This window comes from Streptomyces sp. NPDC033966, assembly GCF_055575955.1.
Genome location: NZ_JBVIRQ010000008.1, coordinates 330,932 through 382,498 on the forward strand (window position 1 = coordinate 330,932; position 51,567 = coordinate 382,498).

Annotated in this window: 46 protein-coding genes (1 of these 46 running past the window's edge); 12 read left to right on the plus strand and 34 right to left on the minus strand. The window is 71.6% G+C overall.

Features of this window, described 5'->3' with window-relative positions:
* The 4 genes from ACZ518_RS24315 to ACZ518_RS24330 form a co-directional block, all read right to left on the minus strand.
* Nucleotides 1-814, minus strand: the 5' portion of a protein-coding gene (locus ACZ518_RS24315) for a haloacid dehalogenase-like hydrolase (protein ID WP_469115094.1). It extends 479 nt beyond the left edge of the window; 814 of the gene's 1,293 nt are visible here — the first part of the coding sequence; the start codon lies at nucleotides 812-814; the stop codon falls past the left edge of the window.
* Between the two features lie 93 nt (nucleotides 815-907).
* A complete protein-coding gene (locus ACZ518_RS24320; protein WP_405981506.1) occupies nucleotides 908-1,699 on the minus strand; it encodes a 3-oxoacyl-ACP reductase in 792 nt (263 codons plus the stop codon).
* Between the two features lie 5 nt (nucleotides 1,700-1,704).
* Nucleotides 1,705-3,084, minus strand: a complete 1,380-nt coding sequence (locus tag ACZ518_RS24325) for an aldehyde dehydrogenase family protein (RefSeq protein WP_469115095.1) — start codon at nucleotides 3,082-3,084, stop codon at nucleotides 1,705-1,707.
* Nucleotides 3,085-3,118: 34 nt separating this feature from the next.
* Nucleotides 3,119-4,492, minus strand: a complete 1,374-nt coding sequence (locus ACZ518_RS24330) for a glutamine synthetase family protein (protein ID WP_385770466.1) — start codon at nucleotides 4,490-4,492, stop codon at nucleotides 3,119-3,121.
* A gap of 77 nt (nucleotides 4,493-4,569) precedes the next feature.
* Here ACZ518_RS24330 and ACZ518_RS24335 point away from each other — a divergent pair, with 77 nt between their 5' ends.
* From ACZ518_RS24335 to ACZ518_RS24345, 3 genes are all read left to right on the plus strand, one after another.
* On the plus strand, nucleotides 4,570-5,316 hold the full coding sequence (locus ACZ518_RS24335; protein ID WP_469115096.1) for a FadR/GntR family transcriptional regulator: 747 nt from the start codon (nucleotides 4,570-4,572) through the stop codon (nucleotides 5,314-5,316).
* A gap of 134 nt (nucleotides 5,317-5,450) precedes the next feature.
* Nucleotides 5,451-6,917, plus strand: coding sequence for an ethanolamine permease (gene eat / locus ACZ518_RS24340; RefSeq protein WP_469115097.1), 1,467 nt, complete (start codon nucleotides 5,451-5,453; stop codon nucleotides 6,915-6,917).
* A 46-nt stretch (nucleotides 6,918-6,963) separates the two neighbouring features.
* Nucleotides 6,964-7,689: a gamma-glutamyl-gamma-aminobutyrate hydrolase family protein gene (locus tag ACZ518_RS24345; RefSeq protein ID WP_469115098.1), complete on the plus strand. Its 726-nt coding sequence runs from the start codon at nucleotides 6,964-6,966 to the stop codon at nucleotides 7,687-7,689.
* A 54-nt stretch (nucleotides 7,690-7,743) separates the two neighbouring features.
* On the opposite strand, the gene ACZ518_RS24350 is transcribed toward ACZ518_RS24345, so the two are convergent.
* The gene (locus ACZ518_RS24350; RefSeq protein WP_469115099.1) at nucleotides 7,744-8,667 is read right to left on the minus strand and encodes a LysR family transcriptional regulator; all 924 of its coding nucleotides are present in this window, start codon (nucleotides 8,665-8,667) and stop codon (nucleotides 7,744-7,746) included.
* Between the two features lie 70 nt (nucleotides 8,668-8,737).
* Here ACZ518_RS24350 and ACZ518_RS24355 point away from each other — a divergent pair, with 70 nt between their 5' ends.
* Complete coding sequence (locus ACZ518_RS24355; RefSeq protein ID WP_469115100.1) at nucleotides 8,738-9,862, plus strand: TDT family transporter; 1,125 nt, start codon at nucleotides 8,738-8,740, stop codon at nucleotides 9,860-9,862.
* On the opposite strand, the gene ACZ518_RS24360 is transcribed toward ACZ518_RS24355, so the two are convergent.
* From ACZ518_RS24360 to ACZ518_RS24375, 4 genes are all read right to left on the minus strand, one after another.
* Entirely contained in the window at nucleotides 9,831-10,562 is a 732-nt protein-coding gene (locus ACZ518_RS24360) for a helical backbone metal receptor (protein ID WP_469115101.1), read from the minus strand. The two genes, ACZ518_RS24355 and ACZ518_RS24360, sit on opposite strands and share 32 nt — an antisense overlap.
* A 4-nt stretch (nucleotides 10,563-10,566) precedes the next feature.
* A complete protein-coding gene (locus ACZ518_RS24365; protein WP_469115102.1) occupies nucleotides 10,567-11,235 on the minus strand; it encodes a helix-turn-helix domain-containing protein in 669 nt (222 codons plus the stop codon).
* A gap of 129 nt (nucleotides 11,236-11,364) precedes the next feature.
* Nucleotides 11,365-13,347: a Dyp-type peroxidase gene (locus ACZ518_RS24370; RefSeq protein ID WP_469115103.1), complete on the minus strand. Its 1,983-nt coding sequence runs from the start codon at nucleotides 13,345-13,347 to the stop codon at nucleotides 11,365-11,367.
* A gap of 52 nt (nucleotides 13,348-13,399) precedes the next feature.
* Nucleotides 13,400-14,815 carry a galactose oxidase-like domain-containing protein gene (locus ACZ518_RS24375; RefSeq protein WP_469115104.1) on the minus strand — a complete coding sequence of 472 codons (1,416 nt, stop codon included), beginning with the start codon at nucleotides 14,813-14,815 and terminating at the stop codon, nucleotides 13,400-13,402.
* Nucleotides 14,816-15,010: 195 nt separating this feature from the next.
* Here ACZ518_RS24375 and ACZ518_RS24380 point away from each other — a divergent pair, with 195 nt between their 5' ends.
* The 4 genes from ACZ518_RS24380 to ACZ518_RS24395 all read left to right on the plus strand — a co-directional run bounded on the left by ACZ518_RS24380 (nucleotide 15,011) and on the right by ACZ518_RS24395 (nucleotide 19,787).
* On the plus strand, nucleotides 15,011-15,916 hold the full coding sequence (locus ACZ518_RS24380) for a 5'-3' exonuclease (protein WP_469115143.1): 906 nt from the start codon (nucleotides 15,011-15,013) through the stop codon (nucleotides 15,914-15,916).
* Between the two features lie 50 nt (nucleotides 15,917-15,966).
* On the plus strand, nucleotides 15,967-16,812 hold the full coding sequence (locus ACZ518_RS24385; RefSeq protein ID WP_469115105.1) for a siderophore-interacting protein: 846 nt from the start codon (nucleotides 15,967-15,969) through the stop codon (nucleotides 16,810-16,812).
* A gap of 446 nt (nucleotides 16,813-17,258) precedes the next feature.
* On the plus strand, nucleotides 17,259-18,800 hold the full coding sequence (locus tag ACZ518_RS24390; protein ID WP_469115106.1) for a serine hydrolase: 1,542 nt from the start codon (nucleotides 17,259-17,261) through the stop codon (nucleotides 18,798-18,800).
* Nucleotides 18,801-18,818: 18 nt separating this feature from the next.
* Nucleotides 18,819-19,787, plus strand: coding sequence for a pseudouridine synthase (locus ACZ518_RS24395; RefSeq protein WP_469115107.1), 969 nt, complete (start codon nucleotides 18,819-18,821; stop codon nucleotides 19,785-19,787).
* Here the strand turns inward: ACZ518_RS24395 and ACZ518_RS24400 are convergent.
* The 13 genes from ACZ518_RS24400 to ACZ518_RS24460 form a co-directional block, all read right to left on the minus strand.
* Nucleotides 19,732-20,427: a TetR/AcrR family transcriptional regulator gene (locus tag ACZ518_RS24400; RefSeq protein WP_469115108.1), complete on the minus strand. Its 696-nt coding sequence runs from the start codon at nucleotides 20,425-20,427 to the stop codon at nucleotides 19,732-19,734. The genes ACZ518_RS24395 and ACZ518_RS24400 overlap by 56 nt on opposite strands.
* A 90-nt stretch (nucleotides 20,428-20,517) precedes the next feature.
* Complete coding sequence (locus ACZ518_RS24405) at nucleotides 20,518-23,370, minus strand: DEAD/DEAH box helicase (protein ID WP_469115109.1); 2,853 nt, start codon at nucleotides 23,368-23,370, stop codon at nucleotides 20,518-20,520.
* 46 nt (nucleotides 23,371-23,416) lie between these two features.
* On the minus strand, nucleotides 23,417-24,304 hold the full coding sequence (locus ACZ518_RS24410; protein ID WP_469115110.1) for a diacylglycerol kinase: 888 nt from the start codon (nucleotides 24,302-24,304) through the stop codon (nucleotides 23,417-23,419).
* A gap of 17 nt (nucleotides 24,305-24,321) precedes the next feature.
* Nucleotides 24,322-25,287, minus strand: a complete 966-nt coding sequence (gene tatC, locus ACZ518_RS24415; protein WP_469115111.1) for a twin-arginine translocase subunit TatC — start codon at nucleotides 25,285-25,287, stop codon at nucleotides 24,322-24,324.
* Between the two features lie 54 nt (nucleotides 25,288-25,341).
* The gene (tatA, locus tag ACZ518_RS24420) at nucleotides 25,342-25,632 is read right to left on the minus strand and encodes a Sec-independent protein translocase subunit TatA (protein WP_469115112.1); all 291 of its coding nucleotides are present in this window, start codon (nucleotides 25,630-25,632) and stop codon (nucleotides 25,342-25,344) included.
* Nucleotides 25,633-25,842: 210 nt separating this feature from the next.
* Nucleotides 25,843-26,043, minus strand: coding sequence for a hypothetical protein (locus ACZ518_RS24425; protein ID WP_362472120.1), 201 nt, complete (start codon nucleotides 26,041-26,043; stop codon nucleotides 25,843-25,845).
* 23 nt (nucleotides 26,044-26,066) lie between these two features.
* Nucleotides 26,067-26,300: a CpXC domain-containing protein gene (locus ACZ518_RS24430; protein ID WP_007263172.1), complete on the minus strand. Its 234-nt coding sequence runs from the start codon at nucleotides 26,298-26,300 to the stop codon at nucleotides 26,067-26,069.
* Between the two features lie 15 nt (nucleotides 26,301-26,315).
* Nucleotides 26,316-27,284: a helix-turn-helix transcriptional regulator gene (locus ACZ518_RS24435; RefSeq protein WP_469115113.1), complete on the minus strand. Its 969-nt coding sequence runs from the start codon at nucleotides 27,282-27,284 to the stop codon at nucleotides 26,316-26,318.
* A gap of 168 nt (nucleotides 27,285-27,452) precedes the next feature.
* Nucleotides 27,453-28,409: a helix-turn-helix transcriptional regulator gene (locus tag ACZ518_RS24440; protein WP_469115114.1), complete on the minus strand. Its 957-nt coding sequence runs from the start codon at nucleotides 28,407-28,409 to the stop codon at nucleotides 27,453-27,455.
* Nucleotides 28,410-28,535: 126 nt separating this feature from the next.
* Nucleotides 28,536-28,910, minus strand: coding sequence for an FKBP-type peptidyl-prolyl cis-trans isomerase (locus ACZ518_RS24445; protein ID WP_469115115.1), 375 nt, complete (start codon nucleotides 28,908-28,910; stop codon nucleotides 28,536-28,538).
* A gap of 46 nt (nucleotides 28,911-28,956) precedes the next feature.
* Nucleotides 28,957-29,961, minus strand: coding sequence for an FKBP-type peptidyl-prolyl cis-trans isomerase (locus ACZ518_RS24450; protein WP_469115116.1), 1,005 nt, complete (start codon nucleotides 29,959-29,961; stop codon nucleotides 28,957-28,959).
* 129 nt (nucleotides 29,962-30,090) lie between these two features.
* The gene (gene pafA / locus ACZ518_RS24455; RefSeq protein ID WP_469115117.1) at nucleotides 30,091-31,452 is read right to left on the minus strand and encodes a Pup--protein ligase; all 1,362 of its coding nucleotides are present in this window, start codon (nucleotides 31,450-31,452) and stop codon (nucleotides 30,091-30,093) included.
* Between the two features lie 58 nt (nucleotides 31,453-31,510).
* Nucleotides 31,511-32,761, minus strand: coding sequence for an MFS transporter (locus ACZ518_RS24460; protein WP_469115118.1), 1,251 nt, complete (start codon nucleotides 32,759-32,761; stop codon nucleotides 31,511-31,513).
* A 137-nt stretch (nucleotides 32,762-32,898) separates the two neighbouring features.
* On the opposite strand from ACZ518_RS24460, the gene ACZ518_RS24465 reads away from it, so the two are divergent.
* Complete coding sequence (locus ACZ518_RS24465) at nucleotides 32,899-33,897, plus strand: LacI family DNA-binding transcriptional regulator (protein WP_469115119.1); 999 nt, start codon at nucleotides 32,899-32,901, stop codon at nucleotides 33,895-33,897.
* A 71-nt stretch (nucleotides 33,898-33,968) separates the two neighbouring features.
* Here the strand turns inward: ACZ518_RS24465 and prcA are convergent, their stop codons facing one another.
* From prcA to arc, 5 genes are all read right to left on the minus strand, one after another.
* Nucleotides 33,969-34,733 (minus strand): proteasome subunit alpha, encoded by a 765-nt coding sequence (gene prcA / locus ACZ518_RS24470; RefSeq protein ID WP_362472096.1) that lies wholly within the window; start codon nucleotides 34,731-34,733, stop codon nucleotides 33,969-33,971.
* A 43-nt stretch (nucleotides 34,734-34,776) separates the two neighbouring features.
* Nucleotides 34,777-35,616: a proteasome subunit beta gene (prcB, locus tag ACZ518_RS24475; protein WP_469115120.1), complete on the minus strand. Its 840-nt coding sequence runs from the start codon at nucleotides 35,614-35,616 to the stop codon at nucleotides 34,777-34,779.
* A gap of 156 nt (nucleotides 35,617-35,772) precedes the next feature.
* Nucleotides 35,773-35,985: a ubiquitin-like protein Pup gene (locus ACZ518_RS24480; protein WP_469115121.1), complete on the minus strand. Its 213-nt coding sequence runs from the start codon at nucleotides 35,983-35,985 to the stop codon at nucleotides 35,773-35,775.
* 174 nt (nucleotides 35,986-36,159) lie between these two features.
* Nucleotides 36,160-37,671, minus strand: a complete 1,512-nt coding sequence (dop, locus tag ACZ518_RS24485; RefSeq protein ID WP_469115122.1) for a depupylase/deamidase Dop — start codon at nucleotides 37,669-37,671, stop codon at nucleotides 36,160-36,162.
* A 284-nt stretch (nucleotides 37,672-37,955) separates the two neighbouring features.
* Entirely contained in the window at nucleotides 37,956-39,722 is a 1,767-nt protein-coding gene (arc, locus tag ACZ518_RS24490; protein ID WP_469115123.1) for a proteasome ATPase, read from the minus strand.
* A gap of 264 nt (nucleotides 39,723-39,986) precedes the next feature.
* Between arc and ACZ518_RS24495 the strand changes: the two genes are divergently transcribed.
* Nucleotides 39,987-40,307: a ferredoxin gene (locus tag ACZ518_RS24495; RefSeq protein ID WP_469115124.1), complete on the plus strand. Its 321-nt coding sequence runs from the start codon at nucleotides 39,987-39,989 to the stop codon at nucleotides 40,305-40,307.
* 4 nt (nucleotides 40,308-40,311) lie between these two features.
* Here the strand turns inward: ACZ518_RS24495 and ACZ518_RS24500 are convergent, their stop codons facing one another.
* The 3 genes from ACZ518_RS24500 to ACZ518_RS24510 form a co-directional block, all read right to left on the minus strand.
* A complete protein-coding gene (locus ACZ518_RS24500) occupies nucleotides 40,312-40,887 on the minus strand; it encodes a hypothetical protein (RefSeq protein ID WP_469115125.1) in 576 nt (191 codons plus the stop codon).
* 206 nt (nucleotides 40,888-41,093) lie between these two features.
* Nucleotides 41,094-41,990 carry a tRNA (adenine-N1)-methyltransferase gene (locus ACZ518_RS24505; protein WP_007263187.1) on the minus strand — a complete coding sequence of 299 codons (897 nt, stop codon included), beginning with the start codon at nucleotides 41,988-41,990 and terminating at the stop codon, nucleotides 41,094-41,096.
* 18 nt (nucleotides 41,991-42,008) lie between these two features.
* Nucleotides 42,009-43,142 carry a site-2 protease family protein gene (locus ACZ518_RS24510; RefSeq protein ID WP_469115144.1) on the minus strand — a complete coding sequence of 378 codons (1,134 nt, stop codon included), beginning with the start codon at nucleotides 43,140-43,142 and terminating at the stop codon, nucleotides 42,009-42,011.
* Nucleotides 43,143-43,365: 223 nt separating this feature from the next.
* Here ACZ518_RS24510 and ACZ518_RS24515 point away from each other — a divergent pair, with 223 nt between their 5' ends.
* Together ACZ518_RS24515 and ACZ518_RS24520 are read left to right on the plus strand one after the other, a co-directional pair.
* Complete coding sequence (locus ACZ518_RS24515) at nucleotides 43,366-44,250, plus strand: RecB family exonuclease (RefSeq protein ID WP_469115126.1); 885 nt, start codon at nucleotides 43,366-43,368, stop codon at nucleotides 44,248-44,250.
* A 63-nt stretch (nucleotides 44,251-44,313) separates the two neighbouring features.
* On the plus strand, nucleotides 44,314-44,985 hold the full coding sequence (locus tag ACZ518_RS24520) for a response regulator (protein WP_469115127.1): 672 nt from the start codon (nucleotides 44,314-44,316) through the stop codon (nucleotides 44,983-44,985).
* A gap of 68 nt (nucleotides 44,986-45,053) precedes the next feature.
* On the opposite strand, the gene ACZ518_RS24525 is transcribed toward ACZ518_RS24520, so the two are convergent.
* The 4 genes from ACZ518_RS24525 to ACZ518_RS24540 all read right to left on the minus strand — a co-directional run.
* Nucleotides 45,054-46,637, minus strand: a complete 1,584-nt coding sequence (locus ACZ518_RS24525) for an ABC transporter substrate-binding protein (protein WP_469115128.1) — start codon at nucleotides 46,635-46,637, stop codon at nucleotides 45,054-45,056.
* 74 nt (nucleotides 46,638-46,711) lie between these two features.
* Complete coding sequence (locus tag ACZ518_RS24530; RefSeq protein ID WP_469115129.1) at nucleotides 46,712-48,316, minus strand: ABC transporter substrate-binding protein; 1,605 nt, start codon at nucleotides 48,314-48,316, stop codon at nucleotides 46,712-46,714.
* A gap of 481 nt (nucleotides 48,317-48,797) precedes the next feature.
* Complete coding sequence (locus tag ACZ518_RS24535) at nucleotides 48,798-49,499, minus strand: HAD family hydrolase (protein WP_469115130.1); 702 nt, start codon at nucleotides 49,497-49,499, stop codon at nucleotides 48,798-48,800.
* A gap of 112 nt (nucleotides 49,500-49,611) precedes the next feature.
* Nucleotides 49,612-51,567 (minus strand): vitamin B12 dependent-methionine synthase activation domain-containing protein (locus tag ACZ518_RS24540; RefSeq protein WP_469115131.1); only part of this gene is annotated, 1,956 nt, incomplete at its 5' end.

Sequence of the window (51,567 nt, forward strand, 5' to 3'; positions counted from 1 at the left end):
CGGCGTCGATGCCGGCGCCCCGGGCCCAGACCTCGACGACGGGCTGCGGGGAGGCGGAGCTGATCCAGACGTCGAAGCCGGCGCGCCGGAGCTTGTCGATGAGGTCGCGCTGCTGGTCGTAGTAGCGGACCCAGCCGGTGGCGGTGCCGGTGCCGACCTGCTGCGTGGTGCCGATGGGCGCGGCGAGGTTCTCGGTGCGGGCGGCGGCCGCGAAGCCGCGTACCTCGCTCGCGGTCCAGCCCTGCGTCAGCTGGGCCAGCCAGGCGTAGCCGGGTTCGGTGGTGCGGCGGTCCCAGCCGGCGAAGGCGGGGCTGCCGGTGCGGGTGGTGGCGGTGCCGTAGACGGCGTTGATCTCGTCGGCGCAGGCCGCGCCGGCGGGGGTGCCGGTGGGCAGGGGCGAGCCGGGGCGGGCGAGGGGGCCGCAGGCGGCGGCGAGTGCCTGGGCCGCGGCCCGGGTGAGGTGGCGGCTGGTGGTGGTCCAGTCGCCGCCGGCGGGCTGGCGGATCTTCCCGTTGCGCAGGAGCCAGAACAGGGTGGCGTCGCCGACGTCGTTCTTGACGACGGTGTTGTCCCAGTCGAAGACGGCGACGGGCTTGGGGCGGCCGGGCGGGCGGTACGGGTCGCAGCCGCCGTACTGGTCGATGAGCTGTTGGAGGCGGGCCTGGTTGTCGCCGTACCAGCCGGCGGCGAGCTTCGGGGTGGCGCAGTCGGGGTGTGCGGCCCGGGCGGGGCCGGCGGCGATGAGGGCACCCGCCGCCATGAGGGCGGCGGCGCCGGCGGCCTGGAACCGGCGTCTGGTGCTGGGTCGGGGCACTGGCACTCCTCGTGGGGGTCGTCGCGGGTCGGTGGAGCACGACAGCCGGGCGTCGTGCGACGCCCGGCTGTCGGGTGGGGGGTTCCGGGATGTCTACAGGGGGGTGACGTACGCGCCGGAGATGCCGCCGTCGACCAGGAAGTCGGTGGCGTTGATGAAGGAGGAGTCGTCGCTGGCGAGGAAGGCGACGGCGGCGGCGATCTCGGTGGGTTCGGCGAACCGGCCGAGCGGGATGTGGACGAGGCGGCGGGCGGCGCGCTCGGGGTCCTTGGCGAACAGTTCCTGGAGCAGCGGGGTGTTCACGGGTCCCGGGCAGAGGGCGTTGACGCGGATGCCCTCGCGGGCGAACTGGACGCCGAGTTCGCGGGACATGGCGAGGACGCCGCCCTTGGAGGCGGTGTAGGAGATCTGGGAGGTGGCGGCGCCCATGATGGCCACGAAGGAGGCGGTGTTGATGATGGAGCCGCGGCCCTGGCGCTGCATGTAGGGGAGGGCGGCCTTGCAGCAGAGGTAGACGGAGGTGAGGTTGACGTCCTGGACGCGGCGCCAGGCGTCGAGCTCGGTGGTGAGGATGGAGTCGTCGTCCGGGGGCGAGATGCCGGCGTTGTTGAAGGCGATGTCGACGGAGCCGTAGGTGTCGAAGGCCGTCTTGAAGAGGGCGTCGACCTGTTCCTTGTCGGTGACGTCGACCTGGACGAAGGTGCCGCCGACCTCTTCGGCGGCGGCCTTGCCGGCGGCGGGGTCGATGTCGGCGCAGACGATGTTGGCGCCCTCGGAGGCGAGGCGGCGGGCGGTGGCGAGGCCGATGCCGCTGCCGGCTCCGGTGATGACGGCGGTACGGCCGACCAGGCGGCGGCAGACGATCTCTTCGGTGCGGTCGGTCATGGGGTTCAGGCCTCCGTGCTGATGAAGACGTTCTTGGTCTCGGTGAAAGCGGTGAGGGCGTCCGGTCCGAGCTCGCGGCCGAGTCCGGACTGCTTGTATCCGCCGAAGGGGGTCCAGTAGCGGACGCTGCTGTGGGAGTTGACGGAGAGGTTGCCGGCCCGGACGGCGCGGGAGACGCGCAGGGCGCGGCCGACGTCGCGGGTCCAGAGGGAGCCGGAGAGGCCGTACTCGGTCGCGTTGGCCAGGCGTACGGCGTCCTCCTCGTCCTCGAAGGGGAGGACGACGGCGACGGGGCCGAACACCTCCTCGGCGGCGACGGGCGCTGTGGGGGCGGCGTCCGTGACGAGGGTGGGCGGGTACCAGAAGCCGGGTCCTTCGGGTGCCTTGCCGCGGATGGCGGTGAGGTCGTCGGTGACGTAGGAGCGGACCCGGTCGAGCTGGGCGCGGGAGATGAGCGGGCCCATCTGGGTCTTCTCGTCGAGGGGGTCGCCGACGGCCACGGACTCGATGCCGGGGGCGACGAGTTCGAGGAAGCGGTCGTATGCGGTGCGCTGTACGAGGATCCGGGTGCGGGCGCAGCAGTCCTGGCCGGTGTTGTCGAGGAAGGCCATGGGGGCGGCAGCGGCCGCGGCTTCGAGGTCGGCGTCGGCGAAGACGATGTTGGGGCTCTTGCCGCCGAGTTCGAGGGTGACGCGCTTCACCCGGTCGGCGCACTTGGCCATGATCTGCTTGCCGACGCGGGTGGAGCCGGTGAAGACGATCTTCGCGACGCCGGGGTGTTCGACGAGAGCGTCGCCGGCGACCGCTCCGTGGCCGGGGAGCACCTGGAAGAGGTGTTCGGGGATCCCGGCTTCGAGGGCGAGTTCGGCGAGGCGCAGGGCGGTGAGGGGGGTGGTCTCGGCGGGCTTGAGGATGACGGCGTTGCCGGCGGCGAGGGCGGGTGCCAGGCCCCAGGCGGCGATCGGCATCGGGAAGTTCCAGGGGGCGATCACGCCGATGACGCCGAGGGGTTCGAGGAAGGTGACGTCGATGCCGCCGGCCACGGGGATCTGGCGGCCGGAGAGGCGTTCCACTCCCCCGGCGGCGAAGTCGAGGAGGTCGCGGACGTTGCCGGCTTCCCAGCGGGCGTTGCCGATGGTGTGGCCGGCCTCGCTGACCTCCAGCCGGGCCAGTTCCTCGATGTGTCCGTCGACGACCGCGGCGAAGCGGCGCAGGAGCCGGGCCCGGTCTCCGGGGGGTGCCGCCGCCCAGGCGCGCTGGGCTCTGGCGGCCCGGGCGACGGCTGCGTCGACGTCGTCCCGTGTGGCGGCCGGGACGACGGCGACGGTTTCCTCGGTGGCCGGATTCAACACCCTCAAGGGGGAGGGGGCCAGCACATCGGACACGTGGGTGCCTTCCTGGTGTTCGGGTTCGGTGGGGTTACAGGCGTTCGAAGGAGCGGCGCAGCTCCCAGTCGGTGACCGCGGAGTCGTAGGCGTCGAGTTCGACGCGGGCCATGTTGCGGTAGTGGGCGACGACCTCGGGGCCGAAGGCGGCCTTGGCGATCTCGCTGTTCTCCCAGAGTTCCGCGGCTTCGCGCAGGGTGGCGGGGACGTGGGCGTAGTCGGCGGTGTAGGCGTTGCCGGTGCAGGGCTCGGGGAGTTCCAGGCGATTCTCGATGCCGTAGATGCCGGCCGCGACCAGGCCGGCGACGGCGAGGTAGGGGTTGACGTCGCCGCCGGGGAGGCGGTTCTCGAAGCGGGTGGAGCGGCCGTGGCCGACGACGCGCAGGGCGCAGGTGCGGTTGTCGAAGCCCCAGGCGACGGCGGTGGGCGCGAAGGATCCCGGGCGGAAACGCTTGTACGAGTTGATGTTCGGGGCGTAGAGAAGGGAGAAGTCGCGCAGTGCGGCCAGCTGGCCGGCCAGGAAGTGGCGCATCACGGTGGACATGCCGTGTTCCTGGTCGCCGTCGGTGCCGGCCATGGCGTTGCGTCCGTCGGAGTCGGTGAGCGAGAGGTGGATGTGACAGGAGTTGCCCTCGCGCTCGTCGTACTTGGCCATGAAGGTGAGCGAGACGCCCTCCTGGGCGGCGATCTCCTTGGCGCCGGTCTTGTAGACGGCGTGCTGGTCGCAGGTGGTGAGCGCCTCGTCGTAGCGGAAGGCGATCTCGTGCTGCCCGAGGTTGCACTCGCCCTTGGCGGACTCGACGACCAGGCCGGCGGCCTGCATCTCGTTGCGGATGCGGCGCAGGAGGGGCTCGACGCGGCCGGTGCCGAGGACGGAGTAGTCGATGTTGTACTGGTTGGCGGGGGTCAGGCCGCGGTAGTTGGCGTTCCAGGCCTGTTCGTAGGTGTCCTGGAAGACCATGAACTCCAGCTCGGTGCCGACCATGGCGGTGTAGCCGAGTTCGCCGAGGCGTTCGAGCTGGCGGCGCAGGATCTGCCGGGGTGCCGCGACGACCGGGGAGCGGTCGTTCCAGGCCAGGTCGGCCATGATGAAGGCGCTGCCGGGGTTCCAGGGGATGCGGCGCAGGGTGGCGGTGTCGGGGTGCATGGCGAAGTCGCCGTAGCCCCGGTCCCAGGAGGACATCTCGTAGCCGTCGACGGTGTTCATGTCGGTGTCGACGGCGAGGAGGTAGTTGCACCCCTCGGTGCCGTGGGCAAGGACCTCGTCGAGGAAGAACTGTGCGGCGAACCGCTTGCCCTGAAGACGTCCCTGCATGTCGGGGAAGGCCAGGACGACTGTGTCGATCTCACCGCTCGCGACGAGGGCGCGGAGCTCCTCGGGCGCGAGCGGCGGCATGCGGTCTACCACTGGAATCTCTCCTTCGGTGAGCCGAGGAGGCCTAAGGTATTGAATAGAACCATTGCTTGGGAAGGGGAGGAACCGAGATGACCGACACGGAGAGCGGCGGTGGCGCGATCGCGCGGCTGAATCCCGTGCTGCGGCAGGTGCGGGCGGGCAACGGTTTCGAGGAGGCCCTGGAGCAGATCCTCCAAGTGGTCCGGCTGGGCCTGGTGCCGGGCGGGGAACGGCTGCCGCCCGAGCGGGAGTTGGCCGAGCGGATGGGGATCAGCCGGGTCACCCTGCGCGAGGTGCTCAAGGTGCTGCAGGACCAGGGCCTGGTGGAGGCCCGGCGCGGCCGGTACGGCGGAACGTTCGTGCTGGCCCGCCCCGACACCCCGGCGGGCGGCACCGAGGAGGAGCTGCGGCGGCGCGTGGCGGGGGTGGACATCGAGGACGTGCTGCGCTTCCGCGAGGTGCTGGAGGTGGGAGCGGCCGGGCTGTGCGCCTCGCAGGGGCTGTCCGAGGAGGAGGCCGAGCGGCTGCTGGCCGCGCTGGCGGCCACCCACGACGCCCCGCTCTCCGAGTACCGCCGCCAGGACACCCTCTTCCACCTCGCGCTCTGCGAGCTGGCCGGCTCCGCCACGCTGACGGCGCAGTACGCGGCCGTCCGGGCGACCGTGAACGACCTGCTGGACTGCATCCCGCTGCTGGTGCGCAACCTGGAGCACTCGCAGCAGCAGCACACCGCCCTGGTGGAGGCGGTGCTGGAGCGGGACGCCGAGGGGGCGCGGGCGGTGATGCGCGAGCACTGCTGCGGTACGGCGGCCCTGCTGCGCGGGTTCCTGGCCTGAGGCGGGCGGTGACGGTGGGGCGCGAGAGGTTTTCGTAACCCCTGTTTAACGCAGGGGTCTTGCGCGCTCCACACCTGTGACGCAAAGGTACGCCTCACAACCATTGCATCGCAGTGCCCTAGGCAGGAGCGCACATGGCCGACGACATCGCACCGCTGCCCGTATCCGCACCACCCTCCGCGAAGGGCGACGCCGACGCCGAGTACCTGGAGCGCCGGACCCTGCGCCGCGGCAGCGCCGGCTGGCTGCTGCTGACCGGGCTCGGCGTCGCGTACGTCGTCTCCGGCGACTTCTCCGGCTGGAACGTGGGCCTGGACAAGGGCGGTTTCGGCGGCCTGGCCATCGCCACCGTCCTCATGGGCGCCATGTACGCCTGCCTCGTCTTCTCCCTCGCCGAGCTGTCCACGATCCTGCCGACGGCGGGCGGCGGCTACGGCTTCGCCCGCCGCGCGCTGGGCCCCTGGGGCGGTTTCCTCACCGGCACCGCCATCCTCATCGAGTACATCCTGGCGCCGGCGGCGATCGTCATCTTCATCGGCGACTACGTCGAATCGCTCGGCCTGTTCGGGCTGACCTCCAGCTGGCCGGTCTACCTCGGCTGCTTCGTCATCTTCATCGGGGTCCACCTGTGGGGCGTGGGCGAGGCGCTGCGCTTCAGCCTCGTCGTCACCGCCGTCGCCGTCGCCGCGCTGCTGATCTTCGCCCTCGGCGCCCTCACCGAGTTCGACGCGGGCTCGCTGGACGACATCGCCGTGGACACCGGCGCCTTCGGGTCCAGCTCCTGGCTCCCCTTCGGCGTCCTCGGCATCTGGGCCGCGTTCCCCTTCGGGATGTGGTTCTTCCTCGGCGTCGAGGGCGTGCCGCTGGCCGCCGAGGAGGCCAAGGACCCGGTCCGCTCCATGCCGAAGGCCCTCGCCATCGCCATGGGCGTCCTCGCCCTGCTCGCCCTGATCACCTTCTTCGCCGCCACCGGCGCCCAGGGAGCCGACGCCGTCAGGACCGCGGGCAACCCCCTCGTCGTCGCCCTGGAGGGGGACGGCGGACCGACCGCGCTCAGCCGCTTCGTCAACTACGCCGGACTGGCCGGGCTGGTCGCGTCCTTCTTCTCGCTCATCTACGCCGGCTCCCGCCAGCTCTTCGCCCTGTCCCGGGCCGGCTACCTGCCGCGCTTCCTGTCACTCACCTCGAAGCGCAAGGCCCCGTACCTCGGACTGGTGATTCCGGGCGCCATCGGATTCGCCCTCGCGGCGGCCACCGGCAACGGTGCGCGGATGCTGAACATCGCGGTGTTCGGGGCGACCATCTCGTACGCCCTGATGGCCCTGTCGCACATCGTGCTGCGCCGCCGCGAGCCCGCCCTGGACCGGCCGTACCGCACCCCCGGAGGGGTCCTGACCTCCTCAGTCGCCTTCGTGCTCGCCCTTTCGGCCCTCGTCGCCACCTTCCTGGTGGACAAGGACGCGGCACTCATCGCACTCGCCGTGTACGCCGTCGCCCTCGGCTACTTCGCGATCTACAGTCGGCACCACCTCGTGGCCTCGGCACCTGAGGAAGAAGCCGCCGCGCTTGCGGAAGCCGAGGCGGAGTTGACCCGCGACTGAGACCCTTGTCCCGCCCCTTGATACGGCACCATCCTGGAGGTAATCCGTGCCCAGGCCGCTCATCGGCATCACCACCTACGTGGAGGAATCCACCCGTTACAACGTGTGGGACCTGCCCACGTCGCTCGTCCCCTCCGGGTACTACGAGCTGGTCCAGGCGGCGGGCGGTGCGGCCGTGCTGCTCCCGCCGGACGAATCGGAGCGGGCGGCGGAGGTGCTGGGCCGGCTGGACGGGCTGATCGTCTCGGGCGGCCCGGACGTGGACCCGGTGCGCTACGGGGCCGCGCGCGACCCCCGTACGGGTCCCCCCGCGCGGGTCCGCGACGAATGGGAACTCGCCCTGATCGGGGCCGCCCTGGAGCTGGAGCTGCCCGTACTGGGGATCTGCCGGGGCATGCAGGCGCTGAACGTGGCGCTGGGCGGGACCCTGGTCCAGCACATCGACGGGCACGTCCACACCCCGGGCGTCACCTCCTGGCACCCCGTCACCCCGGTGGCGGGCACCCGGTACGCGGAGCTGGTCCCCGAGAAGGCGGAGGTCCCGACCTACCACCACCAGGCCGTGGACCTCGTGGGCCGGGGCCTGGTCGTCTCGGCGTACGCGGACGACGGCACGGTGGAAGCGATCGAGGACCCCGACCGCTCCCGCTGGGTCGTGGGCGTCCAGTGGCACCCGGAGCGGGACAAGGACACCCGGGTGATGGCCTCCTTCGTCGAGGCGGCGGCGGCGGGCGTCCGCCGGGCCGAGCCGGTGGGGGTTTCCGCGTCCTGACGAGGTGTCGGCCGCGGGCCCTCAACGATCCGCCCTCGCCCGAACGGCCCGGGCCTACGCGCGCCGCCGGGTCAGCGACAGCAGGTCCCGCGCCGGCCCCGCCGGACGGGACCCCGTCGGCCAGACGGCGCGCAGGGCGCGGGCCAGTGCGGCGCCCGGGACGGGGACCTCCACCAGCCGGCGGGCCGCCAGCTCGTCCACCACGGCCAGCTCCGACAGGACGCACGGCCCGGCCCCGCTCAGCGCCGCCGCCTTGACGGCGGTGGTCGAGGCCAGCTCCAGCAGCGGCCGGGCCAGCCCCCCGGACGCGGCCAGCGCGGCGTCCAGCACCTGCCGGGTGCCGGAGCCGCGCTCGCGCAGGATCAGCGGGGTCCGCGCCAGCTCGGCCGCCTCCACCCCCTTCGAGCGCCGCGCCCAGGGGTGCTGCGGCGCCACCGCCACCACCAGGCGGTCCTGCGCGATGACGGCGGAGTCCAGCCCCTCGGGGACGCTCAGCCCCTCCACGAAGCCGAGGTCCGCCTCGTGCGCCAGGACCCGCTGGGCGACGTCGGCCGAGTTCCCGGCGTGCAGGGACACCGCCGTGTCGGGGCGCTCCCCGCGCAGGGCGATCAGCCAGCCGGGCAGCAGGTACTCGGCGATGGTCATGCTGGCGGCCACCCGAAGCCGCGAGTCGCGCTTCCCGCGCAACGCCTGCGCGCCCGCGTCGAAGGCCTCGGCGGCCTCCACCACCCGCCGCGCCCAGTCCGTGACCAGCGCGCCCTCCGCCGTGAGCGTCGAGCCGCGCGGGGAGCGGTCCACCAGGGCGACGCCGAGCCGGGCCTCCATCGCCCGGATGCGGCTGCTCGCCGCCGGCTGCGTGATGCCCAGGTGCCGTGCGGCACCGCTCAGGCTGCCGACCCGGGCCACTGTGAGCAGCAGCTCCAGCGCGCCCAGGTCCGGCACGCGGTGTGCGAGCGGAACCGTCTCCTCGTTGGCCATAACATCAGTTTATGGCCTCATAGATGTGCGGCCTCTGCCGTACGGCCCCGGACAACGGGACGCTGGGCCCATGGCCACCACCACCGTGCGACCCCGCACCGTCATAGAACTCGCGCCCCGGACCCACAAGGCCCCCGCGCTGCGCCACCTCGGCCCCAACTGGTACGCCTCCGTCATGGGCACGGCCATCATCGCGAACGCGGGAGCCACCCTCCCGTACCAGCTCCCGGGCCAGCGCGTGGCCTGCCAGCTCGTCTGGGCGCTGTCCGCCGTGGCCCTCGCCGTGCTGCTGACCGCCCGCGCCGGGCACTGGCTGCACCACCGCGACCAGGCCCGCGCCCACCTCCTCGACCCGGCCGTCGCCCCCTTCTACGGGTGTCTGGCGATGGCCCTGCTGGCCGTCGGCGGCGGCACCCTGATCGTCGGCAAGGACCTGATCGGGACCTCCGCCGCCGTCGCCGTGGACACCGTGCTCTTCACCGCAGGCACCGTGATCGGCCTGGGCATGGCCGTCGTCGTGCCCTACCTGATGGTGGTGCGGCACAAGGTGGAGGCCTCGCAGGCCTCCCCCGTCTGGCTGCTGCCCGTGGTCTCGCCCATGGTCTCCGCCGCCGTCGGGCCCCTGCTGGTCCCCCACCTGCCCGCCGGGCAGCCCCGCGAGGCGCTGCTGCTCGCCTGCTACGCCATGTTCGGCATCAGCCTGCTCGCCACCCTGCTGCTGCTCCCCCTGGTCTTCGGCCGGCTGCTCCTGCACGGCCCCCTGCCCCTGGCCCTGACCCCGGCCCTGTTCCTGGTGCTCGGCCCCCTCGGGCAGTCCACCACCGCCGTGAACCAGCTCGCCGACGTGGCGCCCGGCGCCATCGACGCCTCCTACGCCCACGCCCTCGGCGCCTTCGCGGTGGTCTACGGGGTGCCCGTGATGGGCTTCGCCCTGCTGTGGCTGGCCCTGGCCGCTTCGATGCTGGTCCGGGCCGCCCGGAACGGCATGGGCTTCGCGATGACCTGGTGGGCGCTGACCTTCCCCGTCGGCACCTGCGTCACCGGCGCCGCCGGACTGGCCCGCCACACCGGGCTGGACGCCTTCGCCTGGCTGGCCACCGCCCTGTTCCTCGGCCTGGTCACCGCCTGGCTGCTCGCCGCCGTCCACACCCTGCGCGGCCTGGTCACCGGCCGGCTGCTGCCGAAGACCGCCTGATCGCCGCCCCCAGAACCGCCGGGGCTTCCGCCAGCGAGGGCCCGTACCAGGTCAGGTGGCGCCCGCTGACGAGGGCGGCCCGGAGGTCCGGAAAGGCCTCCGGGCCGTCTTCGGCGGTGAAGGCGTAGGGCTCGTCCGGGAGCACCACCAGATCGCAGCCGCTCGCCGCCAGTTCGGCGAGCGGCACCTTCGGGTACCGCTCCGGGTGTCCGGCGTAGACGTTGCGCACCCCGAGGCGGGTGAGGAGGTCGCCCGCGAAGGTGTCGCGGCCCAGCACCATCCAGGGCCGCCGCCAGATCGGCACGAAGGCGGTGAACGAGCCGGCGGGCTCCACCGCCGCCCAGGCCTCCTCGGCCCGGTCCAGCCACTCGGGCCGCTCCAGCCCCAGGGCGCCGGCCAGGAGCCGGTCCAGCTCGGCGAAGGCCTGTGGCAGGTCCCGGATCTCGGTGACCAGCACCTCCAGCCCGGCGGCGCGCAGCGCGTCCAGGTCCGGGGCCCGGTTCTCCTCCTCGTTGGCGATCACCAGGTCGGGGCGCAGCTCCGCGACCGCCCGTACGTCCGGGTTCTTCGTCCCCCCGATCCGTACCGCGCCGCCCAGGTCCGCCGGGTGCGTGCACCAGTCGGTGACCCCGACGAGCCGTCCGGGCGCGGACACCGCCACCGCCTCGGTCAGGGACGGCACGAGGGAGACGACGCGCACCGGCTCAGTGCTCCGGCGAGGGCGGTTCGGAGGTGGCGTGGATGTGGTCGCCGACGGCCACGACGAGGAGCTTGGTGTCGTCACCGGCGGCCCGCCAGCGGTGGCGGACCCCGCCGGACAGGAACAGCGCGTCGCCGCACTCCAGCCGGTACGCCCGGCCCTCCGCCTCCACCTGGCAGGCGCCGGAGACCACGTACATCAGCTCGTCGTTGCGGTGCTGGTACTCGCGGCCGGCGTCCTGGTCGCCGGTGAACTCCAGCGCGTGCAGCTGGTGGTGGCCGCGCACGAGGGGGCGTACGCCCATCACCGGGGTGAGCCCGGACTCGTCCCCCGCCCGTACGAGGTCGACCGTGCGCGCGGTGTCGGAGGCGGCCAGCAGGTCGACGGCCGTGGTCTCCAGCGCGTCCGCGACCCGCTCCAGCGAACGCATGCTGGGGCGGGCGCGCTCGTTCTCTATCTGGCTCAGGAAGGGGACGGACAGGCCGCTGCGCGCCGAGACGGCGGCGAGGGTCAGGTGCAGTGCGCGGCGCCGTTTGCGCACGGCGACGCCGACCCGCAGCGGCTCCTTGGAGTCCTTCTCCTTGTCGTTGGCGTCGGTCGCGCCCGCCCGCGCGGGGGCGTACTCCCTGCCGTCCGTGGCGTCCGCGATGTTTCCGTCTTCCTTGCCGTTCATGTCGGGGCTGCCCTCCCCTGTCCTCGTCGCACATCGGTGTGCTGTAAGCACCTTACGCAGCAACCGCCCCCGGATTCGCGCGCAAGAGCCCACCGGGCCGCGACCCGGTGGATTCCCGTCGTTCCCCCGTTACCCTACGTGTCCCCCGCCCGCCTGCCACAGCACACGGTCACCGGCGAGGACCACCAGGTCACCTGCAGGGCGGACCAGCAGCCGGGCGCCGGGGTGGCCGTCGGTGCCGCTGCTCCACAGGTCCGCGCCGGCGGCGGTGCGTACGGTCAGCTCGCCGTCGGCGGAGAAGACGGCCTCGTTCCCGGTCCCCTCGGTTCCCGCGCTCCACAGGCGGGCGCCGCCGGAGGCGAGCAGGACGAGGTCCCCGTCCGCCTGGAGGACCAGGCGGACGCTGCCCGCGTCGAGGACGTCCCCGGCGCGCAGGACGGTGCCGCTGTGGACCTCGACGGAGCGGTCGAGCCTGCCTTTGGCCAGGGCACGGAGGGTGGGCAGCGAGGGGGTGAAGGCGTAGAGCGCGCCCTCGGTGCGGACGAACCGGCCGAAGCGGAGGGTGGTGGCGCGGCTGCCGCCCACCGACTCGGTCTCGAAGGTGACCGGGGAGTCCGGCCCGATCGCCGGGTCCGCGCCGACGCGGGGGTTGCGGCCGGGCGGGAAGTCGGGGTCGTTGATCCACCGCTTGGTGATGAACTCGTACTGCTGCACGAGGTCGGCCTGGTAGCCGACGAAGACCAGGCCGCGCGGGGCCTCCTGCTCGTGGGCGGGCCGGTCGAAGTCGTAGGCGGGGCCGTACGGGATGCCGCGCCGGATGATCCGCCGTCCGTCCAGGTCGGCGGCGGCCAGCGGGGGCCGGCCGGGGGCGATGACGAGGCCGTCGCGCGGGTTGCCCTTGCGGATGTGCGCGAACAGCGGGGTGTGCCGGCCGTCGGGGTCGCCCGCGTACTTCAGGGCGGCGTCCGGGTCGGTGCCGAGGGGGGCGGGCTGCTCGGCGAGCGGGCAGCCGGCGATGGGGGTGCCGCCGGGCCAGCGGCCGACGAGGCGGGCGGCGACCCAGGTCTCGGTGGCCTCCGGCGGCGCGGCCCCGGCCTTCTTCAGGTCGGCCAGCCGCTCCCGGGCCTGGGCCCACCAGCCGGGGACGTCCTGGGCGAGCCTGCGGACCACCTGGAAGGAGCCTCCGGTGGCCCAGGCGGGCAGTCCGGCGGGCCGCCGCCCGGCCTTCTCCTGTCCTACGAGGAACTCCCCGGGCGGGACCAGGCGGGTGCCGGGCTTGCCCTTCACGGTGTTCGCGTCGTCGGGGTCGGGGGCGTGGAAGCCGCGTACGCCGGGCTGGCTGATGCCGTCGGAGAAGCCGAAGTGCTCGTGCCCCTTCAGCGCCCCGGGGAGCTTGCCGGCGTTCTGCCGGAAGACGATCCGGCCCCCGGCCGGGCCGAGGGCCTTCTCGTGGCGGGCGACCACGGCGGCGAGCCGGGCGGGATCGTCCGCGGAGAGGCTGAGTACGGCGTGCACGGCGCGCTCGGGCTCCTCGGCGCCGAACAGCCAGGCGTCCGGGGCGCTGTCACCGGTGTCGCCGAGCGCCTCCGCGCGCTCGGCGGGGCCCTGCGCGAACGCCTCGGCGGTGCTGCCGGCGGGCAGGGCCGGGAAGGGCTCGCGCCCGGCGAGCAGGCGCAGCCCGGCATGGGTCAGGGACAGCCCGGTCCACTGGGCGGAGAGTCCGGCCGGGTCGCCGCCTCCCGCCTTGAGCCGGGCCGCGCTGAAGGCGGCGTTGAAACGGGCCATCTCCTCGGTGGTGGAGATCTCCGGCAGCAGCCGGCCCAGCCAGGTACGGGCCCGCGCGGCGTCGTCGAAGTGCAGGAGCAGCAGGCAGGCGTGGTCCTTGCGGGAGCCCGCGAGGATGTCGCCCTGGGTGGTGCGGTCGGCGCGCAGGGGCAGGGCGGCGGACTCGGCGGGCGCCGGGGCGGGCAGGGGCGCCGTTCCCGGGGGCGCGGCCGTGGCCGCCGTGGCCGCGCCCGCGGCGTACGGGCACACGGCGAGCGCGGCGGCGGCCGCCGCCCCGGCCCTGATGACGGTTCTGCGGGCGGGGGTGAGGGGCTGCGCGTCGTCCATCGGGTCTCCTGGGTGTGGGGCGGAGGAGGGCAGGGGTGCGGGGCGGGCCGGCTCAGCTCAGCCGGATCCAGCGCGCGACGCTGGGCACGCCCTTCGCGTCGAGGAGGAAGAGCATGTGGTGGCCGGGGGCCGCGGCCGCGGACGCCGGCGGTGCCTGGAGGGTGAGGAGTCCGCCCTCCCGCCGCTCGATGCGCAGTTCGGCCTGCCTGCGGCCCGCCCCGGCGCCGGCGGCGTGCGGGGCGCCGGCCGGGGCCAGCAGCACGGCCCGCCGCACCCGGTCCGGGGTGCCGGTGCGGACCAGGAAGCGGTCCCCGGGGGCGAGGGGCGCGGCCGGCACCTCGTCGAGCCCGGGCCGGGGTCCCTGGTGGAGGTAGGCGGGCTCGTAGATCTCGATGGTGCCGTGCATGTCGTCGTGGAGGTCGGCGTCGTGGGCGGTCTGCTGGAGTTCGTCGCCGGTGATCACGACACGGCCGTCGGGCAGGAGCAGGGCGCTGGAGTGGTGGCCGCGCGGCAGCCGCTGCACGGGGCCGAGCCGCCAGCCGCCCTTGGTGTCGCGCAGCTCCAGCTGGCGGTACCTCAGATCGGGGGCGGGGCTGAGCAGGCCGCTCGCGTAGTCGTGGATGTCGTAGGCGCCGCTCGCGGTGAGCAGGGTCCCGTCGGGCATCAGGACGGTGTTGTCGCCGGGGCGGCCGACGGCGGGCGCGTACGAGGGGCCGGCGGCCGCGACGGGGTGACCGAGTACCGGAAAGCGCTCCATCGCCGGGGCCCTGTTCCCCCACAGCGGCCCGGCCCCGCCCGGGTAGCCCGCCCGGCGGGCGGTGGCCGTCTCCTGCTCGCGGCTCCAGGTCTCGGTCCAGGGGTCGAAGACCAGGGAGAGCCCGCTCCCGGCGGGGCCGCCGAAGACGCCGAGCCGGCCGCTGGGCAGGAGGGAGTGGCCGGTGCGGAAGAAGGGGTCGGTCGGGGGCGGGGTGACCCTCGTGAACGAACCGGCCCCGGTGCCCTTCGCGGGGTCCCACAGGAAGGCGCGGCCGGCACCGGTGTGCTCGAAGGAGAACAGCAGCACCTTGCCGGTGGGCAGCAGGGCGGTGTGCGCGCCGAAGTCCGGGGAGTCGAAGTACTCCGTGAACGCGCCGTACACCGCCGGGCGGAAGCCCGCGTTCGCCCTGGCCTGGGACTCCGTCAGGGACGTGAGGCGGGCGGCCCTGGCGGTGTCGGGGCGGTCGGCCTCGTCGCGCATCGCGAGGCGGGTACGGGCGTGCGCCTCGGCGTGCTCGGGGCCCAGACCGCGCGACTCGGCCGGGGAGACCTCCCGGCGGACCCGCTCGCGCAGCTCGCCGGGGGTCAGCCGGGCCGCGGGGGGCCCGGCAGCCGGGTCGGGGGCCTGGTCGCGGGCCACGGCGGAACCGGCGGGGAGCAGGGACAGCACGGTGCTCGCGACGAGGGCGCGGGCGACTCCGCGACGGGGCATGCGGATCCCTCACAGGACGGGGAACGGGCACGGCCGGACGGGCGGAGCGCCCTGCCGCTGATCCACACCCTCCGCGAGGGTTGGCGAACGCGCGCGCCGGGCGAACTGTTTGAGTGACGATCAGGTCACCCGGGGTTACTCCGGGCGGGCCGTCGGCGGTGCGGCATCATCGTCTGCGTGACGACACGACGCCTGATGCTCCTGGACACCGCCTCCCTCTACTACCGCGCCTACTTCGGCGTGCCGGACTCCGTGAAGGCCCCCGACGGCACGCCCGTCAACGCCGTGCGCGGACTGCTCGACTTCATCGGGCGGCTGGTGCAGGACCACCGCCCGGACGATCTGGTGGCCTGCATGGACGCCGACTGGCGGCCGCACTGGCGGGTGGAGCTGATCCCGTCCTACAAGGCGCACCGGGTGGCGGAGGAGACGGAGACCGGCCCGGACGTGGAGGAGACCCCGGACACCCTGGTCCCGCAGGTGCCGATCATCGAGGCGGCGCTGGACGCGTTCGGCATCGCCCGGGTCGGGGTCGCCGGGTACGAGGCGGACGACGTGATCGGCACCCTCACCGCCCGCGCCACCGGCCCGGTGGACATCGTCACCGGCGACCGGGACCTCTACCAGCTGGTGGACGACGCCCGGCGGCGGCGCGTGCTGTACCCGCTGAAGGGCGTGGGCACCCTCCAGGTGACCGACGAGGCGTGGCTGCGCGAGAAGTACGGAGTGGACGGCCCCGGGTACGCGGACCTCGCGCTGCTGCGCGGCGACCCGAGCGACGGCCTGCCGGGCGTACCGGGCATCGGCGAGAAGACGGCGGCCAAGCTGCTGGACGCGTACGGGGACCTGGCGGGGATCATCGCGGCGGTCGGCGACCCGAAGTCGAAGCTGACGCCCACCCAGCGCAAGCGCCTGGACGAGTCCCGCCCGTACCTCGCCGTCGCCCCCAAGGTCGTCCAGGTGGCCTCGGACGTCCCGCTGCCGGCCTTCGACCCGGCCCTTCCCCAGTCCCCCGCTCGACCCGAGATGGTAGATGCGCTCGCCCATCGGTGGGGTCTGGGAGGAGCGATGTCACGCCTGAGCAGCGCGCTGCGCCCATGAGGTGCTAAGTTAGGTAATCCTAAGCTTCGTAAGGCGTAAGGGGAGACACCGTGGCAGAAGGACGCGCCCGCACCGTCGGCACCGCAGTCGTCGTACGCACCGAACGACTGACGCCGCACATGGTCCGCATCGTGCTGGGCGGCGACGGGCTTGCAGGCTTCGGCGCGGGCACGTACTCGGACCACTACGTGAAGATCCTCTTCGAACCCGAGGGCGTGCGGTACGCCGAGCCGTGGGACATGGAGGCCATCCGCGCGACGCACCACCGCGAGGCCTGGCCCCGCCAGCGCGCGTACACCGTCCGGGCCTGGGACCCGGCCCGCCTGGAACTGACGCTCGACTTCGTGGTCCACGGCGACGAGGGCCTGGCCGGCCCCTGGGCGGCCCGCGTCCAGCCCGGCGAACTCGTCCACTTCCTCGGACCCGGCGGCGGCTACTCCCCGGACCCCCTGGCGGGCTGGCACCTCCTCGTCGGCGACGAGAGCGCGCTCCCGGGTATCGCGGCGTCGATGGAGCGGATGCCGCGGGGCGCGCTGGTGCACGCCTTCATCGAGGTCGGAGGCCCGGCGGACGAGCAGGACATCCGCACCCCGGACGGCATCGCCCCGGTGTGGCTGCACCGCGGCGACCGGCCGGTGGGCGCGGCCCTGCTGGAAGCGGTCACCAGCCTCCACTTCCCCTCCTCGGACGTCCACGCCTTCGTCCACGGCGAAGCGGGCTTCGTCAAGGAGCTCCGCCGCCATCTCCGCCTGGACCGGGGTGTGTCGCGCGAGCGGATGTCCGTCTCGGGGTACTGGCGGCTGGGCGAGACGGACGAGGGCTGGCGCGCGATCAAGCGCGACTGGAACGCCACCGTCGAAGCCGAACAGGACGTCCCGGCCGCGGCCGCCGCCTAGCTGGCCGCCCTTTCTTCACGCGCCGCTGCGCCGGACTCCGTCCGTCGGGGCCGGGGCGGGTCGGTTCGCGTGGCTCGGGCCGGTGGGTCGCGTGCGCGTGGTGTGCCGCTGCGCGGGGCCGGTCCCCTACCCGCCCTTCCACCGTTCCCCGGGCTCCGCCCGGACCCCTCCCTGGGGGCTCCGCCCCCCAGACCCCCGCGCCTCAAACGCCGGCGAGGCTGATTTCAGCCTCGCCGGCGTTTGAGGCGCGGGCGCGGTAGCGCCGTGTCTGTAGCCGCGCCGGCGTTTGAGGCGAGAACGGGTGAAGGGCGGGGAGGGGCCAGGCCCCGCGCAGCGGCACACCACCCGCACCCGGCCCACCGGCCCCGCCGGACGGAGTCCGGATCGGACGGAGTCCGGATCGCGGCCGAGCGGCGCGCCGCAGGCGGCGGGCGGACAATGGCCCCATGCGTACGCTCCGCGCAGCCGGACTCGCCGGGGCCGCGGTGCTGATGGTCTCCGCGGCCGTGCCGGCGGAGCCCACTCCCCCGCCACCCCCCGCACCGCGCCTCACCGACGCCGCCGTCGCCGCCGCGATCGCCCGGCTCGACGCCACCATCGCCGCCGGCATGCGCCGCACCGGCGTGCCGGGCGTCTCCGTGGCCGTCGTCCACGACGACAAGGTGGTCTACCTCAAGGGCTTCGGTCTCCGCCGCACCGGCGACACCGCCAAGGTCGGCCCCGACACCGTCTTCCAGCTGGCCTCCGTCTCCAAGCCGGTCACCTCCACCGTCATCGCCGGGACCCTGACCTCCCCCGACGCCTGGGACAAGCCCCTCGCCGGCACCCTCCCCGGCTTCGCCCTCAAGGACCCCTGGGTCACCTCGCACGTCACCCCCGCCGACCTGCTCTCGCACCGCAGCGGCCTCCCCGACCACGCCGGGGACCTCCTGGAGGACCTCGGCTACGACCGGGCGTACATCCTCGGCCACCTCCGCGAGGAGCCGCTGACCCCCTTCCGCGCGAGCTACGCGTACACCAACTTCGGGTTCACCGCCGCCGCCGAGGCCGTCGCCCGCGACCACGGCGTCAGCTGGCAGAAGCTCAGCGAGGACACCCTCTTCAAGCCCGCCGGCATGACCCGCACCAGCACCGAGTTCTCCGCCTACGCCAAGGCCCCGGACCGGGCCTCCGGCCACGTGAAGAACCCCGACGGCACCTGGAGCCCCCGCTACGTCCGCGACGCCGACGCCCAGACCCCGGCCGGCGGGACCAGCTCCACCGCCCGCGACATGTCCCGCTGGCTGCGGCTCCAGCTGAACACCGGCACCCTCGACGGCAAGCGCGTCATCCCCGCCGACACCCTCAGCCGCACCCGCGTGCCCGAGATCGTCTCCCAGGCCCAGACCCCCCGCGGCACCCCGCAGTTCTACGGGCTCGGCTGGAACGTCAACTACGACGACGCCGGCCGGCTGCGCCTGAGCCACTCCGGCGGCTTCGAGCTCGGCGCCAACACCAACGTCACGATGGTCCCGCTGGAGCGCCTCGGCATCGTCGTCCTGACCAACGGCTCGCCCGTCGGCCTGGCGGACTCCGTCGCCCTGGACTTCTTCGACATCGCCGAGCACGGCAAGCCGACCGCCGACTGGCTGACGATCATCGCCACCGCGTACCGGCAGCTGGACGACGCCGTCCGGTCCGACACCGACTACGCCCACCCCCCGGCCGGCGCGAAGCCCGCCCGCGACGACAGCGTCTACACCGGTACGTACGAGAACCCGTACTACGGCCCCCTCACCGTCACCGCCGGCCCCTCCGGCAAGGGTCTGGTCCTCTCCCTCGGGCCGAAGCCGATGCGCTTCCCCCTGACCCACTACGACGGCGACACCTTCAGCTTCGAGACCGCCGGCGAGAACGCCGTCGGCCGCACCGGGGTGTTCTTCTCCGACGGCACGGTCCGGGTCGAGTACCTCGACCAGAACCACCTCGGCACCTTCACCCAGAAGTAGCCGCCTACCCTGGTCCCGATGACCCGCAGATCCCACATCCCGCCCGCACCCCTCCCCCAGCAGGCCGGCATCGACCCGGTCCGGATGCGCCTGCCCCCCGACCACGAGGGCCGCTGGCCGACGCTCGGCGCCTACCTGACCGAGCGGTACGCCGGCACGCGCGGCTCCGAGTCCATGGCCCGCCTCCTCGCCGACGGTCGGGTGCTGGGCGAGGGCGGGCGGGTGCTGCGGCACGAGGACCCGTACGAGCCCGGCGGGTGGCTCTGGTTCCACCGGGACATGCCGCCCGAGCCGCCCGTGCCCTTCCCGATCGGCGTGGTGCACCGCGACCGGCACCTCCTGGTGGTGGACAAGCCGCACTTCCTGGCGACCACCCCGCGCGGCAGCCACGTCACCGAGACCGCCCTGGCCCGGCTGCGCCGGGAGCTGGACCTGCCGGCCCTGAGCCCGGCCCACCGCCTGGACCGGATGACGGCCGGGCTGGTGATGTTCAGCATCCGTCCCGAGGACCGCGGTGCCTACCAGCTGCTGTTCCAGGAGCGCCGGGTGCGCAAGGAGTACGAGGCCCTCGCGCCCCACGATCCCTCGCTGGAGCTGCCCCGGCTGGTCCGCAGCCACATCGAGAAGACCCGCGGGGTGATGGCGGCGGTCGAGGTGCCCGGCGCCGAGCCGAACGCCGAGAGCCTGGTCGAGCTCGCCGAGGTCCGGGGCGGGCTGGGCCGCTACCGGCTGACCCCGCACACGGGGCGCACCCACCAGCTGCGGGTGCACATGAACTCCCTGGGCCTGCCCATCCTGGGCGATCCCGTCTACCCGGTGGTGGCCCGGGCGGCGGATCCGGCCGACTACCGGCGCCCGCTCCAGCTGCTGGCCCGGACCCTGGCCTTCACCGACCCGGTCACCGGCGTCGAACACCGGCTGGAGACCGGGCTCACCCTCCAGGCGTGGGAGGACCGGGCGGGCTGGGAGGCGGGACCGGAGGCGTGAGCCCCGCGATCCGCAGGGCGGCGTCGGCGGTGGCCTCCGCGAAGGCCGCGACCGGGCGCTCCGGATCGGAGCGGCGGACCAGCACGACGCCCTCGATCAGGCCGAAGAGCAGGTCGTTGCGCAGGGCCAGCCCGCCCCGCTCCCGGGCCAGTTCGGCTCCGGCGGGGGTGTCGGCGAGCAACGCCCGGTAGCCGTCGCGCAGTTCCCCGCGCATCCGCCGGAACCGCGCCAGCCGCGACCCCCTCAGCTCGGGCAGCAGGTAGAGGGCGCCCAGGTCGTACGGGCCCCCGCAGAGCAGCAGCACGTCAGAGCGGCACAGCTCCCACAGCCGCAGGGCGGCCGACCGGCCGGTGTCGGCCAGTAGCCGGCGGGAGAGCGCCAGCGAGGGCGCGACCGTGGATTCCAGGAGTTCGGCGAGGAGTTCCTCCTTGCCGCCGAAGTAGTGGTACATCGTGGCCTGGCGCATTCCGGCCCGTTCGGCCACCGCCCGGGTGGTGGTGGCCGCGTACCCCCGGACGGTGAACAGCTCGGCCGCCGCGCGCAGGAGTTCCTCGCGCGGCGGCCGGCCGCTGTCCGGTCTCAGCTGGTCGGCGCGCGGCCGACCGACCCGTCTCGGACCATCGCCCGTTCCCCCACTCATACGCCGATCGTCGCACAGGACATGCCTGATCGATCATGGCCAGAGGTGAGATCCGGCCGGCAGGGGCTTCGGACGAAGCCCCAAAGCCGCCTAGCCGACCGAGCTGTAGGCCACTACACCCCGCAACAGGGCGTCGACGGCCTTGCGGGCGTTGCGCGCCACCGTGCTCCCGCCCGCCGAGGAGGGCGGGGCCGTCGAGGCGGGGGCCGCCTGCGCGATCTGCCCGAGGACATCGATGACCTGCTTGCACCAGCGCACGAAGTCGCCGGCCGGCATCTCCGCCTCGCGCAGCACCTCGTCCAGGCTCTTGTCGGAGGCCCACTGGTAGGCCGCCCACGCGAAGCCGAGGTCCGGCTCGCGCTGGCCGACGCCCTCCGCCTGGTTGATGCGGTGCTCCTCCTCCAGTGCGTCGAGCCGGCCCCAGATGCGGACCATCTCGCCCAGCGCCGTCTTCGCCGCGCCGTTCGGCACCTTGGGCGGGGCCGCGTCGTCGGACTGGCGCGCCTCGAAGACCAACGCCGAGACGCAGGCGGCCAGTTCGGCGGGGTTCAGGCCCTCCCAGACGCCCTCGCGCAGGCACTCCGAGGCCAGCAGGTCCAGCTCGCCGTAGAGCCGGGCCAGGCGCTTGCCGTGCACGGTGACCTCGTCCTCGCGCAGGTAGTCCAGCTCGGTGAGCAGCGCGTGGATCCGGTCGAAGGTGCGGGCGATGGTGTTCGTCCGGCCCTCGATGCGCCGCTCCAGCTGCTGCGTGTCCCGCTTGAGCCGGTGGTAGCGCTCCGCCCAGCGGGCGTGGTCCTCGCGCTCGTCGCAGCCGTGGCAGGGGTGCGCCCGCAGTTCCGCGCGCAGCCGGGCGATCTCGCGGTCGTCGGCCGCGGCAGCGCGGCCGGGCCGGTGCCGCTGCGGGTCGATGTGACCGGCCTTGTTGCGCAGCGCCGTCGCCAGGTCCCTGCGGGACTGCGGGGAGCGCGCGTTGAAGGTCTTGGGGATCCGCATCCGGTCGATGGCCTCGACCGGGACCGGGAAGTCGATCGCGGCGAGCCGCTTGACCTGCCGCTCGGCGGTGAGCACCAGCGGGCGCGGGCCCTCGTGGTACTCGTACCCGCGGTGCCCGTTGCTCCGTCCGCCCGGTACGCCCGGGTCCAGGACCAGCGCCAGCCCGGCGAACTTGCCGGTCGGCACGTGGATGACGTCGCCCGGCTTGAGCTTCTCCAGCGAACTGGCCGCCTGCGCCCGGCGCTGGGCCGCGCCCTGCTTGGCGAGGTCGGTCTCGCGGTCCTTGAGGTCGCGGCGCAGCCGCGCGTACTCCTCGAAGTCCCCGAGGTGGCAGGTCATGCCCTCCCGGTAGCCGTCCAGGCCCTCCTCGTTGCGCTGGACCTGCCGGGAGATCCCGACGACCGAGCGGTCGGCCTGGAACTGCGCGAAGGAGGTCTCCAGCAGTTCGCGGGAGCGGTGCCGGCCGAACTGGGAGACCAGGTTGACGGCCATGTTGTACGAGGGCTTGAAGCTGGAGCGCAGCGGATAGGTGCGGGTGCCGGCGAGCCCGGCGAGCTGCACCGGGTCCATGCCGCGCTGCCACAGCACCACCGCGTGGCCCTCGACGTCGATGCCGCGCCGCCCGGCCCGGCCGGTCAGCTGCGTGTACTCGCCGGGGGTGATGTCGGCGTGCTGCTCGCCGTTCCACTTGACGAGCTTCTCCAGGATGACCGTGCGCGCGGGCATGTTGATGCCCAGCGCGAGGGTCTCGGTGGCGAAGACGGCCTTGACGAGGCCGCGTACGAACAACTCCTCGACGACCTCCTTGAAGGTGGGCAGCATGCCCGCGTGGTGCGCGGCGATGCCCCGCTCCAGGCCTTCGAGCCACTCGTAGTAGCCCAGGACGTGCAGGTCCTCGGCGGGGATGGAGGCGGTCCGCTCCTCGACGATCTCACGGACCTGCAGGCGCGCGGTGTCGTCGTTGAGCCGCAGGCCCGCGTACAGGCACTGCTGGACGGCGGCCTCGCAGCCGGCCCGGCTGAAGATGAAGTTGATCGCGGGCAGCAGGTTGTCGTTGTCGAGGCGGGCGATCACCTCGGGGCGGCCCGGGGTCCAGATCCGGCTGCGGGAGCGGCGCTCGCGCTCGCGGTCGGCCTCGCGGACCATCTTGCCGCGCCGCCGGTCCTTGGGGCTGTAGCCGCGGCTGTTCTCCTCGCGGGCCATGCGCAGCAGGTCGGGGTTGACCTCGCGGCGGGCGGAGCCGCGGCCTCCGTGGTCGGACTCCTCCTCGAAGAGGTCGTAGATCCGCCGGCCGGCCATCACGTGCTGCCACAGCGGTACGGGGCGCTCCTCGGAGACGATGACCTCGGTGTCGCCGCGGACGGTGTCGAGCCAGTCGCCGAACTCCTCGGCGTTGGAGACGGTCGCGGACAGCGAGACGAGGGTCACCGACTCGGGGAGGTGGATGATCACTTCCTCCCACACGGCGCCGCGGAACCGGTCGGAGAGGTAGTGCACCTCGTCCATCACCACGTATCCGAGGCCGCTGAGCGCCTGGGAGCCCGCGTAGAGCATGTTGCGGAGCACCTCGGTGGTCATCACGACCACGGGGGCGTCGCCGTTGACGCTGTTGTCGCCGGTCAGCAGGCCCACCTTGGCGGCGCCGTAGCGCTTGACGAGGTCGGCGTACTTCTGGTTGGACAGGGCCTTGATGGGCGTCGTGTAGAAGCACTTGCGGCCCTGCTGGAGGGCGAGGTGCACGGCGAACTCGCCCACGATGGTCTTGCCCGAGCCGGTCGGGGCGGCCACCAGGACGCCCTTGCCGGCCTCCAGTGCCTTACAGGCCTCGATCTGGTACGGGTCCAGGTCGAATTCGTACATCTCGCGGAAGGGGGCCAGGGCGGAGGCCTCTTCGGCGGCGCGGATCCGGGCAGCGGCGTACCGCTCGGCGGGTGAGAGTTCTTCGGTCATCTTGTCTTCGAGACTACCCGCCGCCTCTGACAACAGTCGCGATCATTTATGTGAGGAGCCGGACCGCCCCGGGGACGCACTCGGCGGTCACCGGGAGCGGGCCCAGCGGCTCCCCGTCGGCGTAGGCGGTCAGGCCCGGGGCTTCGAGGGTGACCTTGGCGGCGCGGTGGACGGTGACCTTGGGGTGGGACAGGTGCGTCCCCCTGTAGACCTGCGGGAACACCGTGAGCAGGGTGCCGCGTCCGCAGTCGCCGACCACCGTGACGTCGAAGAGGCCGTCGTCGGGAACGGCGTCGGCGCATATGCGCATCCCGCCCCCGTACGAGGAGCCGTTCCCCACGGCGACGAGGGTGGCCTCCGTCTCGATGACCGGGCCGTCGTCGAGGGTGATCCGGTACGGGAAGGGCCGGAAGGCGGCCAGCTCCAGGGCGATGGCCAGGTCGTACTTGAAGCGGCCCAGCGGGAGCCGGAGCCGGTTGCCGCGGTCGTTGACCCGCGAGTCGAAGCCGGAGCACAGCACGGTCCCGTACCAGGCGCCGGCCGCCCGGCCGAGGTCGATCTCCCGGATCCGGCTCTCCTTGAGGGCCTCGGCGGCCAGTCGCCCGGCGCCGGCGGGGTCGCGCACGGGCAGCCCGAGCGAGCGGGCGAAGTCGTTCCCGGTGCCGACCGCGACCACCCCGAGCGGGACCAGCGTCCCGGCGAGGGCCTGGAGGGCGAGGGAGACCATCCCGTCGCCGCCCACCACGACCACCGCTCCGGTGCCCCCGCGGACGGCGGCGCGCAGCCGGGCCAGGGCGTCGGCGGCGTCGGTGCCGACGACGGTCCGTACGGAGAACCCGGCCGCCCGGAGCGCGGAAGCGGCCGGCTGCGCGGCGTGCGCGCCCCGGCCGCGTCCCGCGGTGGGATTGACGAAGAGGGTGATCTCAGCGCTCACCCACCGGAACTTACCTGTCAGGTGGCGTCGTCGTAACCGTTGATCTGGCGGCGTCCGCCGTCGTCCTGCCCGGGCAGGGTGGAGGCGGACGGGGCCGCTTCCGCCGCACCGACCGGGGCCGGGGTCAGGTCCAGCTCGGAGGCCTCGTCGTCGTCGAGCCCGGCGTCGGGGTCGTTGCGCTTGCGCCTGCGGTCGTTCAGCAGGCAGATGCCGAGGGCGATGAAGTACAGGGCCACGATCGGGGAGGCCAGCGTCAGCATGGTCACCGGGTCACCGGTGGGCGTCGCGAACGCGGAGAAGACCGTGATGCCGAGCACCATGGCCCGCCACCAGCTGCCCAGCCGCTTGGCGGTGAGGACCCCGGTGAAGTTCAGCAGCACCAGCATCAGCGGCAGCTCGAACGCGAGGCCGAAGACCACGACCATGCGCGTGACCAGGTCGAGGTAGTCGTCGACCGGGAGCAGGTTCTTGACGTGGTCGGGGGTGAAGCCGAGGAGGATCTCCGCCGTCTGCGGCAGGATCTTGTACGCGAGGACCGCGCCGGCGATGAAGAGGGGCGCGCCGACGGCGACGAAGCTCAGCGCGTACTTCTTCTCGTTCTTGTGCAGGCCGGGGGCGGCGAACGCCCACAGCTGGTAGAGCCAGACCGGGGCCGACAGCACGATGCCGGCGGACAGGCCGACCTTCAGCGCGATGGAGAAGGGCGCGGTCAGGCCGTTGGTGGTCATCTCGGCGCAGGGGGCGCCGTTGCGCTGGTGCGTGGCGCCGTTGGTGCAGCCCACCGAGGACAGCATCGGCTCCAGCAGGAAGTCGATGATCGGCCGGTAGAAGTAGGCCGCGACGACCGTGACCACGATGATCGCCAGAACCGACTTCAGCAGCCGGTTCCTCAGCTCACGCAGGTGCTCGACCAGCGGCATCCGCCCTTCGGCGTCCTTCGCCTGCCGGTCCTGTTTCCCCTGCTTGCGGGCAGACTTGAGCAACCCACGTCCCTTGTCTCGTTGCAGATGACTGTCGTGACGGGCGACCGCCGCGCGTCAGCCCTGGGTGGTGCGGTTGGTCTCGTTCACGGGCCGGGCGCTGGTGACGTCACCGGGTGCGGCCTGGATGGTGCGCGGGGCCACGGGCTGCTGCGCGGCCTGGTCGGCGGCGGGAGCGGCGTCGGCGTCGGCCTCGCCGTCCTTCTTCATCGCCTTGGCCTCGCTCTTGAGGATGCGGGCCGACTTGCCGAGCGAGCGGGCCATCTCGGGGAGCTTCTTGGCGCCGAACAGCAGCACGATGACAGCGATGATCAGAAGGATCTCAAGGGGCTTCAGATTGCCGATCATGTGTGTCTTCCTTCTCACCGAAACGGCTGGTTGTGGTGGCCTTGGGCGATACCGGACAAAGATCCGGTACCGCTCTGACATGGATCGTAACCCCCGCGGGTTAACGCCCGGCAATCCCCGGGGGTCTCCGCGATTGCCTGCCGCACCGACGGTACGGGTCCGGCTCCGCGGTTTCCATATCCAGAGGACCACATGCTCGTGACGCCACCGCTACGGAGCCGCCGCCCGCCCGGCCCGGGCGAGGTCGGCGGCGGCCCGTTCCAGGTCGCCCGAGGCCTCGGTGATCCGGCGGCTGGCGAGCGCGACCTGCCCGGACAGCCGCCGCACCTCCAGGAAGACCCGCAGGGCGAGGACGGACAGGACGGCGAGCCCGAGGAATCCCAGGGCGATCGCGAGCATCGGCCACAGCATGCCAAGAGCCTAGCGCCCCGCCCTCACACGCTGCGCAGGGTGCTCACTCCCCCGCCCGTCAGCAGCTCCACGATGCGCTCACCGGCGGGTTTGCGGACGGCCGCCGCGCACTCGGGGCAGGTGAAGGAGTAGAAGGTGGCGCGGCGGCTGCCGCCGATCGCCAGGCGCAGCGCGTCCGCCGCGAGCTCGAAGCGCGCCCGGCACTCGGGACAGGCTGCCTTGAACGTGACCGGTACGAGACCTGCTGATCGCGACATCGCTCCCCGCTCCCTCTAGACCTGTTCCCCGTACCCCGCGAGCGCCTCTCCAGCGGCCTTACGGGCGCTCTCCGCCAGCTCGGGCGGCGACACGATCCGTCCGTCGCGGCCCAGGCGCAGCGCGAGCCGGCGCAGCGAGGCCGGGTCGGGGCTGCGCAGCGTGATCCGCAGCCCGCCGCCGGCCAGCTCCTCGGCGCTGTCGTGCGGGTAGTACTCGGCGACCCAGCGCCCGCCGGGGCCCACCTCGACGACCACCTCGGGGTCCTCGGCGGCCGGCTGCACCAGGCCCTCGGACAGGTCCCGGGGCTCGATGGCGGGCGGCTCGGCCCGCTCGTCGAGGAGGCGGATCTCGGCGACCCGGTCGAGCCGGAAGGTGCGCCGGGCCTCGGAGAGGTGGCACCACCCCTCCAGGTACGTGTGCCCGACCGCGAAGAGCCGGATCGGGTCGACGGTGCGCTCGGTGAGCTCGTCGCGGGCGGGCGAGTAGTAGCGCAGCCAGAGCCGGCGCCGCTCGGAGATGGCCCGGTCGACGTCGGCGAAGACCCCGCCCTCGGACTCGAAGGTCACCGACAGCCGGGAGCTGGCGCCGGCCGCCTCGCCGGCGGCGGCCTCCAGCTTGGCGGTGGCCCGCAGCAGGGCGTCCCGGTCGCTCTCGCGCAGTCCCGGCAGGGTCGCGACCGCCCGGGCGGCGACCAGCAGGGAGGTGGCCTCGTCGGCGGCGAGCCGCAGCGGCTCGGCGGTGGACTCCCCCGAGGCGTCGGCGTTGTGCCACCAGATGCGGTCGCCGTCGGTGTCGATGTCGAGCAGGTCCCCGCCGCGGAAGCTGGTGCCGCACATGGGCAGCACGTCGAGGTCCGAGATCAGCTCGTCCTCGGTGATCCCGAAGGCGCGGGCGACGTCCGCGACGTGCGCGCCCGGGCGCTCGCGCAGGTAGGTCACCAGGGACAGCATCCGGCGGGTCTGGTCGATGGCGTTGGCGGCCATGCTGCTACGTCTCCCCCTCAGGGCGTTGCTGCTGTTGTTGTTCGGGTCGGGCCGTGTCTTCCTGATCCAGAAGACACGGCCCGGGGGGTGTCTGGTGGATCAGGGTCGGACAGCAAGGCGCGGTGCCAGACGACCCGGGCTGTCCGGCCCTGATCCACCAGACACCCCCTAGCCCCGGGCGACGGCGCGCAGCCGGTCCACCACGTCGGCCCGCAGGTCGGCCGGCCCCACCACGACGACGTCCGGGCCGAACTCCACGAGCCAGGCGTCCAGCCCGTGCCCGTAGGGGATCTCCAGCTCGTCCCAGCCGGCGCCGGCCTCGCGCACGGCGGTGGCCTTGGCCCGCAGCGGGTAGCCCGCCCCGGAGCGCAGCCGGATCAGCGCCGAACGCTCGGCGCCCTCGCCGGCCCAGGCCGCCACGGTCTCGCGCACGGTCACCACGTCCGGTACGTCGGCGGTGTACTTGCCGGCCCGGGAGCGGACCTTGCCGGTGATCCGGGAGAGCCGGAAGACCCGCTCCGCCCCGCGGTCGCGGTCGTAGCCGGCCAGGTACCAGTGGCCCCGCCAGCACTCCAGGGCCCACGGCTCCACCTGGCGGGGCTCGGGCCGGGCCGCGTTGGACTTGCGGTACTCGAAGACCACCGGCCGCCGGTCGCGGCAGGCCAGCATCAGGGGCTCGAAGGCCGCCTCGTGGACGGGGATCCGCGGCTCGATGGCGCTGTGCTGGCCCTCGTACGGATCGCCGGCCTCCGGCATCCCGCCGGCGCGGAGCTTCTGCAGCGCGCCGCTGGCCGCGCCCGCCAGGCGGGCCTGCTGCCAGACCTTGGCCGCCAGCCCGAGGGCGGCGGCCTCCTCGGCGTCGAGGGAGACGGGCGGCAGCCGGTTGCTGTCCCGGCGGGCCAGGTATCCGGTCTCGCCCTCCAGGTTCTCCACGGTCTCGATCACCAGACCGAGTTCACGCAGATCGTCCTTGTCGCGCTCGAACATCCGGTTGAAGGACTCGTCGTTCCCTGCTTCGAGGTAGGCCTCGATGGAACCGCGCAGCTCACGCTTGCTGAGGGGACGGCGCGTCCCCAGCAGGCACAGCGCCAGGTTCATCAGCCGCTCGGCCTTGGCGATCGCCATCGAAGCCCTTCCCCCCACTCTTCGGCACACACTCGTGACCGTTGACCGTACCGCCCCCGTGGTCCCCGGCAAAAGCGAGGGCCCCCGCCTCACGGCGGGGGCCCTCGGTGATCACAGCGGGTGAGATCAGACGCCCATCAGGTCGCAGACGAAGATCAGCGTCTCGCCCGGCTTGATGGCACCGCCGGCGCCGCGGTCGCCGTAGGCGAGGTGGGCCGGGATCGTCAGCTTGCGACGGCCGCCGACCTTCATGCCCTGGACGCCCTGGTCCCAGCCCGGGATGACCTGGCCGATACCCAGGATGAACTGCAGCGGAGCGCCGCGGTTCCAGGAGGCGTCGAACTCCTCACCGGAGGAGAAGGCCACGCCCACGTAGTGGACGGAGACCTTGTTGCCGGCCTCGGCCACCGGGCCGTCGCCCTCCCAGATGTCCTCGATGACCAGGTCGGTCGGGACCGGGCCCTCGGGGAAGTCGATCTCGGGCTTCTCGAGCTCGCGCACGGAACTGCTCCTCATACGTACGAAACGATGTACAACCGGAACAGTCTTACACTGCTCCGACGATGTCCACGACGAAGACCAGCGTGGAGTTGGCCGGCAGGTCCTCCCCCTTGGCCTGGTCCTTGTACGCCTGCTCCGGCGGGATCACCAGCAGCACGCGGCTGCCGACCTTCTTGCCCACCAGGCCCTTGTCCCAGCCCTCGATGACCTGGCCCTCGCCGATCTTCGTCGAGAACGGCTGACCGGTCTTCCAGGAGGTGTCGAAGAGCTTGGCCGCGTCCTTGCCCTGGTTCGGGGCCCACGCCGCACCGCTGTACTGCATGTAGACGGTCTGGCCCTTCTTGACCTCCGCGCCCTTGCCCTCGATCAGGACCTTGTCGACGAGCTCCTTCGGCGGGTCGTTCTTCGGGACCGTGATCGTGGCGGCCTTGTCCTCGTCGGCCTTCACCTGCGGGAGGTCGGACGGGATCGGCGCCTGGGTGCCCTCGGCCTTCTTCGGCAGCACGGAGTCCACGTCGAGGACGAACACCAGGTTGTCCTTCGGGCCGACGCCCAGCTGCGGCTGGCCCTGGTCACCGAACGCGGCCGCCGGCGGGGCGACGACCAGCAGACGGCTGCCGACCTTCTTGCCCAGCACCGCGTCACTGAACAGCGGCAGGATCTGCGGCGAACCCGCCGGGACGACCAGCGGCTGACCGTCCGGGTCGTACGAGCCGGACAGCTCCTTGCCGCTCTTCCAGACCTTGCCCGTGTACTTCGTGACCACGAGATCGTCCTTCTTGATCTCCGGCCCGGTGCCCTCCTTGAGGGTGTTCACCACGAACTTGCCGCTCGGCTCGCCCTTGGGAACGGTGATCTCCGCCTTCTTGCCGGCCTCACCGGCGACCGTCGGCATCGGGTCGGCCGACGCCACCGCCTTCGGCACCTCGGTCTTGCCGGCACTGGCCGACGGGGACGCCGAGGACTCCTTCTTCGAGTCGTCGCCCCCTCCGCAGGCCGCGGTGAGCATCAGAGCCGGCACGATGAGCGCGGCAGCAAGTCGGCGTCGCACAGTGGTCCTCAGGGTCGCTGGAATGGTCCGTCGTAGCGGCCCACTCTACGGGCTGACCCTTCCGCGACAAGGCGGTGGCGTGCGGGAACCCCGTACGCCACCGCGCACGGGGTCCCTTGGCGCACCGCGTCACATTCCGGCGATGAGCTTCTCCACCCGGTCGTCCACCGACCGGAACGGGTCCTTGCACAGCACGGTGCGCTGCGCCTGGTCGTTGAGCTTCAGGTGCACCCAGTCGACAGTGAAGTCCCGCCTCTGCTCCTGCGCGCGGCGGATGAAGTCACCGCGCAGCCTGGCCCGGGTGGTCTGCGGGGGCACCGACTTGCCCTCGAAGATCTTCAGGTCGTTGCACACCCGGGCCGCCTGCCCCTTGCGCTCCAGCAGGTAGTACAGGCCCCGGCGGCGGTGGATGTCGTGGTACGCGAGGTCTATCTGGGCGACCCGCGGATTGGACATCGTCATGTTGTGCTTGGCCCGGTACCGCTCGATCAGCTGGTACTTCATCACCCAGTCGATCTCGGTGCCGATCCGGTCCAGTTCCTGCGCCTCGACGGCCTCCAGGGTGCGGCCCCACAGCTCCAGGACCTGTGCCACCACCCCGGTGTTGATGCCCCGCCGGTCGGCGAAGTCGAGGGCCTTGTCGAAGTACTCCCGCTGGATCTCCAGCGCCGAGGCCTCCCGGCCGCTGGCCAGGCGCACCTTGCGCTGGCCCGTGATGTCGTGGCTGACCTCCCGGATCGCCCGGATCGGGTTCTCCAGGGTCAGGTCCCGCATCACCGTCCCCGCCTCGATCATGCGCAGCACGAGGTCGGTGGCGCCCACCTTGAGCAGCATCGTCGTCTCGGACATGTTCGAGTCGCCGACGATGACGTGCAGCCTGCGGTAGCGCTCCGCGTCGGCGTGCGGCTCGTCGCGGGTGTTGATGATCGGCCGGGAGCGGGTGGTGGCGGAGCTGACACCCTCCCAGATGTGCTCGGCCCGCTGGCTGACGCAGTAGACCGCGCCCCTGGGCGTCTGCAGCACCTTGCCCGCGCCGCAGATCAGCTGGCGCGTGACGAGGAACGGAATCAGGATGTCCGCGAGGCGGGAGAATTCTCCGTGCCGGGCCACGAGATAGTTCTCATGACAGCCGTACGAATTGCCCGCCGAGTCGGTGTTGTTCTTGAAGAGGTAGACGTCGCCCGCGATTCCCTCCTCGTGCAGGCGGCGTTCGGCGTCGACGAGCAGGCCTTCGAGAATGCGCTCGCCAGCCTTGTCGTGAGTGACCAGTTCGGTCAGGTTGTCGCATTCGGGTGTTGCATATTCCGGATGCGAACCCACGTCGAGGTAGAGGCGGGCGCCGTTCCGCAGGAAGACATTGCTGCTGCGGCCCCATGACACAACACGGCGGAAGAGGTAGCGCGCCACTTCGTCAGGAGACAGTCGGCGCTGTCCCCTGAACGTGCACGTGACGCCGTACTCGTTCTCCAGCCCGAAAATGCGGCGGTCCATGACTGAACATTACGCCTTCTGCACTCTTCTGAAACCGGGTTCGAGAACGGCGTTCAGGTCAGTTTTTGACCAACGGCTCCGCGACGGCCTCCGCCGCACCCTCCGCCGACCCCGCGACCGCCCTGCTGCGGCCCGCTCCGGCCAGCGCCCGCTGAGTCAGCATCAGCACCAGCAGCGCCGCCGCGCCGGCACCGCAGGCCACCGCGAAACCGGCCGCGGTACCCCCCAGTTCCAGCGCCGGACCGGCCGCCGCCGTACCGATGGCCGCACCGACCCCGAAGAACGTCACCAGCCAGGAGAAGGCCTCCGTCACCGTGCCCGCCGGCGCGTGCCGGTCCACCACGATGAACGCGCACGCCAGCGAGGGCGCCAGGAACACGCCCGCCAGCGCCGACAGCGCCGTCATCGCCACCGGGCCCACGTCCAGCATCAGCGGCAGGTAACAGACCGCCAGCAGCGCCACCAGCAGCCGCAGCCGCCGCTCCGGCGCCCCCGCCCACTGCCGCGCGCCGTAGAAGACGCCGCCGACCAGCGCGCCCAGACCCAGCGCCGCCATCAGCCAGCCGTAGACCGCCTGCCCGCCGTGGTCGTCCGCGTACGCCACCGCGGCCACCGCGATCGAGCCCAGCGCCATGCCGACGAAGAAGAACGCGCCCAGCAGCGCCAGCAGCCCGCGCGAGCGCAGCGCGCCCAGCCAGTGCGCCTCGCGCGGCGCGGAACGCCAGGTCCGCGAGGGCTCCGAGACCACCACCGACAGCACGCCCAGCACACCGACACCGTTCAGCACCAGCAGCGCCACCGCCGGGGACCACAGCGCCACGCACAGGGTCACCAGCAGCGGCCCGACCGTGTACATGACCTCCTGGGCCACCGCGTCCATGGCGTACGCCGCGTGCACCCGCTCCTCGCGGCCGCCGAGCACTCCCGGCCACAGTGCGCGCAGACCGCCCTCCAGCGGCGGGGTGAACAGGCCGGCGAGCACCATCGCCGCGTACGCGGCCGCCGCCGAGTCCGTGCCGGCCAGCGCCAGCCAGACCATGCCCGCCGCCGACACCAGCGCCGCGGGCAGCTGCACGCGCGGCTGCCCGTACAGGTCCACCGCCCGGCCCAGCAGCGGCTGGCCCACGGCGTTGGCGAGCCCGTACACGGCCGCCAGCGCGCCCGCCAGGCTGTAGCTGCCGCCCTGGTCCCGGACGAAGAGGACGATCGCGATCGCCGCCGTGCCGTTCGGCAGCCGGCCTATCAGCGTGCCCACCAGCAGCCTCGCGGCGTACCTGGTCCTGAGCAGCTCCGCGTAACCCGCGGCCATGACCGCCCCCTTCTGCCCGGATCCGCGCCCGGGGTAATACGTATAACGAGACACGTCATACGTACCATGGCGGCAGACCCGGGGTCCACCCGGCGGACCGCCGGCACCCGCCCCACCTCGCATTTCAGGAGCTACCTGTGACGAGACCCACCAGCCGCGACGTCGCCACCGCCGCCGGGGTCTCCCAGGCCACCGTCTCCCTCGTCCTGGGCGACAAATGGCGCGGCCGCGTCTCCGAACGCACCGCCGGGCTCGTCCGCGAGGCCGCCGCCGCCCTCGGCTACCGCCCCAACCTCGCCGCCCGCAACCTCCGCCTCGGCAGCACCCGCACCGCCCTCCTCGTCGTGCCCGCCCTCACCAACGAGTTCTTCGCCCGCGTCTACACCGGCGCCGCCCGCGTCGCCGCAGAACACGGCTTCGGCGTCGTCCTCTACCCCTCCCCCGAAGGCACCGGCCCCGCCCGCGACCCCTTCGCCTCCGCCCGCGCCGCCCTCGACGGCGTCATCGCCTCCTCCATGGCCACCGACGCCCTCGACGCGCTCGGCGGCGACGGCCTCCCCCTCGTCATGCTCGACAGCGACCCCGCCTCGGGCCGCGCCGCCGCCCACGTCAACCTCGCCATCACCGACGGCATGCGCCAGGTCGCCGAACACCTCCTGGGCCTCGGCCACCGGCGCTTCCTCCACCTCGCCGCCGACGTCGACTCCTGGACCTTCGACATCCGCGCCGAAGCCCTCGCCGCCCTCCTCGGCCCCCACGCCGCCCTGCGCACCGCCCGGGCCGCGCTCACCGTCGACGCCGCCCGCACCGTCGCCGTGACCGCCCTGGCCGACCCCCGGGACCGGCCCACCGCCGTCGTCTGCGACGACGACATCCTCGCCGCCGGCGTCTGCAAGGCCGCCCGGCGCCTGGGCCTGCGCGTCCCCGAGGACCTCTCCGTCACCGGCGTCGACGACCTCGCCCTCGCCACCGCCGTCGAACCCGAGCTCACGACCGTCCGGCTGCCCGCGGAGCGCGTCGGCGAACAGGGGATGACCGCCCTCCTCGCCGTCCTCGACGGCACCCCCTGGACCGCCCCCGAGATCCCCGTCGAACTCACCGTCCGCGACTCCACGGGCCCCGCCCCGGCCCTCTGAGACACCCCTGGACGCGCGAAAGCCCCGGCCCGCCCCCAACCGGGGCGGACCGGGGCCCACGCACCACGGGCCTACTCGGCGTCGTCCTCCGACACCTCGTCGTTCGAGACGGCGTCCGCCTGGGCGGCCGCCGGAACGTCCGCCTCCAGCAGCCGCGCCAGCTGCCGGCCCCGGATCCGCTTGAACTTGCGCTGCTGCGACCGCGTACGGTCCAGCACCGCGACCTCCAGGCGCTCCGCCGGGATGGTCTTGTCCGCGCCGTTCGCCTGGCTCGACAGCGCCTGCACCGCCAGCTTCAGCGCGTCGGGCAGGGTCATCCCGTCCTGGTGGCGCTGGTCGAGGTAGGTGCTGATCTGCTCGGCGTTGCCGCCGACCGCGACCGAGCCGTGCTCGTCCACGATCGAGCCGTCGTGCGGCAGCCGGTAGATCTGGTCCCCGGCGGCCGTCGCGCCGACCTCGGCCACCACCAGCTCCACCTCGTACGGCTTCTCGCCGGCCGAGGAGAAGATGGTGCCGAGCGTCTGCGCGTACACGTTCGCCAGACCGCGCGCCGTCACGTCGTCACGGTCGTAGGTGTATCCGCGCAGATCGGCGTAGCGCACGCCGCCGATCCGCAGGTTCTCGTACTCGTTGTACTTGCCGGCGGCCGCGAAGCCGATCCGGTCGTAGATCTCGCTGAACTTGTGCAGCGCGCGGGACGGGTTCTCGCCGACGAACACGATGCCGTCGGCGTACTGCAGCACGACCAGGCTGCGGCCGCGGGCGATGCCCTTCCGGGCGTATTCCGCCCGGTCGGCCATGGCCTGCTGGGGTGACACATAGAACGGAGTCGACACCGGTTATCCGTCCCTTTCTTCTGGGCGACGAGACGAGGACTGGTCAGAGCAGGGCGGCACGCGGTCCGTCGGGCTCCTCGAGCCGACGGTCCGTCACCTTGCGGGCGAGCGACTGCGACTCGTCCTCGTCCAGCCTGCGGAAGCCCTCGTCGGTGATGACGGTGACGATGGGGTAGATGTGGCGGTACAGGTCCGGCCCGCCGGTCGCCGAGTCGTCGTCGGCGGCGTCGTACAGCGCCTGCACGACCAGCGTGGTGGCCTGCTCCTCCGTCAGGTCGGGGCGGTAGAGCTTCTTCATCGAACCCCGGGCGAAGATCGAACCGGAACCGGTGGCGGCGTAGCCGTGCTCCTCGGAGCGGCCGCCGGTCACGTCGTAGGAGAAGATCCGGCCCTTCTCCTTGGCCTCGTCGTACCCCGCGAAGAGCGGGACCACGGCCAGGCCCTGCATGGCCATGCCCAGGTTGCTCCGGATCATGGTCGAGAGCCGGTTCGCCTTGCCCTCCAGCGACAGCGTCGCCCCTTCGACCTTCTCGAAGTGCTCCAGCTCCAGCTGGAACAGCTTCACCATCTCCACGGCCAGGCCGGCCGTGCCGGCGATGCCGACCGCGGAGTACTCGTCGGCCGGGAACACCTTCTCGATGTCCCGCTGCGCGATCATGTTCCCCATGGTCGCCCGCCGGTCACCGGCGAGCACGACCCCGCCGGGGAAGGTCGCGGCGACGATGGTCGTCCCGTGCGGCGCCTCGACGATCCCCTCGGGCAGCCGCCGGTTCCCCGGCAGCATCTCGGGCGCGTGCGCGCCCAGGAAGTCCATGAAGGACGACGACCCCGGCGTCAGGAAGGCTGCCGGTAGACGCCCTGTGCTACGAGTGTTGGGTTCCACAGGTTTCCTTCCACGTAAGCGGCTGCACGCCGTGTGACGTGGCGCCGATCCTTGTACTGCCCCATGGCTGCGCGGCAGCCGAACAGTGCGCCTCGGACCATACCCGTCTGATGATCACCAAGGCAGTCGGACCTTCGAATCGAAGGCGAAGGAGGTCTACTGGCCACCCTTTTGAACGAAGGAGCGCACGAAGTCCTCCGCATTCTCCTCAAGCACGTCATCGATCTCGTCGAGGACGGAGTCGACGTCGTCGGAGAGCTTCTCCTGCCGCTCCTTGAGGTCGGCGCTCGCCTCGGCGGTCGTCTCCTCGACCTCCTCGGTCGAGCGCGTCGCCTTCTGCTGTCCGCCGCCGGTGTCCTTGGTCGCCATGTCTACCTCACCCCGCTCGGTTCGCACGCTCACATGGAGAGACCCCGGGATTCGGGACCTCTCAAGATCAGACCCTACGTCGGACCCTACAAGGAGGGTCCGGCATTCGTCCCCGTACTTTCACAACGTCCGGGTGCCTTCATGATTCCCGGGCCGGAGGCCTTTCAGGCCACCTCACTGCCCCGAAAGCACCCGGACCAGGTCCTCCGCCGTACGGCAGCGGTCCAGGAGCTCCTTGACGTGGTTGCGGGTCCCCCTGAGGGGTTCCAGGGTGGGGACCCGCTGGAGGGAGTCGCGGCCCGGGAGGTCGAAGATCACCGAGTCCCAGGACGCCGCCGCCACGTCGTCCGCGTACTGCTCCAGGCAGCGGCCGCGGAAGTACGCCCGGGTGTCCTCCGGAGGCTTGCTCTCGGCCCGCTCGACGGCCGGCTCCTCCAGCAGCCGCTTCATCTTCCCGCGGGCGACCAGGCGGTTGTACAGGCCCTTCTCGGGCCGCACGTCCGAGTACTGGAGGTCCACCAGGTGGAGCCTGGCCGCGTCCCAGCCCAGGCCGTCACGGCGCCGGTAGCCCTCCAGGATCTCCCGCTTGGCGATCCAGTCGAGCTCCCCCGCCAGGCTCATCGGGTCGGTCTCCAGCCGGCCCAGTACGTCCTCCCAGCGCCCCAGGACGTCCTTGGTCTGCTCGTCCGCGTCCGTCCCGAAACGCTCGTCCACGTACTTCCTGGCCAGCTCGAAGTACTCCATCTGGAGCTGTACGGCGGTCAGGGTGCGCCCGCTGCGCAGCGTGATGAGGTGCTGGAGGTCCGGGTCGTGCGAGACCTGGTGGAGGGTGCGCACGGGCTGGTCCACGGCGAGGTCGACGTTGATGAAGCCGTCCTCGATCATGGACAGGACGAGCGCGGTCGTGCCCAGCTTGAGGTACGTGGAGATCTCGGAGAGGTTCGCGTCGCCGATGATCACGTGGAGGCGGCGGTACTTCTCGGCGTCCGAGTGGGGCTCGTCGCGGGTGTTGATGATGGGGCGCTTGAGGGTGGTCTCCAGCCCGACCTCGACCTCGAAGTAGTCCGCCCGCTGGCTGATCTGGAAGCCGTGCTCGCGGCCGTCCTGGCCGATGCCGATGCGGCCGGCTCCGGTGACGACCTGGCGGGAGACGAAGAAGGGGGTCAGGTGGCGCACGATGTCCGAGAAGGGGGTCTCCCGCTTCATCAGGTAGTTCTCGTGCGTGCCGTAGGAGGCGCCCTTGTTGTCGGTGTTGTTCTTGTAGAGGTGGATCGGCTGGGCGCCGGGCAGCTGGGCGGCCCGCTCGGCGGCCTCGGCCATGATCCGCTCGCCGGCCTTGTCCCAGAGCACGGCGTCGAGGGGGTTGGTGACCTCGGGCGAGCTGTACTCGGGGTGGGCGTGGTCGACGTAGAGGCGTGCGCCGTTCGTGAGGATGACGTTGGCGAGGCCGATGTCCTCGTCGGTCAGCTGGCTGCTGTCGGCGGCCTCGCGGGCGAGGTCGAAGCCGCGGGCGTCCCGCAGCGGATTCTCCTCCTCGAAATCCCAGCGGGCGCGTCGCGCCCGGTGCATCGCCGCCGCGTAGGCATTGACGATCTGGGACGAGGTGAGCATGGCATTGGCGTTCGGGTGCCCCGGAACGGAGATCCCGTACTCCGTCTCGATCCCCATTACTCGCCGTACGGTCATGCGGCCCTCCTTGCCCGGCGGCGCTCCCGTTCGGGAGCGGCGCTCAAGTACCGCTGGTGCTCCTGTGCGTCGTGTGCGGTGCCCGTCCCCGCACTGCGCGACCGGCGGTACGGAAGAGCCTAGAACCACTCCGCGCTGGTGGGGAGATCATTTCAGTCATTGAATTCGCCTCGTCACCGGCCGAAAAAGGCGGGCGGTAAGGCGGGGGTGGCTGGCGGAAATGCGGGGTGGTAAAGCAGTCGGCCGCGGGTGCCGTGTGAGGCACCCGCGGCCGCCTCGCTCCGTCAGAGGTACTGACCTGTGTTCGCCACCGTGTCGATGGAGCGTCCGGTGTCCGCGCCCTGCTTTCCGGTGACGAGCGTGCGGATGAATACGATCCGCTCGCCCTTCTTTCCGGAGATGCGGGCCCAGTCGTCCGGGTTGGTGGTGTTCGGCAGGTCCTCGTTCTCCTTGAACTCGTCCACGCAGGCCTGGAGGAGGTGGGAGACCCGGAGGCCCTTCTGGTTGTGCTCGAGGAAGGCCTTGATGGCCATCTTCTTGGCCCGGTCCACGATGTTCTGGATCATGGCGCCGGAGTTGAAGTCCTTGAAGTAGAGGACTTCCTTGTCGCCGTTGGCGTACGTGACCTCGAGGAAGCGGTTCTCCTCGGTTTCGGCGTACATCTGCTCGACGACGGTCTGGATCATGCTGTGGACGGCCACCTGGGGCGAGCCCGAGTGTTCGTCGAGGTCGTCCGTGTGGAGCGGGAGGGAGGCCTTGAGGTACTTGGCGAAGATGTCCTTCGCCGCCTCGGCGTCCGGGCGCTCGATCTTGATCTTCACGTCGAGTCGTCCGGGCCGCAGGATGGCCGGGTCGATCATGTCCTCGCGGTTGGAGGCGCCGATGACGATGACGTTCTCCAGGCCTTCCACGCCGTCGATCTCGGCGAGCAGCTGGGGGACGATGGTGTTCTCCACGTCCGAGCTGACTCCGGATCCGCGGGTGCGGAAGAGGGACTCCATCTCGTCGAAGAAGACGATGACGGGGGTGCCCTCGCTCGCCTTCTCCCGCGCACGCTGGAAGACGAGGCGGATGTGCCGCTCGGTCTCGCCGACGTACTTGTTGAGGAGCTCGGGGCCCTTGATGTTCAGGAAGTACGACTTGCCGGCCGCCTGCCCGGTCACTTCCGCGACCTTCTTGGCAAGGGAGTTGGCGACGGCCTTGGCGATGAGCGTCTTGCCGCAGCCGGGCGGGCCGTAGAGCAGGATGCCCTTCGGGGGCCGCAGTTCGTGCTCCTTGAACAGGTCGGGGTAGAGGTACGGGAGCTCGACGGCGTCGCGGATCAGCTCGATCTGGTCGCCCAGGCCGCCGATCTTCTCGTAGTCGATGTCCGGGACCTCTTCGAGGACCAGGTCCTCGACCTCGCTCTTGGGGACGACCTCGTAGACGTAGCCGGAGCGGGGCTCGAGCAGGAGGGCGTCGCCGGGGCGGATGGTGATGTCCAGGAGCGGCTCGGCGAGCCTCACCACCCTCTCCTCGTCGGTGTGCCCGACCACCAGGGCGCGCTCGCCGTCCTCCAGGATCTCCTTGAGGGTGACGATGTCCCCGGCCCGCTCGAACTCCATGGCCTCGACCACGTTGAGCGCTTCGTTGAGCATGACCTCCTGGCCGCGCCGGAGGTCTTCCGGCTCGACGCTGGGGCTCACGTTCACGCGGAGCTTGCGCCCGCCGGTGAAGATGTCGACGGTGCCGTCCTCGTTCGCCTGGAGGAAGACACCGAAGCCGGCCGGCGGCTGCGCGAGCCGGTCGACCTCTTCCTTGAGGGCCACGATCTGGTCGCGGGCCTCACGGAGGGTATTCGCCAGTCGTTCGTTCTGCGCGGAGACGCCTGCCAGATTCGTCTGGAGCTCGACGATCCGCTCTTCGAGAATCCTCGTGTGTCGCGGAGAGTCGGCGAGCTTGCGTCGCAGGACGGCGATTTCCTGCTCGAGATAGGCAACCTGGCCAGCGGGGTCCTCAGACCCTCGCCCGGGCCGGATGCCGCGGTTGATGTCGTCGTCGTGGGCTGCCACGGTCCTCACCTCCTCCAAGGGGAGCTGGACGCTTCCTGACCCTACCTGGGCTGGTGGTGATTGAAACCCCTAGATCACAAAGACGGTAGAGGTGTGTCCGATCTTCACCCTTGCGTACTCCCTCACGCCAGGGAAATACCCACCCTTCAACATCGGAAAGCAGCCGGTTGTAAGGTCGAACCGTTCAACACCCGTCAGGGCTCGCGCGACTTGCCGCGAGTCATGGCCGGGGCGGATCACTCAGAGCAGGAAACGGCAGGAGATATGACCGTGCAGCAGGAGGCCCCGACGGGTGGTTCCGACGGGGCCGGGGAGCCGCTGGAGGTCTGGATCGACCAGGACCTGTGCACCGGGGACGGCATCTGCGTGCAGTACGCCCCGGAGGTGTTCGAGCTGGACATCGATGGTCTGGCGTACGTGAAGAGCGCCGACGACGAGCTGCTGCAGGAGGCGGGGGCGACCACTCCGGTTCCTCTGGTGCTCCTGCAGGACGTGGTCGATTCGGCCAAGGAATGTCCGGGAGACTGCATCCACGTGCGCCGCGTTTCGGACAGCGTCGAGGTGTACGGCCCGGACGCGGAGTGACGGTTCAAACACTTCCGGCGGCCGAGTCCGTCAGCTCCTGGCGGAATTTCCCGCCGGTCCAGCGCCACTTGGCGAGCTGCTTCACGTCGGGCTCGTAGCGCGGCACGGAGGGTGACGAGTAGCCCAGCAGGCGTGCGGTGACGTAGCCGTCGCGCACGGTGAGGTCGGTCACGGCCCGGCGGCGCGCGGCGTCGAGGAGGGTGGCGACGACCCGGGGGGCGGAGCCCTCCCGCGGGTCCTGGGCCAGTACGTAGAGCGCGTGGGGCGGGGTTCCGGAGCCGGCGTCGCAGCGGACGGCCGCCACGGTTTCGGGGCGGCCGTCGCCGTCGAGGTCGCCCTGGGCGGTATCGGTGACGGTGTGCGCGGCGCCCTTGCAGTCCAGCGGGTACGCGGCCGCGTGCGCGTCCGGGGCCGTCGGGCCCGGGGCGGCGTCCGGGCCGGCCGCGGGGGTGGCTCCGATGGCCCGGCCGGGCTGGAGCAGTCCGGCGCCGGCTATGACGGCGGCGACGGCGGTGGCCGTGGCGAACCAGTGGACGGGCCTGGTGCGACGGTGCGCCAGGTCGGTGGGGCTGTGCAGCACGCCGGGTCTCTCCTGTGCGAAGGGTGACGGGGAGCCAGCATCGTGCCACACCTCACACCGGGGTGGAACGGTCGGGTCCGCGGCGGTCCCTCCCCCGGCGCCGCCGCACCCCCGACAACGAAAAGGCGCTGTGGCGCAGTTCCCGGTCCGTCCGGGGAACTGCGCCACAGCGCTTTCGTGTTGGCGGGGCCTGCTCGGTGGAGCGGTTACGCGGAGCGGTCGCTGCCGGGGCCCTCGTAGTCCTCGCCGTAGGCGCCCTTGGAGGGGCGGCGGCGGCGCATGGGGGGCTCCACGCCGTCCGCGAGGCGGCGGGCGGTGACCAGGAAGCCGGTGTGTCCGATCATCCGGTGGTCGGGGCGGACGGCGAGGCCTTCGACGTGCCAGTTGCGGATCATCGATTCCCACGGCTGCGGTTCGGCGTAGCAGCCGAACTCGCGGATGGACTCGACGGTGCGCGAGAGCTGGGTGGTGGTGGCCACGTAGCAGCAGAGGATGCCGCCGGGGACGAGGGCCTTGGAGACGGCCTCCAGGCACTCCCACGGGGCGAGCATGTCGAGGATGACGCGGTCGACGTCGGTGTCGGACAGGTTGTCCTGGAGGTCGCCGACGGTCAGCTGCCACGCGGGGTGCGGGCCGCCGAAGTAGCGCTCGACGTTGGCCGTGGCGATCTCTGCGAAGTCCGCGCGGCGCTCGTAGCTGTGGAGCATGCCCTGGTCGCCGATGGCGCGCAGCAGGAAGCTGCTGAGGGAGCCGGAGCCCACTCCTGCTTCCACGACGCGGGCGCCGGGGAAGATGTCGGCGAAGGCCAGGATCTGGCCCGCGTCCTTGGGGTAGACCACGGCGGCACCGCGGGGCATGGACAGGACATAGTCGGGGAGCAGGGGGCGCAGCGCGAGGTACGCGACGTTCCCCGTGGTACGGACAACACTGCCCTCGGGAGCACCGATCAGCTCGTCGTGCGGGAAGGAACCCTTGTGGGTGTGGAAATTCTTCCCGGCTTCGAGCGTGAACGTGTAGTGGCGGCCCTTGGGGTCGGTGAGCTGAACCTGGTCCCCGACCTCGAAGGGCCCGCGTCGGCGGGCGGCACCGGTCGGTTCGGACATGTGACCAGTGTATTGGCTTCAGGACTGGGGCCGCGCCATGGCCTTCACGAAGGCCTTCTCGACGTCGAGGGTGGACAGGACGCCGTAGATCTCGCCGGTGGCTTCGAGGACGAGGTACTCGGTGGCGGGGGTGGCGCGGAGGTGGTCGAGGAGTTCTTCACCGGTGAGGTCGGCGGAAACCTTCATGCCGTCGGTGAGGTCCTGGGCGAGGGTGCTGACCACGACCCAGGGGCGGCGGTGTTCGGGGACGGAGGCGATGGCGGTCTCGCGGACGATGGCGGTGGGGTCGCCCTGGCCGTCGACGACGACGAGGGCGCGGGCTCCGGCTTCGTTGGCGCGGCGGAGGGCTTCGGAGAGCGGGGTGGCGGTCTGGACGGGGATGGCGCGGCGGGTGAGGGTGCGGGCGCGGAGCTCGGGGAGGTGTTCGCGCAGGCGTGCCATGCGCAGGCTGTTGCCGGCGCCGGTCCAGATGATGGCGGCCAGGATCGCGGCGAGGAGGGCGTCCATGACGGTGTCCATGCCGCCGATTTCCCGGGTGGGGTTGCCGAGGATCCCGGTCTGGGTGAGGAGGGGCAGTCCGATGAGGACGGTGACGGCGAGGGCGCGGCCGACCCAGGCGGCGGCGACGGTGCCGGTCATGGGTTTGCCGGTGATGCCCCAGATGACGGCGCGGAGCATGCGGCCGCCGTCGAGGGGGAGGCCGGGCAGGAGGTTGAAGGCGGCGACCAGGAGGTTGGAGATCATCAGGCCGGCGAGGAGGACGCCGGGGACGGTCGCGGGGTGGACGGCCTTCATGCCGAGGTAGAAGGCTCCGGCGAGGGCGAGGGAGAGGAGGGGGCCGACGAAGGCGAGGACGAATTCGCGGCCGGGGGTCTCGGACTCCTTCTCGATCTCGGAGACTCCGCCGAAGAACTGGAGCTGGATGCGGCGCACGGGGAGCTTGTAGCGGAGCGCGGCGATGGTGTGTGCCAGTTCGTGGACGAGGACGGATGCGTAGAAGGCGACGGCGAAGAAGAGGGAGACGAGGTAGCGGACGGGGCCGAGGTCGGGCAGGACCCGGTCGAGCTGGTCTCCGAAGACCCAGGTGATGAGCGCGGCGACGAGGAACCAGCTGGGCGAGACGTAGACGGGCACGCCGAAGGGGCGGCCCATGAGGATCCCGCCGCCCGGGTCGGAGCGCTTCTTCCTGCGCTCGCCGGTTTCGTCGGTGTCTGCCACGGTCTTCCTTCGTTCGTGCGGTGCTTCCGGCGTGGGCCGCGTCGCGTCGGTGGCGCGGTGCGCTGTTGCGCGGTGTGATGCTCCGATCATGCAGTGCGAGGGGCCCGTAGTCGATGGTATGCGCGTACTGTCCGTCCCGGGTCGTAGGGTTTTACGCATGACGACGACCCCCGGTGCCGGTTCCGCAGATGCTTCTTCGGGTGCTTCCCGGCCGACCTCGCTGTCCCCTTCGCGGGCCGGTGACTTCATGCAGTGTCCGTTGCTGTACCGGTTCCGGGTGATCGACCGGCTTCCGGAGAAGCCGAGTGCGGCGGCGACGCGGGGGACGCTGGTGCACGCGGTGCTGGAGCGGCTCTTCGATCATCCGGCGCAGGAGCGGACGGTGCCGCGGGCGAAGGAGCTGCTGCCGGGGCAGTGGGAGCGGTTGCTGGAGGCGAAGCCGGAGCTGGCGGAGCTGTTCCCGGAGGGGGACGGGGGGGCGGGGCTGGCGCGCTGGCTGTCGGAGGCGGAGGCGCTGGTGGAGCGCTGGTTCACGCTGGAGGACCCGACGCGGCTGGAGCCGGTGGAGCGGGAGTTCTTCGTGGAGACGGAGCTGGAGTCGGGGCTGCGGCTGCGCGGGATCATCGACCGGGTGGACGTGGCGCCGACGGGTGAGGTGCGGATCGTCGACTACAAGACGGGCAAGGCGCCGCGGCCCGAGTACGCGGAGGGCGCGCTGTTCCAGATGAAGTTCTACGCGCTGGTGGTGTGGCGGCTGCGGCAGGTGGTGCCGCGGCGGCTGCAGCTGGTGTACCTGGGCAGTGGGGACGTGCTGACGTACGACCCGGTGACGGCGGACCTGGAGCGGGTGGAGCGGAAGCTGCACGCGCTGTGGGAGGCGATCCGGGAGGCGACGGAGACGGGTGACTGGCGGCCGCGGCCGACGAAGCTGTGCGGCTGGTGTGATCATCAGGCGGTGTGCCCGGAGTTCGGGGGTACTCCCCCGGTGTATCCGCTGGTGGTGCGGCCCAGGGACGGGGCCGATCGCCCGGCCGGTTCCTGATCTGCCGGTCAGGGCAGAATGGGCGGCGTCCGCCGTTGCCGCCCGACGAATACGAGGTACCCCGTGGCGATCCGCGTCCTGCTGGTCGACGACCAGCCACTGCTGCGCACCGGCTTCCGGATGATCCTGGAGGCGGAGGGGGACCTCGTGGTGGTGGGTGAGGCCGGGGACGGCCTGCAGGCGCTGGAGCAGGTGCGGGCGCTACAGCCGGACGTGGTGCTGATGGACATCCGGATGCCGCGGATGGACGGGGTGGAGGCGACCCGGCAGATCACCGGGCCGGACCGGAACGGGCCGGCGAAGGTGCTGGTGCTGACCACGTTCGATCTGGACGAGTACGTGGTGGAGGCGCTGCGGGCGGGGGCGAGCGGCTTCCTGCTGAAGGACGCCCCGGCGAACGAGCTGGTGCAGGCGATCCGGGTGGTCGCGGGGGGTGAGGCGATGCTCGCGCCGAGCATCACTCGGCGGCTGCTGGACAAGTACGCCGGTCATCTGCCGTCGGGTGAGGAGAGCCTGCCGGACACGCTGGGGACGCTGACCGAGCGTGAGGTGGAGGTGCTGAAGCTGGTGGCCCGGGGGCTGTCGAACGCGGAGATCGCGGCGGACCTGTTCGTCAGCGAGACGACGGTGAAGACGCACGTGGGGCACGTGCTGACGAAGCTGGGCCTGCGCGACCGGGTGCAGGCGGCGGTGTACGCGTACGAGAGCGGCCTGGTGCGTCCGGGCGCGCAGTAGCGCCCACGGGCAGGGCTCCGCCCCGGCTCCCTTCTCGGGTGCCGGGGCGGAGGTGTGTCCGGGGCGGGTCAGCCCTTGCTGATCTCCCAGAAGCGGAAGACCGTGGAGGCGTCCAGGGACCACTGGAGACCGGTCACGTTCTGGCGGGCGACGGCGTACTGCTTGCCCTGCCAGAGCGGGAGGATCGGGAGCTCGTCGGCGACGATGTCCTGGAGCCGGGTGTAGTCCGTGTTGGCCGCGGTGCGGTCGGACTTGGTGGAGGTCGCGGGGATGAGGCTCCCGCTGATCTCCTTGTTGTCGTAGTTGTTGTGCAGGACGTTGTCCGGGCCGAAGAACGGCTGGGTGAAGTTGTCGGCGTCGGGGTAGTCGGGGACCCAGCCCTTGACGTAGACGCCGTACTTGCCGGCCTCGATGTCCTTCTCGTACTGCTCGAACCCGACGGACTTGACGTCGGCTTCGAAGAGGCCGCTCTCGTTGAGCTGCTTGGCGATGACCTGGAACTGGTGGTCGGTGGACGGGCCGTAGCGGTCCGGCGTGGACCACAGGGTCAGCTTGATCTTGCCGGAGATGTTGGCGGCCTTGAGGACCGCCTTGGCCTTCTCCACCTGGGGGGAGCCCCCGTAGCGGTCGAAGTAGGGGGTGGTGTGTCCGGCGATGCCGGCCGGGACGATCGAGTACAGCGGGGCGGCGGTGCCCGCGTACACGTCCTTGACGAGCGCTTCGCGGTCGACGAGGTAGGCGATCGCCTTGCGGACGGGGAGCTTGCCGACGACGGGGTCGCTGACGTTGAAGACCAGGTGCTGGACTTCGGCGCCGGTGCCCTGGACGACGTCGACCTTGTTGTCGCCGGTCTTGGTGGCGGCGAGGCCGGCGATGTCCTTGGCGGCGAGGCCGCGGAAGGCGAAGTCGACGTCTCCGCTCTCCAGGACGGTCTTGAGGCCGGCCTGGTCGCCGTTGAAGAACTTCAGCGTGACGCCGGTGTTCTTGGCCTTGGCCTTGCCGCTGTAGGAGTCGTTGACCGAGAAGTTGGCGCTCTTGTCGCTGAAGGCGTCCAGCTTGTAGAGGCCGGAGCCGATCGCCTTGTTGTCGGTGCGGAGCTTGTCGGCCGGGTATTCCTTGTGGTCGACGATGGCACCCGCGCCCGACGCGATCTTGCTGGGGAAGGTGGCGTCGGACGACTTCAGCTTGAAGACGACGGTCTTCTCGTCGGGGGCTTCGATGCTCGCGATCGAGGAGAGCATCACGGCGGGGCCGTTGGCGTCGTTGATCTTCAGCGTGCGCTCGAAGGAGAACTTGACGTCCTTCGAGGTCAGGCTGTCGCCGTTGCTGAACTTCAGGCCGCTGCGCAGGGTGCACTTGTACACCTTGCTGTCGCCGCCCTCGAAGTTGCAGGCCTGGGCGGCGTCGGGCTCGGGGGTGGTGCCGCCCTTGGGGAACGTCAGCAGGGACTGGAAGACGTTGTTGAAGAGCAGCCAGGAGCCCGGGTCGTAGCCCGACGCGGGGTCGGTGGACTTCACCTTGTCGGATATGCCCATGACCACGCCCTTGCCGTTGCCGGCGGCGGAGCCGTCCTGCGAACCGCAACCGCTGAGCAGCGCTGCGGCAGTGGCCGCGCCGAGCGGGGCTGCCAACCACTGGTTACGTCTCTTCACGCGAATTCCTTCACAGTCTTGTCTGGTCGTTGCGTTGCGCCGGCCTGCGACGTCCGCCGCCGGTCCTGCCGGTCTCAGCCGCTGACACCCCGGCCGAGTTCCCACAGCTGGAGGTCGGAGATGGCGTTGACCGACCATTCCACTCCGGTGATCCCGTCGCGTGCGGCGACGTACTGCTTGCCCTGCCACAGGGGCAGGACGGGGACGTCGTCGGCGACGATGTCCTGCATCTCCGTGATCGCGGGCACGGCGACGTTGCGGTCGGCCGCGCGGCGGGATTCGGGGATGAGCCTGGTGCGGACCGCGGTGTTGGCGTACGGCGTGCCCAGGAAGTTGTCCTGCTCCAGGAACGGGGCGAGGAAGTTGTCGGGGTCCGGGTAGTCGGGGAACCAGCCGAGCCCGTAGGCGGCGTAGTCGCCCTTCTTCTGGGCGGGGCGGAAGGTGCCCCACTCGTTGCCCTGGACGGTGATGTCGAACAGCTGGGTGGAGTTCAGCTGGGTCTTGAGGGCGTCGAACTCGGCGGCGGTGCCGTCGCCGTAGTGGTCCGTGGTGTAGTTCAGGGTCAGCTTGACGGGGGTCTTGACCCCGGCGGCCTTGAGCAGCTCGGCGGCCTTGGCGGTGTTGGCCTCGCCGTACTTGTTGAAGAACGAGTTGACGTGGCCGGGCACCGCGGTGGGGACGAGCGAGTACAGGGGCTGGGCGGACTTCCCGTAGACCTTGGAGATCACGTTGTTGCGGTCGACGGCGGCGGCGAGGGCCTGGCGGACCGCCTTGTTGTTGACGGTCGGGGCGTCGGTGTTGAAGCCGATGTAGCGGATCTCCAGGCCGGGCATCGGGGTGAGCTTGACGCCCTTGGGGGGAGTCTTGGCGAACTCGGTGATCTGGGCGGGCGACAGGGTGCGGGAGACCACGTGGATCTTCCCGTCGGTGAGCGCCTTGCCCATGGTGGCGGAGTCGGCGAAGGTGCGCAGTTCGACCTTGTCGTTCTGCAGCTTGATGTCGCCCTTGTAGTTCGGGTTCTTGGTGAAGACGGCGCGGACGAGGTGGTTGTCCTTGACCTCGGCCTTCATCGTGTACGGGCCGGAGCCGTCGACGGTGAAGCCGGGGCGGAGCTTCTTGGCCTCGTAGTTCTTCTCGCTGATGATGCCGGCGGCGGGGGTGGCGAGCTTGTACGGGAAGGTCGCGTCGGCGGTCTTCAGGTGGAAGACGACGGTGTCGGTGCCCTTGGTCTCGACGGTGTCGAGGGTGGAGAGCAGGGAGGAGGGGCCGTTCTCGTCCTTGATCGCGAGGACGCGGTCGATGGAGAACTTGACGTCCTTGGCCGTGAGCGGGTCGCCACTGGCGAACTTCAGGCCGGGCCGCAGGGTGCAGCGGTAGCTCTCGTTGCCGGTGTCGGTGAAGCGGCAGTCGGAGGCAGCTTCGGGGACGGGCTGGCCGCCGCCGCGCGGGGTGCGCACGAGCGTCTGGACGGTCTGGCGCAGGACGTTCCAGGCGCCGGCGTCGTAGGCGTAGGCGGGGTCGAACGGGGCGGGGGCGTAGTCGGCTGCCTCGAACCGGTCGGTGGTACCGACGACGATCGCTCCGGACCCTGCTCCTCCGCCGCTCGCGCTGCCGCATGCGGACAGCGCGGGGGTGAGCAGGCCGATCGCGGCCGTCAGCACCATGGTCTTGCGGTTCATGCTGGAAGTACTCCCTCACCCGGCACTTGTTCAAAGCGGCGTAGAGGGCACTTCGCGGCGGTCGCCCGTTCAGGGCGGAACGATCGGGCCGGTGTTTGACGATCGGTCCACGCGCGTACCGGCGCAAGGGTGCGCGGCCGGTGCGGCAAGGGTGCGTGCGGAGTGCCCGCGTCGACATTAGTGGGCTGGGGCGGGATGGCTGGAACTGGCAGGAGTTGGGGTGTAATCGCACCGTGATGGGTGCGGACTTACCGCTTATGCCGGAGTCCTCGCAGATGCGGTCGAGAGATGATCAATCCGGACACAAAGGAAGCCCCCGGAGCCTGCGGGCGGGCTCGGCGGGGGCTTTCCGGGTGACCAAGGTCACCCGATACGTCTCTCACGGACAGGATGGAATTTCGGCCTCCGGGGTTAGGGGCGGAAGATCCTCCCGTCAGACCAGGGGCTCGCCCCCGTTCCGTTCGGTACGGAGCGTGCGCGGTCAGTTCATCGGAGTGATGAGGGAGCGCAGGAACGGGAGGTTCACGTCCTCCAGCGAGCGGACGACGGTCCGGCCGGGCGCCGGCTCGATGACGCCGACGGAGGGAACGGCCACGACCCGGCAGCCGGCCGCCTCGGCGGCGGCGACCCCGGTGGCGGTGTCCTCGATCACGGCGCAGCGCGAGGGATGCGCGCCGAGGGTGCCGGCGGCGATCAGGTACGGGTCCGGGTGGGGCTTGGTACGGGGTACCTCGTCGCCGGCGACCGTCAGGGTGAAGCGGTCCCGGCCGAGGGTGAGCAGGACCTGGTCGATGACGCGGCGGTGCGAGGCGGAAACCAGGGCGGTGGGCACGTTGTGCCGGGCCAGCTCGCTCAGCAGGCGCTCGGCGCCGGGCATCAGGGGGACCCGGTCGGCGATGCGGGCCTCGAACCGCTCGTTGAGCAGGACGCTCAGCTCGGCGAGGCCGATCTCGGCTCCGGTCCTCTCGATGAGGAAGGAGGCGCTGCGGCTCATGGGCCCGCCGACGACCACGTCGCGCCAGGCCTCGTCCAGGCGGTGGCCGAGCTCCAGGAAGATCTGGGCCTCGATCTCCCACCAGAAGCCCTCGGTGTCGACGAGGGTGCCGTCCATGTCCAGCAGTACCGCCTGCAGGGCGTGCCCGTCGGCCGTGCGGGCGACGGGGGCGGGAACGGTGCTGGTCATGCGGACGCCTCTCTGGGGGACGACAAGGCCGGCCACCTCGACCCCTGGGGCATCGCCCTCGGGGAACAGGTGACCGGCCTGTTTGGGACCGACCAGTGTACGCCGGTCGGTGTCAGCGTGCGTTGAAATACTTCGCTTCGGGGTGGTGAATCACCAGAGCGTCGGTGGACTGCTCGGGGTGCAGCTGGAATTCCTCCGAGAGGTGGACGCCGATCCGCTCCGGCTGGAGGAGGTCGGCGATCTTCGCGCGGTCCTCCAGGTCGGGGCAGGCGCCGTAGCCGAGCGAGAAGCGGGCGCCGCGGTACTTGAGGTCGAACATGTCCTCGACCTTCTCGGGGTCCTCGCCGCCGAAGCCGAGCTCGGCGCGGACCCGGGCGTGCCAGTACTCGGCGAGGGCCTCGGCCAGCTGGACGGACAGGCCGTGCAGCTCCAGGTATTCGCGGTAGGAGTCGGACTCGAACAGCTTGGCCGTGGCCTCGCCGATCCTCGAGCCGACGGTGACGACCTGGAGGCCGATGACGTCGGTCTCGCCGGACTCCTCCGGGCGGAAGAAGTCGGCGAGGCAGAGCCGGCGGCCGCGGCGCTGGCGGGGGAAGGTGAAGCGGGTCCGCTCGTTGCCCTGCTCGTCGAGGATGATCAGGTCCTCGCCCTTGGAGACGCAGGGGAAGTAGCCGTAGACCACGGCCGCTTCCAGGAGGTTCTCGGTGTGGAGCTTCTCCAGGAGGCCGCGCAGGCGCGGACGGCCCTCGCTCTCGACGAGCTCCTCGTACGTGGCTCCGCCGGCGCGGGCCTGCTTGAGGCCCCACTGGCCCTTGAACAGGGCGCCCTCGTCCAGCCAGGAGGCGTAGTCCTTGAGCGGGATGCCCTTGATGACGCGGGTACCCCAGAAGGGCGGGGTGGGGACGGGGTTGTCGACGGCCACGTCGGAGCGGCCGCCGGTCTCCTCCGGCTCGTCCACCTGGAGGGCGGGGGTGTCCCGCTTGGCGACGCGGCGCTGCTTGAGCTCGGGCAGGGTGGCGCCGGGGACTCCGCGCTTGACGGCGATGAGTGCGTCCATCAGCCGCAGGCCCTCGAACGCGTCGCGGGCGTAACGGACCTCGCCCTCGTAGATCTCGTGGAGGTCCTGCTCCACGTAGGCGCGGGTCAGGGCGGCACCACCGAGGATCACCGGGTAGTCCGCCGCCAGCTTGCGCTGGTTGAGCTCCTCCAGGTTCTCCTTCATGATCACCGTCGACTTCACCAGCAGCCCCGACATACCGATCACATCGGCCCGGTGCTCCTGCGCGGCCTCCAGGATCGCCGACACCGGCTGCTTGATCCCGATGTTCACGACGTTGTAGCCGTTGTTGGTGAGGATGATGTCGACCAGGTTCTTGCCGATGTCATGGACATCGCCCCGGACCGTGGCCAGCACGATCGTGCCCTTGCCCTCGTCGTCCGTCTTCTCCATGTGCGGTTCGAGGTAGGCGACGGCGGTCTTCATGACCTCGGCGGACTGGAGGACGAACGGCAGCTGCATCTGGCCGGAGCCGAACAGCTCACCGACGACCTTCATGCCCTCCAGGAGGGTGTCGTTGACGATGTCCAGGGCCGGGCGGGTCCGGAGGGCCTCGTCGAGATCGGCCTCCAGGCCGTTCTTCTCCCCGTCGATGATCCGCCGCCGCAGACGCTCCTCCAGCGGCAGGGCCAGCAGTTCCTCGGCCCGGCCGGCCTTCAGCGACTTCGTGTTCACGCCCTCGAACAGCGCCATCAGCTTCTGCAGCGGGTCGTAGTCACCCTCGCGACGGTCATAGATCAAGTCGAGGGCGGTACGGACCTGCTCCTCGTCGAACCGGGCGATCGGAAGGATCTTGCTCGCGTGGACGATCGCCGAGTCCAGACCCGCCTTGACGCACTCGTCGAGGAAAACGGAGTTGAGCAGCACCCGGGCAGCCGGATTCAGACCGAAGGAGATGTTCGACAGGCCCAGCGTGGTCTGCACGTCGGGGTGGCGGCGCTTGAGCTCGCGGATCGACTCGATCGTCGCGATCCCGTCCTTCCGCGACTCCTCCTGCCCCGTGCAGATCGT

Excerpts from the sequence above, each read along its gene's own strand:
- ACZ518_RS24320 (WP_405981506.1), bottom strand. The coding sequence starts at position 1,699 with ATGACCGACCGCACCGAAGAGATCGTCTGCCGCCGCCTGGTCGGCCGT.
- ACZ518_RS24335 (WP_469115096.1), top strand. The coding sequence starts at position 4,570 with ATGACCGACACGGAGAGCGGCGGTGGCGCGATCGCGCGGCTGAATCCC.
- eat (WP_469115097.1), top strand. The coding sequence starts at position 5,451 with ATGGCCGACGACATCGCACCGCTGCCCGTATCCGCACCACCCTCCGCG.
- ACZ518_RS24350 (WP_469115099.1), bottom strand. The coding sequence starts at position 8,667 with ATGGCCAACGAGGAGACGGTTCCGCTCGCACACCGCGTGCCGGACCTG.
- ACZ518_RS24355 (WP_469115100.1), top strand. The coding sequence starts at position 8,738 with ATGGCCACCACCACCGTGCGACCCCGCACCGTCATAGAACTCGCGCCC.
- ACZ518_RS24365 (WP_469115102.1), bottom strand. The coding sequence starts at position 11,235 with ATGAACGGCAAGGAAGACGGAAACATCGCGGACGCCACGGACGGCAGG.
- ACZ518_RS24370 (WP_469115103.1), bottom strand. The coding sequence starts at position 13,347 with ATGGACGACGCGCAGCCCCTCACCCCCGCCCGCAGAACCGTCATCAGG.
- ACZ518_RS24375 (WP_469115104.1), bottom strand. The coding sequence starts at position 14,815 with ATGCCCCGTCGCGGAGTCGCCCGCGCCCTCGTCGCGAGCACCGTGCTG.
- ACZ518_RS24380 (WP_469115143.1), top strand. The coding sequence starts at position 15,011 with ATGCTCCTGGACACCGCCTCCCTCTACTACCGCGCCTACTTCGGCGTG.
- ACZ518_RS24390 (WP_469115106.1), top strand. The coding sequence starts at position 17,259 with ATGCGTACGCTCCGCGCAGCCGGACTCGCCGGGGCCGCGGTGCTGATG.
- ACZ518_RS24395 (WP_469115107.1), top strand. The coding sequence starts at position 18,819 with ATGACCCGCAGATCCCACATCCCGCCCGCACCCCTCCCCCAGCAGGCC.
- ACZ518_RS24400 (WP_469115108.1), bottom strand. The coding sequence starts at position 20,427 with ATGAGTGGGGGAACGGGCGATGGTCCGAGACGGGTCGGTCGGCCGCGC.
- ACZ518_RS24405 (WP_469115109.1), bottom strand. The coding sequence starts at position 23,370 with ATGACCGAAGAACTCTCACCCGCCGAGCGGTACGCCGCTGCCCGGATC.
- tatA (WP_469115112.1), bottom strand. The coding sequence starts at position 25,632 with ATGATCGGCAATCTGAAGCCCCTTGAGATCCTTCTGATCATCGCTGTC.
- ACZ518_RS24425 (WP_362472120.1), bottom strand. The coding sequence starts at position 26,043 with ATGCTGTGGCCGATGCTCGCGATCGCCCTGGGATTCCTCGGGCTCGCC.
- ACZ518_RS24430 (WP_007263172.1), bottom strand. The coding sequence starts at position 26,300 with ATGTCGCGATCAGCAGGTCTCGTACCGGTCACGTTCAAGGCAGCCTGT.
- ACZ518_RS24435 (WP_469115113.1), bottom strand. The coding sequence starts at position 27,284 with ATGGCCGCCAACGCCATCGACCAGACCCGCCGGATGCTGTCCCTGGTG.
- ACZ518_RS24440 (WP_469115114.1), bottom strand. The coding sequence starts at position 28,409 with ATGGCGATCGCCAAGGCCGAGCGGCTGATGAACCTGGCGCTGTGCCTG.
- pafA (WP_469115117.1), bottom strand. The coding sequence starts at position 31,452 with ATGGACCGCCGCATTTTCGGGCTGGAGAACGAGTACGGCGTCACGTGC.
- ACZ518_RS24460 (WP_469115118.1), bottom strand. The coding sequence starts at position 32,761 with ATGGCCGCGGGTTACGCGGAGCTGCTCAGGACCAGGTACGCCGCGAGG.
- ACZ518_RS24480 (WP_469115121.1), bottom strand. The coding sequence starts at position 35,985 with ATGGCGACCAAGGACACCGGCGGCGGACAGCAGAAGGCGACGCGCTCG.
- dop (WP_469115122.1), bottom strand. The coding sequence starts at position 37,671 with ATGACCGTACGGCGAGTAATGGGGATCGAGACGGAGTACGGGATCTCC.
- ACZ518_RS24495 (WP_469115124.1), top strand. The coding sequence starts at position 39,987 with ATGACCGTGCAGCAGGAGGCCCCGACGGGTGGTTCCGACGGGGCCGGG.
- ACZ518_RS24505 (WP_007263187.1), bottom strand. The coding sequence starts at position 41,990 with ATGTCCGAACCGACCGGTGCCGCCCGCCGACGCGGGCCCTTCGAGGTC.
- ACZ518_RS24510 (WP_469115144.1), bottom strand. The coding sequence starts at position 43,142 with ATGGGCCGCCCCTTCGGCGTGCCCGTCTACGTCTCGCCCAGCTGGTTC.
- ACZ518_RS24515 (WP_469115126.1), top strand. The coding sequence starts at position 43,366 with ATGACGACGACCCCCGGTGCCGGTTCCGCAGATGCTTCTTCGGGTGCT.
- ACZ518_RS24530 (WP_469115129.1), bottom strand. The coding sequence starts at position 48,316 with ATGAACCGCAAGACCATGGTGCTGACGGCCGCGATCGGCCTGCTCACC.
- ACZ518_RS24535 (WP_469115130.1), bottom strand. The coding sequence starts at position 49,499 with ATGACCAGCACCGTTCCCGCCCCCGTCGCCCGCACGGCCGACGGGCAC.